Origin of the sequence: Saccharospirillum sp., assembly GCF_039982735.1 — a bacterium.
Taxonomy (GTDB): Bacteria; Pseudomonadota; Gammaproteobacteria; order Pseudomonadales; family Natronospirillaceae; genus Saccharospirillum.
Genome location: NZ_JBDWXV010000017.1, coordinates 230,687 through 288,357 on the forward strand (window position 1 = coordinate 230,687; position 57,671 = coordinate 288,357).

The window sequence follows — 57,671 nt, forward strand, 5'->3', positions numbered from 1 at the left end:
CCTGTGGTTGAATGTTGGGCTGGGTTTGGTGGCTGTCGTCCGTGCCGGGCATCGGGTGACCCTGTCCGGGGTCGGCGTGGACCCGTCCATGGGGCCTAGACTGCAACATCCATGTTGCAGACTACCCCGGACAGGGTCACCCGATGCCCGTCACTTAGTGTTATGCAACCTCCAAAGCTAGTGGTCTGAGTTACTTAAGGTTCGGAGTTCGCACCCAACCGAGTGTTGGGTGCTGGGTCTACCTATCCGGGGAAGTCTGAGGCATGGATGCCGAAGCCTAGGCCCCAGGGATGGGTTTATGCCGACCCCGGATAGGTAGACCCAGCGCCTGACACGGACTATTGGCAACACAGTAAAACTCAACTCCGAACCTTAAGTAACTCAGAACACGGACCCGCTCATCGAATTCGTCATATCGCCGCCAATGCATTAGCATTCGGTCTTTCCTTTTTTAGCAGGTATGCCGGACCAGATGAAATACCGAGACCTCCGAGACTTTCTCGCCGGGCTGGAAGCGCGCGGTGAATTACGCCGCGTGACTCAGCCGGTCAGCCCCCACCTTGAAATGACCGATCTGTGCGATCGGATTTTGCGTCAGAAAGGCCCGGCGCTGCTGTTCGAGAACCCGACGGGTTACAACATTCCGGTATTGGGTAATCTGTTTGGTACGCCCGAACGGGTGGCCATGGGGATGGGTGCCGAATCGCTGGCCGACTTGCGTGAAATAGGCAAGGTACTCGCCTATCTGAAAGAGCCTGATCCGCCCAAGGGTTTGAAAGACGCCTGGGATAAACTGCCGCTGGTTAAAAAAGTACTGTCAATGGCGCCTAAGACCGTGCGTAAGGCGGTATGCCAGGAAGTGGTGCTCGAAGGTCCTGATGTGGACCTGTCGCAATGGCCTATCTGGACGTGCTGGCCGGAAGACGCCGCGCCGCTGGTGACCTGGCCGCTGGTGATTACCCAGGGCCCCAACGGCGGCCGCACCAATCTGGGGATCTATCGTCAGCAGGTGATTGGCAAGAACAAACTGATCATGCGCTGGTTGTCGCATCGCGGCGGCGCGTTGGATTTTCAGGCCTGGAAGAAAGAGCGGCCCGGCGAGCCGTTTCCGATTGCCGTGGCGTTAGGGGCTGACCCTGCGACCATTCTGGGGGCGGTGACGCCGGTACCGGACTCTCTGTCCGAATACGCCTTTGCCGGATTACTGCGCGACAGCCGAACCGAGCTGGTCAAATGCAAGACGCATGACCTGATGGTGCCTGCCAGTGCGGAAATCATTCTCGAAGGCTACTTACACCCCGATGAGATGGCCGACGAAGGGCCTTACGGTGACCACACCGGCTATTACAACGAAGTGGAACGCTTCCCGGTGTTTACCGTTGAGCGGCTGACGCACCGGACTGACCCGATCTATCACAGCACCTTTACCGGCCGGCCACCGGATGAACCGGCCGTGTTGGGCGTGGCATTGAATGAAGTGTTCGTGCCGATTTTGCAAAAGCAGTTTCCGGAAATTGTCGACTTCTATCTACCGCCCGAGGGCTGCTCCTACCGCATGGCGGTCATCAGTATGAAGAAGCAGTACCCCGGCCACGCCAAGCGGGTGATGATGGGTGCCTGGTCCTTCCTGCGTCAGTTTATGTACACCAAATACGTAATTGTGGTGGACGACGATGTGAATGCCCGGGACTGGAACGATGTGATCTGGGCGATCACCACTCGCATGGATCCGAGCCGCGATACGGTGATGATCAACAATACGCCGATCGACTACCTGGATTTTGCCAGCCCGGTGGCGGGCCTCGGTTCCAAAATGGGCATGGACGCGACCAACAAGTGGCCGGGTGAAACCGATCGGGAATGGGGTCGGGCCATCGTCAAAGACCCGCAAGTGTCTGCCCGGGTTGACACTCTGATGCAGGAATTGGGGTTTTAGTGCCAACTATTGAACACAGTGTTTCAACCTGACCTCTTGGAACGCACATCATCTGCCCCTATAATCCTGACCATTAAGTCAACTTTATAACTCAAGGCACATTGATGAACGGTTTGGAACTGAACTGGCTGGAGCTCTACGGCTACCTGGGCTCGGCGTTGATCGCCATTTCCCTGATGATGAGCGACATTCGCAAGCTGCGCTGGATCAATCTGGTCGGCGCGGGCTCCTTTGCCAGCTATGGTCTGCTGATTGGCTCCTGGCCGGTGGCGATTCTGAACGGCTTTATCGTGCTGATCGATGTGGTGCACCTGTGGCAACTGTCGCGGCAAACCACCGTGAGCCGCTCTGTTGAGTTTGCCGCTGGTGATACCTATGTGCAGACGGTTCTGGCTGATATCTGGCCGCAGCTACTGACATTGAACAAGACCCAGCAGATTCTCGTCGAATTCGGGGGTGCTCAACCAAAGGCATTTACCCTGATCGACCAGGAAGAGACGGCGACAGAACACCGCCTGGCGGCCTGACAGCCAGGGTTCCACCGGGCTTGCTCCGCTGTGTATAATGTCCATTGACATTAACCAAACGGAGCCGCCCAGTGTCTCAAGCGTCCGCGACCACAACTGCCACCCTGCATGATCTGAAAAAACTCAGCGGCGGTGTCTGGATGGTTCAACTCAAGCCGCTCACCCCCTATTCCTATTGCGCCGGTCAGTTTACCGAGCTCATGGTTCCCGGTTTCACCTCGCTGTATTACACCATCGCCAGCAGCCCGAGCAGCCCCTGTGTGGAACTGCATATTCAAACAGGAACCGATCAGGCGGATGCCCTGATCGACTATTTGAAAGATGCCGACTCCGTTGAACTCGCCCCCGCTGGTGGCGATTGCCGGCTCGAGGTATTGCCGGAAGAAAACGGCCCTCTGTTACTGATCGCTTCAGGAACCGGGTTCAGCCAGGTTAAATCCATTGTTGAAGACCTTCTCTCCCAGCACGCCCGACGCCCCATACACCTGTACTGGTCAGGGCACCGGCTGAGTCAACTATACATGCTGCAAAAAGCAGAGAATTGGGCCGATCTGCACGATAACATCCACGTTTCAGCGCTGATCTCCGAACACAGTCACTGGGAAGACAAACACCAGATGCTGGTGCACAGCATTCTTGGCGACCACAGCGATCTGAACCAGTGCCAGGCGATATGCTGCGGCTCGCCCGCCATGGTCTATACCGTGCTCGACAGCCTTTGCAGCAAGGGTTTTCGTCGCGACGCCATGCTCAGCGATGTCTTTATGTTCGCCCCGAGGGAGGCGCAATGAACACCGCCGATGTTCTGCAAATCTTCGGCCTCGAACCCCGGGAAACCCGATTGTATCTGGCACTGCTGCAATCGGGCCCGGCCTCGATTCGGGACATCGCCGATCGCGCTGGCATCAACCGGGGCACCACCCATGAGTTGCTTAAACGTATGCAGCAGAAAGGCGTGGTCAGTTACTTTCCCAAAGGCAAGCGCCGGCACTTCAGCGCCGAACCGCCACAACGCCTCAGGGAACTGGCCCTCAATCACCAGCAGCAGGTGACTGAAGCGCTGGAATTGCTGGACGACAAAGTGATTCCCGAACTGAGCCATTTGCGTCCGGCCACCGGTAATGCCGATGTACACTATTATGAAGGGGATGACGGCATCGAACTGGTGCTGAAAGACATCCTCTCCACCGTCAGCGAACAGGAAAACCGCAGTTATTGCATATACTCGGCCAAGGCAATCCGGAAATACCTGTATCGCCCATTCCCCAACTACACCCGTCAGCGGGTCAAGATGGGCATCAAGGTTAAGGTAATCGCCATTGGTGAAGGCGGTGAAGAAGCGGCATTGGCCGACCGGAAGTGGATCAACGAACCCTCCAGTGACCGGGCCGGCAGTTACATCGCCATCTACCCGCCCAAGGTGGCGATGATCTCACTGAGTCATGGTGATTTACCGACCGCTGTAGTGATCAATTCCCCGACCATCGCCAATACACAGCAAGTGATTTTTAATACGTTGTGGGAAAGTTTGTAGAGTCGACTGGCTATTGATGTCACTCAAGTTTCGGAGTTCGCCTGGGAATTAGCGACGGGCGCCGGGTGTGCTCCTGTGGGGAAGTCCGCAGCAGGGACTATAACGCCTGGAGCGTTTTAGTATGAGCAAAGCGAGCCCAAAGGGTGAATCCCATGGACGGGATTCATATCCTGCGGCCTAGGCTCCATGGATGGATTGAGTGGGCGGCATCCCGCCCGACCCCACAGGAGCACACCCGGTGGCCGGCGCGGGCTAACACCTCTAAGGCGACCCGAACTCCGGAACTTGAGTGACAGCCCCCAAGCCGGCTTCACAACCCTTCGAAACTAAACCCGTCCGGCAACAGTTCAGCCACCGTCCAGCGCTTATAGGCTTCGCCATCATTGGTCGCCCACACCACACCATCAGCCGGCATGAACTCGGCGATCACCTGGCGGCAGCCGCCGCAGGGCGAGAACAAATGCTCGCCCGGCATAAAAACCACCAGTTCGGTGATCTCACCGGGTCGCACACCGGTAGCCGCGGCCGTGTTAATAGCGTTGCGTTCACCACACATACCCAGTGGATAAGAGCGATTTTCGATATTGCAGCCTGAAAATACCTCGCCATTGCGGGTTCGCAAGGCCGCACCTACCGGAAACTGGCTGTAAGGTACGTACGCGTTGGCCGCTACCGTTTTCGCAGCAGCCTTCAATTCAGTCTCGGGTTGGCTCATTCATCAATGCTCAGCGTTGCTTCCAGCGTCAGTTTGATCATGTCGTTGAAGGTAGTCTGGCGCTCTTCCGCTGACGTCGCTTCACCGCGAATGATGTGATCGCTGACGGTCATGACCGTCAGGGCTTTCGCGCCATATTCGGCGGCGACGCCATAGAGACCGGCCGCTTCCATATCGACGGCGAGGATATTCATCTTTTCCAGCGCTGGCATCAGTTCGCTGTCGGGTGAGTAAAAGAGGTCCGAGGTGAATACGTTCCCAACGCGCACCGGAATGCTGGCAGCACGGGCTGCCGCAACGGCCTTTTCCATCAGCCCAAAATCGGCCAGGGCGGCGAAATCGTAGCCGCGCAGGCGCAGTCGGTTGACGCCTGAATCGGTGCTGGCACCCATGGCGATAATGACGTCGCGCAGTTTGATGTCTGCCGCTACCCCGCCACACGTGCCGACGCGAATGATGTTTTTCACGCCGTAGTCGGTAATCAGCTCCTTGGCGTAAATCGACATCGATGGTACGCCCATGCCGGACCCCATGATGGAGATCGCCTTGCCTTTATAGGTGCCGGTATAACCATACATGTTCCGGACATCCGCTACCCGGCGTGCATCGTCCAGAAAGGTCTCGGCGATGTACTGCGCGCGCAGCGGGTCGCCCGGCATCAGCAGGGTTTCAGCGAAATCGCCAGGCTTGGCATTGATGTGGGGAGTAGACATGAGCACCTCTTATAATCTGACCAATCGTTCAAGTTCTGTGACTATAGCCAATTGACGCCGTCAAGCCAAGCCCCTGTTCGGGCTTGTCCCACTACCGCCGCGGCAGCAACACGGCCGCTTCCAGGCCCGAGCCGATGCGGTTGCGCAAACGCAGCTGGCCGCCATGGGCGTGGGCAATGTTGCGGGCAATGCTCAAGCCCAGCCCTGCCCCGCCGGTATTGCGGTTGCGAGAGGTTTCCAGCCGTACGTAGGGTTCGAACACGCTGTCGAGTTTTTCTTCGGGAATGCCCGGGCCATTGTCAACGATATACAGCTTCAGTTCGTAGCGACTGTCGACAATATCAATACCCACCTGGGTCCCATAAAAAGCGGCATTATGCGCCAGGTTGGACAAGCACCGCTTCAGCGCCAGGGGTTTGCCATAATAGGGGCGCCGGGCTTCGCCGCGGATTTCCGGGTCGTACCCGAGCAACTCAAGGTCTTCAGCCAGCTCGCGTACCAGCTGATTAATGTCGATTGGCTGGGTGTCTTCATGCACGTCGGTGCTGCGGCCCAGATCCAGAGCTCCCTTGACCATGGCTTCCAGCTCGTCGAGGTCTTTGATCATCCGGGGTTTGGCATCCGACTCTTCCATCATTTCCGCGCGCAGGCGCAACCGGGTGATGGGGGTTTTGAGGTCGTGAGAGATGGCCGAGAACATCCGCTCCCGGTCGTCCACAAAGCGAAGTACGCGCTCCTGCATCAGGTTAAACGCCCGGGCGGTTTGCTTCACTTCGCGGGTACCGGTTTCTGCCAGAGGCGCCAGATGAATATCGGTGCCCAGCTCCCGGGCTGCGGCCGCGAGATTCGACAGCGGACGCGTCAGCCAGCGCACCACAACCCAGAGAATCACCACCAGAATCAACATCAGAATCACCAGAAACAGCAGTTGCCCGCGGTCCAGGTATTCGGTCTGGTCAAAGAAGAACGGGTCCGGTAGCAAACCGGCCAGGTACAGCCACTCATCTTCACCGATGGGTACCTGGGCGACAACCACCTGCGGCGGGTCAGGCTCCAGTATCAGTGTGTTCTGGGCCCATCGGGGCGGCAAATCGACCAGCAGCACATCGTTCTTGTAGACATTGAGCAAGCGTGGGTCGGCAAAGGTGACATTCAAACCCGACAAGCGCTGACCCAGCTTCTCTTCGATCGCCAGATTGAAGGTGGCCAAAAAGCGGTCTTTGGCGCCAGATGGCCGCACCGGGCTTACATCGATAAAGGTTTCGTTGACCGATACCAGAAACCTCGACCCGCCCATGTCCCGTAGCTGATTAATGATCAGGTGCCGGTACTCGGTTGGGTAGGCGCGAATGAATTCGATGGTAGAGCCCATGGAAAAGGCGAGATCCCGGGCCATCGATTCGGCCTGGGATTCGCGCTGATGTTCGAGGTAGTACAGCCAGACATAGTTACTAATGGCAAACGCACTGATCAGCCCCAGCACCATCAGCACCAGCAATCGGCTGTACAGGGAGGTGAAACGAAGCATTAACCGTTGTCCACGACGACCGGCACCGTAAGAATGTAACCCGCGCCACGCACGGTCTTGATCACCTGAGGGGATTTGCCATCGTCATTCAGACGCCCGCGCAGACGGCTAATTTGCACGTCGATGGAGCGGTCAAAGGGGCTGGCATCCCGGCCGCGCAGATGCAGACTGAGGTCATCCCGGCTGAGCACTTCGCCAGGGCGTGATAAAAACAGCTGAAGTAGATTGTAATCAGCACCGTTCAACGATTGAACGCGACCTTCCGGGCTGGTCAGCTCGCGGTTGGTCACATCCAGTGTCCAGCTACCAAATCTCAGCCTCTGCTGTCCATCCAAGCCCGTCCGGTGCTCGGCACCTTCCTCGTAGCGGCGCAGTACGGCCTTGATTCGGGCCAGCAATTCGCGGGGGTTAAAAGGCTTTCCCACGTAATCATCGGCGCCCAGCTCAAGGCCGATGATGCGATCGGTTTCGTCTGAACCTGCGGTCAGCATGATGATGGGGATGCGGGAACGGGCTCGAATTTCCTTGCACAGGGTGAAACCGTCGTCACCGGGCATCATGATGTCCAGAACGATCAGGTCGAGGCGCTGGGCGGGCCAGAACTGACGCATGGCTTGGCCATCAGCCGCTGTAATAACCGAGAAACCGTTTTTCTCAAGGTATTCTTTCAACAGGTCGCGGATGTCTTCATCATCGTCCACAACCAGGATGCGCTTTTGTTGTTCTGTCTGCATCTCTGATCCACTTCACTGGCAAGACTGGGTTCGATCAATGCGCCACCGAATATCGGTCGCCACGCATCGGCGCTGGCTGACGCAGGCCTGAGTGTACCCCCTCAGCCTGGCTACCTTTGTAACAAAGTATAACAGCTGAAATGACAAACCGGAGTCTGCCTCTTTAGGAAAGTACCGGGTTTCGGCTACACTGATTATTGAAGTAATTCACATTCTGCCGATAACACGACGAAATAATTTCCGTTATCAGCTTTCCGAACCCGACGTGCCAACCCATGCTTTGCTGCAGAGCCCAACTCCGTGACCGAAACCAGTACCGTTCTGACGCCTGACAATGCCACCCGCGAAGCCCTGCTTGAGACACAGCGTCGCTTCCTGACGGTGAATGAAGGTCGCCTGGCCCGCCTGCGTGACAGCCTTCAGGTGCGCCAGCAACAATGTCTCGATTTGCTGCCGGTACTGTTTCACACACATCTGCCCGGCCTGCCCGGCTACCTCGAAGACTCGTCAGTACCGTCCGGGCTGGTGCAATACCAACCTTCGAACGCTGCGGTCACGCTGGCGCTGGCCTTTAACCGCACCCTGAAAGCCTCTCAGTTGCGTAACTACAACGCGCAGCTGATGGGCCTCTACCTGATGGGTTCCAGTGGCAGCATAGCCCAGTCGACTACCTCGGATCTCGATCTCTGGCTGTGTTACAAACCCGACCTGGATCGCAGCCAGATCCTCTTACTGGAAGAAAAAGCCCGCGCGATCAGTGCCTGGGCGGAAGGCTTCAACCTGGAAGTCCACATCTTTCTGATGAACGCCCAGCACTTTCAGGGCAGTGATCAGCGCTCTCTGACCGGGGAGAACTGCGGTTCAACCCAGCACTTTTTGCTGCTCGACGAATTCTACCGCACTGGCCAATGGCTGGCCGGTACCCTGCCCGCCTGGTGGCTGATACCCAGTGATCGGGAGGCCGATCATGAGGCCCTGCTTGAGCACTATCAGTCGAAAAACCTGATTCGCCGCGACGAACAGATCAACTTCGGTCCCCTGCCGTCGCTACCACCGGGGGAGTTTATTGGTGCCGGCATGTGGCAACTGTACAAAGGCATCGAATCACCGCACAAATCCGTGCTGAAGCTGTTGCTGCTGGAAATCTACGCGCGGGAGTTCCCGACGGTTACCAGTCTCGCGCATCAGTTCAAGTCGGCGATCTACAACAACTTTCTCACGCTGAATGACCTCGACCCCTATATTCAGCTCTACCGCCGCATTGAAACTTACCTGAGAGAGCGGGAAGAGAATGATCGCCTGGCCCTGGTGCGTCGTTGTTTCTATTTCAAGGTAGGCATCGCGCTGAGCCGGCCGGCACGGACCCAGACCTGGCGACGCCAGCTGATGCAACAGCTGATCAATGAATGGGGCTGGAGCAGCGCTGAAGTAGCGCATCTGGACTCGCACCGCAACTGGTCGGTGACCGATGTCATGCGCGAGCGCAAACTCCTTGTCAGCGAACTGACCCACAGTTACCGTTTTCTGACTCAGTTTGCGGCCGAGCATCAGAGCAATCATCTGATGAGCCAACAGGATCTGCTGATCATCAGCCGCAAATTGCACGCTGCCTTTGACCGGCGTCGCGGCAAGATCGACTTCATACGCTTCGGCCAGGACGTCGACTTCAGCTATGAGAAAGTGCGCATCTACGAACGCCCGAGCCAGCGTGCCGAGGGTGACAACTTCTGGGCCGTCTACACCCGCGAGCCAGACTCGGATATGGACCGCGAGACACCCCTAAAGTCAGCGCCCGGCCTTCTTGAAGCCTTGTTATGGTGCCATCTCAACGGCCTGCTCGACGCCCATCTGCACATTCCCATCTTCAGCCAGCAGGGCCAGGCCACGGAATTCGAAGTGCGCAAAACCCTGGCCACCTTGCGCCAGGTTTTGCCCTCGGCTAGCCTCGACAAGCCACACCATACCTACTCGCAACCGGCGCAAATTGATCGGGTTCTACTCTTTATCAACCTGGGCTACGACCCGCTGCAACACCTGACTCGCCGGGGTCTGCAAAAAATTTCAGAACGCAGCAACAGCCTCGACTTCAGCGCACTGCGCGAGAACCTGGTAGGCACACTGGATGTGGTGGTCGAAAATTCCTGGGGTGAAATCACCGTTGAACGCTTTGCCCAGGCCGATGCACTGACCCAGGCGCTGCAGTTTCTGCTGACGCGCCTGGCCAAGCAGAAGATCAACAGGCGCCCCGAGGTTCGCGCCTATTGCCACAACCAGACGCGCCCACAGTCAATTGGCAAACGGGTCCAGGACCTGTTTGACGATGCCATCACAGCCGCGGACCGCGCCCACCAGGGACCCAGTCTCAGATTTCTGTTTAATCTGGGCGACCAGTTTCAGGGCATGCAACTGGGCGACAAACAGTTAAAACCCGTCAGCTTCGATACCGAAACCGCCCTGATCGATTGGCTGGGAACCGAGCAGGTCGAACGCTGCCCAATCTACCCGGACCGCTTGTTTGAAACGCACCGCAATCATTTGAAAGTTGTCTTGTCGGCCCAACCTGCCGACGGTGGCCTGCTGGTTGTATTTCAGGTCACGGGCCGCCAGGCGACGGTCTATCTACTCGATGAGCAGGCGTCCGTACTGCGGTTCACCCAGCCCTATTTTAATGCGTCAACGCTGCTGGCACCGTTGTTGCGCTTTCTGAAAATATCCGAGCACCGCCAGCGCAGTGAAGAAGACGCCATTCACCTGAATCAGCGCAGCATCAGTTGTTTTGAAATGACCCAGGAAGGCAGCAAGCTACCCGTACTGAAACGCCAGCGCTTGCAGGGGCTGCTGCAGGAAAACCGCTTTATCAACATTCAGGCGTTTATGGACCGGCACGGTGAGGGGCAGTACGAATACCAGATGATCTGCAACGAGGAAGAGTTCAGCACCCTGGAACTGGGCGACCGGTTTTATACAGCTGTGGCGTCTTACATTGTTGGGCTACGCGCCCAGGGGCTGCGCTACCCCATGTACATCACCGACCTCGCCCTATCTGACCGGATTATTGCTGGCCTGCCCTATGGGCAGGCGCAAACGTTGCACTACGTGCGCGCCAAATTGCGCCTGGAACAGCGCATTAACGATGCGATGAAACTGCTATGAGCCGGCAACAAGCTAGGGTTAATTGTCAGGTTTAGGAGTTCGCAGAGTTGACAAGCACCGGGTGCCGCGTGTGTCCTTGTGGAGTAGTCCGCAGCAAGGACTAAAACGCCAGGAGCGTTTTAGCATGAGCGAAGCGAGCCCGAAGGGTGAATCCCACGGATGGGATTCATATCATGCGGTCTAGGCTCCATGGAGGGAACTACGCCGGCCCCACCAGGGCAGACCCGGTAGCCGGCGCGGACCATTGCCTCCCAGCCAACCCAGCCTTCGACTTGGGCAAATTAGTTAACGCGTGCCACCAGGCTTTCCAGGTATTCCAGATCAGGAATGCTGGCTTTGCCCAGCTGGGTGATCACGGCCATTTTCTCTGCCTGGGCTTTGGCGGCCTGGCCATCTTCACGGACATCCGCATCGCCGAGCTTGACCATGCGCGGAATGCCCTGAATCAGCATGCCAAAAAACCGGCTTTTAGCTTGTTTTGATACCGCATTGAATACGGCGATACGGGCATCGCGCACATCCTGCCCTCGCACCTGGCTGTTGGCGACTTCAAAACTGATTACTGGTACGCGTTCGCCGCGCCAGTGCAGATGGCCCAGATGCCACGGCGGCGCATTGTCAGCCTGCTCCAGTTCGGAGCGCGGCACCACTTCCGCAATGGAGACGTTCGGTACCAGCAGATTCTTCTGCTGCATGGGCACCAGAAGACTGGCGACAATGGCGTCCTGATCGGTTTGCGCTACTGTTTTCATCGTTATTCACCTTGTTGCCACGCCTGCGGCACTGTCTTCAGGCTACCTGAGTCACACGCTCAGCCAGCCAGATCAAAAGTTTTTCGGCCAGTTCCACCGGGGTTCCCCGGTCATCGGCAGCGCCGACCTGCTGCACAGAGTCGGGCATTGAACTTTGCACACAACTGTTTGCAGTCTGCACCCAGACGGTTCCGCCGGCTGCCTTGATGTCAGCGGCACCGATGGCACCATCACTGCCCATACCACTGAACACAATGGCGTGTGCCCGTGCGCCGAATTGTGCCGCAACGTTGGTCAGTAAATGATCCAAGCTCGGGCCATAAGGCCCCGACCAGGCATTGTTTTGCCAGACAATGCCATGGTTATCGGTAAATCGGATTTCGTGATTCACCGGAACCAGATACACGTATCCATTTTCCAGTTGCCGGCCATGCTCGGCATGAACCAGACTCAATTGCGTATGACGGCCAATCGATTGCTGCAGGGCATCTACACAGCCTGCATCAATGTGCTGTGCGTACAGAAAGCTCGCCGGAACCTCTGCTGGCAGCACGTCCAGAAACTGTTTAACCGCCTCGGGCCCGCCCAGTGAAGCGCACAGCACCCAAATCGGCCCAAGTTCCGTTTTGGGGGCCTGCTGCAGCGACTCAGGCAACGAGTATACTGGGGGTGGTCGGGTAGCACGCAAACGCTCCAGGTCGAAAATGGGGGCTTCTGCCGCTGGCTGGGCAGCTGGTGCGAGCGCCTGCAGTTTTTCCTGCATGCGTCGCTGCCAGCGCGGGTAGTCTTCATGGGTGCGGGCGGGAATCACCCCGTCGCCAAACAGAATGGGCGACTCGGTACTTTCCAGCAGCGACTGCACAAAGTCGTCCCACTGATCGTGGTTTTCCAGCTCCACCACCCAGATTCGGATGGTTTCGTTATGCATCAGGGCGGGTTTCAGGCGATCCGGGTCGGTGTTGACGGCAACGTCATAACCGGCCCCGACCACAACATCCTGCAACAGATGCTGTACCAGGGGCGTGTCGGCGATGATGCCAACCCGGCTATGTTGGGACGCTGTCCCGGTCGCCGCCACCGCGCTCATGGTCTGTTCACGCCTCTATGCCCAGTAACCGCTTGATGGCATCGACCAGGGGTCCTTCCTGGAAGGGCTTGCCCATGTACTCGTTCACCCCTATCGACAATGCTCGCTCGCGGTGCTTGGCCCCGGTCCGGGAAGTAATCATGATGATCGGAATCTGCTTAAGGCGGCTGTCGTGACGCACTCTCGACGCCACTTCAAAGCCATCCATATAGGGCATCTCGATGTCGAGCAGCATGATATCCGGCACCCTATCCTGTAATTGGGCAACAGCATCTGCACCGTGTTTGGCCAGAATCACTTCCATGCCCTGGCGCTCCAGCAGGCGACTGGTCACTTTACGGACCGTTACCGAATCATCCACCACCATCACGGTGTAAGGGCTGTCTTTGTCGCGGACCGGTTTTGTCGGTGCCGGAATGGCTTTTTTGGGGGTCGGCAACGCAGTGACCCGGGAGTGCTCAATGGCCAGCGAGCTACGAATCAGAGCGGCCAGATCCAGAATCACCACCACGGAACCATCACCCAGAATAGTGGCACCGGATACCCCGGGCACCGTACTGAACTGCGGCCCCAGTGTTTTTACCACGATTTCACGGCTGCCCATCAGGCGGTCAACGTGCAGTGCCATGGAGTGGTGTTCATCGCTGCCTTTCACCAACACCAGTGGTACCGGTGCGGTCAGCCCCTCAACGTTGGGGGTGGCTCCGGTTCGCAACAGGCCACCCATGTATTCCAGGCGGTAGCGGCCTCCGGCGTATTCAAACAGTGGTGCGTCGGGCCGGTAGTATTCCGCCAGCTGCTTGGGCGTGACCCGCACAATACCCTCGATCGAGCTGAGCGGAATGGCGTAGTGGTCTTCTTCAATGTTGACCATCAGTGCCCGGTTCACCGACACGGTAAACGGTAGCCGAATGGTGAACTGAGAGCCTTCACCCAGCCGGGAATCGATGGCCATGTTGCCACCAAGCTGCTTGACTTCCGAGTTGACGACGTCCATACCGACACCACGACCTGAAATCTGGGTGACCTGCTCGGCGGTACTGAAACCGGCTTCGAGAATGTACTGCAGAATTTCACGGTCGTTCAGGTCGGCATCGGCCGCCATCAGGCCACGCTCAATGGCTTTACTGCGAATGCGGTCAACGTTCATGCCGGCGCCGTCGTCAGACAGTCGCAAAACGATGTCACCACCCTCGCGAGACAAATCCAGTCGCACCGAGCCCTTCACCGTTTTACCGGATTGCAGACGCTGGTCCGCCTCCTCGATGCCATGGTCGACGGCGTTGCGCAGCATGTGCTCGAGCGGTGAGATCATCCGCTCCAGAACCGTCCGGTCCACTTCGCCTTCGGCATTGCCGACGATAAAGTCGACCTGTTTGCCCAGTTCACCGGCAACCTGGCGAACAATACGGCGCAACCTGGGTACCAGCCGGTTGAAAGGCACCATGCGGGTTTGCATCAGGCCTTCCTGCAGTTCCGTGTTAATACGGCTTTGCTGCAATAAAAGGGTTTCCGCATCCCGGGTTTTATCAGTCAGCGAGCCTTTCAGCTCGGTCAGGTCGTAAGTCGCTTCCATTAACGAACGCGACAACTGCTGAATCTGGGAGTAGCGGTCCATTTCCAGAGGGTCAAAATCTTCGTAGTTGGTTTCCTCGGCCCGTTCCTGACGAAACAGAATCTGGGCTTCAGTTTCCATATCGAGCCGACGGACCTGCTCGCGTAGACGATCAATGGTCGAATCCATTTCCCCCAGAGTGAAACCAAAGTCACTGACCTCCTGCTCAAGACGCGCACGGGCAATGGAGGTCTCACCGGCAAGGTTCACCAGCCCTTCGAGCAAGTTGGCATTAACCTTAACGGTTTCTTGCGGCTGGGCGCGCCGGCTATCGGCCTTGCGCTCAGCTTCCTTTCGCTTGAAAGGCAGTACATTGGTGCTCGATTCACGGCTGTCGGTGGCGGGCAGTGTATTGCCTTCCGACGAGGGCTCCGTCACAGCCGGCCCTTCGGATTCACTGTGTTCAGCACTGTCACTGACCATGGGTTGATCGGGATCATCCCAGCCATCTTCTTCAAGGTCCCGAGCCATCTGAATCACACTGGGGCCAAACCCGGCCCCACTGTTCGCATGGCCATCAAGCAGCGCGTTCATGGCTTCGACGCCCTGAACCAACTGGTCTTGACGGGACAGTATGTTGTTGAAGAAGGTTTCGTCGAGTGCGTCCTTGTTCTGCTGGGCACGAACAATAAAGGTTTCGAACTCGTGGCTCTGATCGCCCAGCTCTTTCAGGCGGGCCAGACGGGCGCCGCCTTTGAGCGTATGCAGCACGCGCTTCATTTCATCCGCATGGGTTTCGTTGCCGGGCTCTGCCTGCCAGTCTTCAATGGCCTGTTCGAGCTCGTTCAGCAACTCGCCCGCTTCATCGATGAAGATTTCCAATATGTCGAGGTCGACATCGGCGTCCAGCTCCGCTACCGGTGCTGGGGCGGGTACCTCTGGTTCGGCTTCAGGCTCTTCGGGTTCGATATGCAGGACTTCATCCGGCTCATTATCCGGCATGGGCGGTTCCGGTTCTGGGTCCGGCTTGCTGCTCTCTTCCCGGGCTCGTGCCATGTCGACAGGCTGAGCGGGGGCTCCCGGATGCTTGCGGAAATGATTAATGGCCGCGACCAGATCCGGAGCCGACTCGCAGCTCATGCTCGATTCAATATCCTGCACCATAACCGCCAGGCGGTCGTGGCATTGCTGAATCAATTCAAGCAGACCTTCCGAGGCCTGATACTTGCCTTGCGCCAACCCTTCGTACAAAAACTCGAGTTCGTGCGCCAGGTCGCCCAACGGTGAAATCTCAGCCATACGCGCACCCCCTTTTAGGGTGTGCAGGTCGCGTTGCAGGCTTTCCACTTCGAGGGTGTTATCGGTGTCTTCGCGCCATTTTTCGAGCGATGACTGAATGCTGTCAAGGATGTCGTTGGCTTCTTCCAGGAAGATGTCCACCAGCTCAGCATCACCTTCAACCCGGTAGCGCTGTGCTGCCTCGACTTCGGGCATGGGCGCAGGCGTCGATTCAGCCTCAGATTCAAGGTCCTGGCGGATCATCGAATCGACCTGATCTTTATTGGAAACCGCCGGTTCAAGTGGGGATGTTTCTGCATCGGGCAACAACTGGTGCAGCCGTTCTAAAAACAGCGCATCCTGACGAATACTCTGGCCCGCCGCGAGACGATCCATCATGGAAATCAGCGATTCCAGGCCCGTATTAGCCAGTTCAAAGAAACGCTCGTCGGCCTCGCACGCTTCACTCCGGGCGCCCTCAACCAATTGCGCCAAATGGTGACTGAGATTGGCTACCGGCATCAGATCGACAGCCTGAGACGCCAGTGCCAGGGTATTGAGCTCCCGAATCAGCGCATCGACTTCGGCATCCGGCTCTCCGGTATCGCGCCAGCGGTTCAGAATCGTCTCGGCGCCCAACACCAGATCCATGCTGTCGGACATGAAAATGGACATCAGTGCCGGATCATCCGGCTCCTGGCTGGGGTCCAGACGCAGCACCCGGTTGTAAACATCCTGCACCTTAGCTTCGAAGCCCGCCGTGTCGACCGGCTCACCCAGAGAGGCCTGGCGAATCAGTGCGACGCCTTCGCTCAGCAATGACAGGAAGCCCGCGTCGGCGACTTTGGAGCGTTCCTGCATGTCCCGAACCAGCTGTTCGAGCGGCTGTACCAGCACGGCCACCGGTTCAACGCTGGCCATGTGCGCCGAGCCCTTTATGGTGTGCAGAGCGCGCTGCAGCGAATCCGGTAACAGAGAGGCCGCTTCCGCTTCTTCGATGTAGTGATCGATGTATTCGAGATGACTCTCCAGCTCGGCCTGAAATATCTCCAGCAACGTATCCGTGCTGGCGTCACTGCTTTCTATCTCATAGGTGTCAGCATCAAGGTCTTCGAGATCGGTTTCCTCGAGCTCGGCCACTGGCAATTCGTCAAAGTCAGTCCACTGCGACTCATCGTCGGACGCTTCAGTGACTTCGGCCCGAGGCAGTTCAATGTCGATATCAACCTCGGCCGGTTCGGCTGACTCGGGCGATTCCGCAGACGCCTCGCCCCAGCTTACCGGCTGACCTTTGGCCAGCGCATCTGCGATGGCGGCAAGGTAGTCGGCACGGGTCGTATCCGGTTTAAGTTTCTTTTCAAACGCCGTCATCAGTGCCGGAATTTCATCGGTGATCTCTTCGATCACCCGCACCAGGTCGTCCGAATGGCTAATGCTGCCCTCGATCAGACGATTGAGCATGTTCTCAATCGACCAGGCTGTTTCTCCAACCACACTGGCACCGACCATGCGGCCACTGCCCTTGAGGGTGTGAAAGGCACGGCGGAACTCGGTCAGTGCGGCACTGTCGGAAGGATCAGCCTTGTACCGCGGGAAGAATTTATGAATGGCTTCCAGGACTTCAGCGGCTTCCTCAATGAAAATCTCGAGAATATCGTCGTCTATCAGATCATTGTCGTCGGCTTCCTGAACTCCGGCTTCGACCGGGTTAACCGCTGCCGGGCTCTCAGGTTCAACGCTGTCGGCAATAGTATTATCGTCCGGCTCGGTCAGGTCGTCGTCTTCATCCAGTGACAACCAGTCACTGGATTCAACCTCTGCCGTTGGTAAAGCGTCGTCAGCTGCTGGCCTGGCTTCGATATCGTCGTCCCAGTCGGTCAGGGTCTCGAAGTCGTCGATCGCCTCAATGTCGAGTTCGTCATCGCCAGCGTCTTCTGCCTCGCCAATGTCACCCAGTTCCTGCAGCGACAAATCAGGGAAGTCTTCGTCGTCGGTGGCACCCTCGGTGTCATCGGCGCTGGTTTCAGGGACGGCATCGGCTTCTGGAAAGAGGTTTACGGTGTAACCCAGTTTGGCAATTGAATCCGCGGCACGCTGCAGAATATCCAGATTGGTGCCACTACCATCACGGGACAAGCGCTCAAGGTAATACTCGACACCCATAATGGCATCGGCCAGGGCATCCAGCTCATGCCATTCCGGCGTGCGCTTGTTCCCCAGCAACTGGTCTTCAACGTAATCCTGTGCGTATTTGAGAACCGTAGCCGCCTGCTCAAGCGGTATCATCACGAGACCGCCACGAATGCCGCTTAAATCGCGAGGCACTGCTTCCAGCTTGCTGTGATCCCAGTGCGAACCGATGAATTCGACAATGGCGTCTTTAACCTGTTCCAGACCATTGCGCGCTTCGCGAACAACCGCCTCCTGAGCACCATCCAGGCCGTCATCGTATTCGTCTCGCTCAAAGCTGGCGTCGCTGGCAATACCGGACAGGCTGGCTTCTACATAAAGCAGTGCGCCGGCGATGTCCATCAGCACACCGTCGTCTTTCAGCTCAGGGTCCTGCTGTGTGGTCTTGATCAGTTCAAGCTGTTCATTCAACACCCGGCGCGGGTTGCCAAGGCCCAATACCGCCATGGTATCGGCCATTTGCTTGATGCCGGGCTCCAGCTCGGACAAACGACGCGACTCGGTAACCCGGGTGCGAACCATCAGATCCAGTGAATCTTTCAGCCTTGCCAGCTCTTCAAGCAGGGCCGAGACCACACTGCCCACTGTTTCACGGTCGGGCCCTGACAGACGTTGCCGTTGCGTTTCAATTTCCGCTTCGTTGGGCAAAGCCTGACTGAGGTGATAGCTGTCCTGTATATGCTGCACCCGGCTGAGACCCGTGGCGTCTATCTTGGCCAGGTAATACAGCAGGTTTTTAAGCTGATCTTCATGCGGGTATTGCCCGGCTACACCACTGGGGTCGGCGAGCAATCGCTTCATGGAACCGTCGAGATGCCGCAGAATGACGGTAATAGCTGCAGAACGTTCAATACGCCCGGCTTTCATCGCGGCAATAAAGGCATCCGCCACTTGCCACAACGCGCCCATGGGAGTGCGCTCGGTTAAACCGACCAGCCGGTGAACCGACTTGCCCAGGTATTCAAGGTTGTTGTCGGTATCCTCGTTACGCAACCAGCCAAGCAAAGCCAGCTGGTACATCTGGCGCAATTTGCGTAGCAGTTGAACCACACTCGACTGGCCAATGCTCTGAGTATCCGGCTCGCCAACAAAGCGGCGGGAGGCGGACAGATCCGGCGTAAACAGCGCCGTTTCAGACAGCAAGGGTTCGCCCCGTGCCGCACGCAGATCATTCAGCAACGGCAAAATGACCACGGGCAGATCACTCTGGCCGCGCTTGAGTTTCTCGAGATAATTCGGCAATTGCAGAATGGCTTGCATCAGCAACGCCAGGTTATCCTGGCTGGGTGGAATATCACCGTCCACAATCGACTGATTCAGACGCTCCATTTCTTCAGCCAGCAAGGCTGCACCGAAGAACTCGACCATCTGCAAGGTGCCGTTTACCTGATGGATGTAGGCCAGGCTAAACTGAAGACGAGTGGTATCTTCGGGCGTATCAACGAACGCTTCCAGGGCTTGACGCGCCTGTTTCAGCGTATCGAAGATCTCTCCCTTGACCCATTCCAGTGCAACATAATCACGGCGTTCTGCCATGCCTGTACCCCTTTGTATTCATTTGTGTTTCAAGTAGGCCAACGCCCGTTCACCGGGTACGCGCGTCAGTTCAGGCATCTTCCAGTCCACAACTTCGCCCAGGCCCAGCACCAGCATGCCGCCTTTGGCCAGTCGTTTGGCCAGTTCAGACACGATTTCCTTGCGGCGCCACTTGCGAAAATAAATCAGCATATTCTGGCAATAAATCAGGTCCAGCTCTTTCATCGGTGAGCGAGCCAGCTCCAGTACATTCAGGCGTGTAAAGCACACTCTTTCCTGTAACGCTGGCGCTACCCGGTATTGCCCCACCTGAGGCGAAAAAAACCGCTCGATCAGGCGCTTATCCAACATCTCAACCCGCCGGGCCGGGTACACACCCTGGCGGGCCGTTTCCAGAGCCCGGGAGGACACATCGGTTCCGGTCACGCCAAAATGCCTGATCTGATCAGATTCACGCCGTAAAAGATCGGCTGTCATCATCGCCAGGCTGTAGGTTTCCTCGCCGGTGGAACAACCAACACTCCAGATACTCAGCGGCCGGGTGACTTCATGGACGCGGCGCGTCAGAAAATCACGTGTCAATGCGAACGCCGCCGGGTCTCTGAAGAAGCGGGTTTCCTGAACCGTTACCCGGTCGATCAGGCAATTCCATTCAATCAGCCCGGCATCACCACTGCGAATATAGCGGTAATAATCCAGATAATCAGTGAACCCCAGCTCACGCATGCGAATGGCCAGACTGGTCTTGAGAAAACTGCGTCGTTGTTCCGACAACTGCAACCCAAGACGCTCTTCCAGCAACTCCTGCCAGGTGAAAAAGGCACGGTCGCTCAATTCGGGAGCCTGATGTACGGACGCGCTCTGGGTCACCACGTTACAGCCTCATTCTCAATCAGCGGTGCATCGCTGTATGACCAAAAACGCAGCCACGCATCCCAATGCCCCTGAGAACCCCATTTGGCCGCCGTTAAGCGACCTCATCGTCCAATTCCGGGGCACCCAGCATGTCCAGGTCGTCGTCGCTGTCCGGCAGTTTGAAACCGGCTACCGACGAGCGCAGGTCGTTCGCGAGCTGAGCAAGGTTACCAATCGACTTCGCCGTTGCAGTGGTACCGGCTGAGGTTTGTGAGGTAATTTCCTGAATAACGTTCATCGTGTTGGAGATGTGGCCAGCTGATGAAGCCTGCTGACGAGCCGCGTTGGAAATGTTCTGAATCAGGTCGGCCAGGTTCTTCGATACCGATTCGATCTCTTCCAGGGCAACACCCGCATCCTGTGCCAGGCGCGCACCCCGGACCACCTCGGCCACCGTTTGCTCCATCGAGATAACGGCTTCGTTGGTGTCGTTCTGAATGGTTTTTACCAGCGCTTCAATCTGCTTCGTTGCCGCTGAAGACCGTTCCGCAAGACGCTGTACTTCGTCCGCTACCACCGCAAAGCCCCGGCCGGCATCACCGGCCATGGAGGCCTGAATGGCAGCGTTCAAAGCCAGAATGTTGGTTTGGTCGGCAATGTCGTTAATCAGCGATACGATGTCACCAATTTCCTGCGAGGATTCACCGAGTCGTTTAATACGCTTGGACGTTTCCTGAATCTGCTCACGAATGTTATCCATGCCGTTGATGGTCGATTGCACCACGTCGGCACCTTTCTTGGCGATCGCAACCGACCGCTCGGCTACCGCGGCTGATTCGGCAGCGTTGGCCGATACTTGGTCAATGGACACGGCCATTTCGTTAACCGCCGCCGAGGCGCCGGCAATTTCCTGCGCCTGATGCTCAGAGGCTTCAGCCAGGTGCATGGCCGTAGCCTGTGTTTCCTGGGCGGCCGACGATACCTGAACCGCCGTGGAGTTAATGGCCGATACCAACTGACGCATCTGGTCGATCGCGAAGTTAATGGAGTCGGCAATGGCGCCCGTGAAGTCTTCGGTTACCGTCGCCTGTGTGGTCAGGTCACCGTCGGCGAGATCGGCCAGTTCATCCAGCAGTCGCAAAATGGCGTTTTGGTTCTGCTCGTTGGTTTCAGCTGTTTCACGCAAGTCTTTCTGTGTATCGCGAATAACCACGAATACCGCAATGGCAATCAGCACCAGTGCCAGTGCACCCAGGGCGTAAATCACCAGGGCATTGCTGAGTGGCCGGGTATCGGCCGATTGTTGAATCTGGCCAGCCAGGGTAGACGCCTGCTCAAGCAACACCTGAGAGTCGGTAAAAATGTTGGAGGCTGCTTCACGCACCTGGAACAACTCGGGAGACGTTGCCATGATCTGTGTGACCGAGCCGGATACGATCTGGAACAGATTGGCAATTTCATCCAGCGCTTCACGCGCTTCAATGTCGTTAACGCGGTCAATGTCGAGGTTGGCATTGCCGTTCAGCATGCCGTCCAGCACGCGCTGGAACAGTGCTGCGTCGCGCTCAAAGGAGTCGGCCGCCATCACAGCGCCTTCACCACCCACCAGAACCCGGTTAATCGACCGGACAATCCGCTCAGCCAGCCAGGCCTGACGCTGGGCTACAGCAACCTGGCCTGCACCTGCATCGGTTTCCAGCAAAATTTCAACGACTTCGTCGTATTCCACCTGCAACTCGGGAATCCGCTCGGACAGAGTGTTGGCGGTTTCGTGCAAATCCAGAATGGTTTCCTGAGATTCAACGATCAAATCCGAATTCTGGCTCACCCGGTTCCAGATACGCGACAGACTGCTGATGTCGACATCGGGAGCATGTTGCGCCAACGACGGTGTTCCGGTAATGGTGTTACCTTGTTGCACGTAGTTGAAACGCACCTCGAACTCGGCACGTGAACGCTGCAGCAAACCAAAGGCCTGCTCCTGACCGCCTGATGCTTCCGAGGAGTTCTTCGCAATTTCCTGCGACAATACCCGCATCTCACCCGCGTGTTCGAGCAGCTCCTGGTCGAAGGCGCCCAATCTGAAATTCTGGTACACCACGGCAAACAGGCCCAGTACCACGACCAGCAGCGCGGCCAGCAGAATACTGAGCAAGCGGTTGGTGCCCAGGATGGTTAGTAAATTTCCGGCTCTTTGTTTCATCGTTCGAACTCCAGTTCGGCCTCAGGCTGTGCTTCTGAAATAAAATCTTTCTGATTGTGAGTCGTGTAATTATCAGTTTCGTAACTACATGATGTTTCGTAACTGTATATATCGTAAGTACAGGCTTGCGGGAGGTCGCTCAAGCTACCTCTCCCAGCCCAACCTTTCCCGGGATGTGCGGCCTGTAATGTACTGGCGGCATCCATTTACCCGGAGACGGTCAGACCGCCACTTCCTGAAAAACGTCGTGTTCATAAAGATCCTCCATGCTGATCACCGTCCATATCTGGCTGTCACGAACGTAGTGGCCACGCACAAAGGGTTTTATTGTCTCGGGTAATGACGGGACATCACCGGAAAAATCGTCCACCGGGAAGTACTGCATGCCTTCTACCGAATCCACAATCAGACCGTCGATCTGGTCGTGTTGCTCGATCACCAGGATCCGACGATTACGCATGGATTCCTGGCTGGGTGTCTCGAAAAACAGGTCAAGGTCAATCACCGGGATCAGTCGACCCCGGACATTGGATACACCCTGAACCCAGGGTTTGACGTTTGGCAGGCGGGTTACTGAAGGGACATTCAGGATTTCTGTAATTTCATCCATAGCCGCGACGAAGTAATGATCACCCAGTCGAAACCCGATGCCGCTCCAGGTTTCCCGCACTTCCTGCTGCTCGGGCAGACCAGCGGCCTGGGTACGACAGCGCAGCGCGATGTCCCGCAGTAGCTGAATCGGAGTCATGTCGGCCATGAGTGTGCCGTCAGTCCTGAAGGTTGCCGGCGAGTACAGCCTCGACGGTCGACAACAGTTGATCTTCGGCTACCGGCTTGACCAGGTAACCGCTGGCACCCTGCCGACGACCCCAAACCCGGTCAGTTTCCTGATCTTTGGTGGTTACAATCACCACCGGAATGTGGGCGGTATCGGCACCTTTAGTCAACTGCCGGGTCGCCTGAAAACCATTCAGACCGGGCATCACAATGTCCATTAACACGATGTCCGGCAACTCCTGACGTGCCAGGGCGACTCCATCGGCTCCATTATCAGCCGTTAATACTTCATGACCATGCTTTTCAAGCATGCCCTGAAACGCGTAGGTCTCAGTTGGAGAGTCGTCTACAATCAGAATCCGTGCCATGGTCCACCCGTTTATTTTTTAATCAGTACATCAACAACAAAAAACCGCTCAGCCGAAGCATGCGATCATTATTTTACGTAATCCCGAATTGCGCCCAGCAACTCTTCCTTGCCAAAAGGCTTGGTCAGATACTGATCGCTGCCGACGATGCGGCCTTTTGCCTTGTCAAACAGGCCATCCTTACTGGACAGCATGATAACTGGCGTTTCTTTAAAGGCACTGTTGTTCTTGATCAGTGCACAGGTCTGATACCCGTCGAGTCGGGGCATCATGATATCCACAAAAATAATGTCCGGTTTGGTATCGGCTATTTTAGCGAGTGCATCGAAGCCGTCCGTCGCGGTGATCACCTCACAACCGACTTTCTTTAACAGCGTTTCCGCTGTGCGCCGGATGGTTTTGGAGTCGTCAATGACCATCACCTTGAGGCTTTCAAAGCTGTTTTCCATAGGTCATCCCAGGGTTGAAAGCTATATTTTGAGTACCAGTATATCGGGTACCGGGCTGCAGTTAGCGTACCAGTGATTGAGCCCGCATGTCTGGCCCATGCCGGCACTGATGTGCTGTATAACGCTCGCAGGCCAGGTTACCTGTAACCTGCTGCGTAGCAAAAACCGCCCCTGCTAACACGACGTTCCCACCCCGACAGCCAAAATCGGGGTTTGTCGTCGACCGCTGTCATGCCCGGACGCTCTATTACTGGCTGTCTAATACTATGGCTAGAACTTTTATCACAGAATCTAGCTATCCGCTATAAACGGCTGTAAAGAAAGTTGTTTTTGCTATACCAATCATCTATTACCATACCAGCCAATGATAACCCGAGGCTAGACATGAAATTGACGATTGGCATCGTGATGGACCCTATCGAGACCGTCACCTACAAAAAAGACAGTTCACTTGCCATGCTCTGGGCCGCGCAGGACCGGGGCTGGGAGCTGTTTTACATGACCCCGGCCGACCTTTTTCTGGACAACAGCCAGGCTAAAGGCCTGATGCGGCCCTTAAGTGTATTTCGTGACCCAGATCACTTTTATGAACTCGGAACGGCCAAAGCCGCGCCCTTGGCGAATCTTGATGTTATCCTGATGCGCAAGGATCCGCCATTTGACAACGAATATACCTATGCCACCTATTTGCTGGAACGTGCCGAACAGGCGGGCACGCTGATCGTTAACAAGCCGCAGGCGCTACGCGATTGTAACGAAAAGTTATTTGCCACTGCCTTTCCGGACTGTTCACCGCCGCACCTGGTGACTCGCAATGCAGCCTTGTTGAAAGCCTTTCACGCAGAGCATGGCGATGTCATTTTCAAACCCCTGGATGGCATGGGCGGCAGTTCCATTTTTCGATTGAAAGCCGACGATTCCAACGTATCCGTCATTATTGAAACCCTCACCGAACACGGTAAGACGCAAACCATGGCCCAGAAATACCTGCCAGAGATCAAGGATGGCGACAAACGCATCTTGATGATTGACGGCGAGCCCGTCGATTATTGCCTGGCACGCCTGCCGGCCAAGGGCGAAACCCGCGGCAATCTGGCCGCCGGTGGTACTGGCCGTGCCCAGCCACTGACCGACCGCGACCGCTGGATTGCCGCCCAGGTCGGGCCCGAGCTCAAAAAGCGCGGTTTGCTGTTCGTTGGCCTTGATGTCATTGGCGATTATCTGACTGAAATCAACGTAACCAGCCCGACTTGCATACGTGAGATCGATGCCGCATACGACACCGACATCGGTGGCAAGCTGATGGATTTGATCGCCCGGAAGCGAGGAATGGCCTGATGCCGACCGCTGCCAGCGTAGGCGCTATCGATCGACTCAGCTTTACGCTGTTTCTGGCGCTTGGCTTGCATGCCCTGTTGATCTTCGGGGTCGGGTTCTCCGCCCCCGAAGCACGTTCCATCCCGCCAACCCTGGATGTCACGCTGGCACAGCACAGCCGCACAGAACCAACGCCGCTCGATGAAGCCGATTTTCTGGCCGATGCCGATCAACAAGGCAGCGGTACCCAGGATGAAGCGGCACGTTTGACCTCGACCGAACAAGCCGAGATTGAAGACAATCAGGTGTTTCGCACCACACCGGAAGTGCAGCAGCTGAATTTTGCCGAGCTGGAAGCAGCGCGCAAGCGCATTCTGACTACCCGAACCGACACCAGCCGCACCGCTCTGGACCGGGCCGAGGAAGAAGCCCCTCCGGTTGAGGAACTGGCCAGTAACGACCCGCTGATGATCAGTCAGATCAACGACGTCGCCACCCTGCGCGCCATGCTCGATGAAAGCCGCCAAACTTACGCCAAGCGGCCCCGAGTCAGAACCCTGACCGCCGTATCGGCGCGTCGATCGCTGGATGCCGCCTACGTCTTTAACTGGCTCGAAGAAGTCGAGCGGGTTGGCAACCAGAACTATCCGCAGGCTGCCCGTCAGGAGCGGCTCTCTGGCAGTGTCCGGCTGGCCGTCAAGATGCGGGCCGATGGCAGCTTGGCCTCGGTCGAGGTCACTCAGAGTTCCGGTCATGCTTTGCTCGATCAGGCGGCCAAACGCATTGTTCATATGGCAGCACCCTTTGAACCTTTCAGCACCGAGATGGCACAGGAATACGACCAGCTGGAAATCATCCGCACCTGGCAATTCCGCACCGACAATCAGTTCAGCCGGGAAGCATCATGATGCGGCCGGCCGGGCAGTGGCTGGGGTTTGATTTTGGCCTGGCCTGGATCGGCGTCGCTGCCGGCCAGACCATCACCGGCACTGCCACAGGCATTACCACCTTGCGCGCCCGTGACGGCATCCCGGACTGGCCAGTCATCGACCAGCTCGTTGCCGAGTGGCGCCCGGTTGGCTTCGCTGTCGGCGTCCCGTACAACATGGACGGCACCGACAGTGAGATGGGCACCCGGGCCAACAAGTTCCGCAAACGCCTGCACGGTCGCTATGGCCTGCCTGCTGAAGCGGTGGATGAACGGTTGAGCAGCCGAGAGGCCCGCAGTCACCTGGGGTTGCAAGGCGCCAGCCTGTCCCGGGCGCGCCAGGCCGACATCGACAGTCTGGCCGCCCAGCTGATTCTGGAAACTTTTCTCAGCCAGCCCGTGTGATATCGGTATGCCCGTCACTGAGCCAGTCGATCTGCCCGAAGGCTACTATCTCAACAACTTTCGCCAACTGGTCAGTACCGTCAGCGAGCGCTATGCCGACCTGCTGGATTCAGCCGACCAGTGCTTTCTGACCCGTTTTCGTGAACTGAGCGAACCTGCCGCCCGACTGCTGGTTCGGTTGTACACGCGCAAGGGGCCGGTATTCAGAGTCAACCGACTGAGCTATGCAGACGTAGGCCCCATTGAACCAGCCGTCGCCGAGCTGGTTCAGGCTGGCCTGCTGGATCCGTCACCCCTATTGACGGCATTGGACATCGCCCGTTTGCTAACACTGCCCGACCTCAGACAATTGCCCTGGTGCCCGGACCCACGCCTCAACAAGGCCGCCTTGCTTGAATATCTCGCCAAAATGCCCGATTCCGGCTCGCCAGAGGACTGGCAGCTGGCCGAGCCTCTGGTGGCCCGCTGCCACGATGTCACCCTGCGCCGTTTGCAACTGATGTACTTTGGCAATGGCCGCCAGAGCCTGACCGACTTTGTGCTGTCGGATCTCGGCGTATTCCGCTACGAACGCTACCCGCTGAACCGCGCCCAGCGCTGGTTTCAGGACCAGGCCGACATCGATCAGACACTGCACCTGATGGACCTGCGCGACCAGTACCACGAGGCCACAGAAACCAAATCAACGGAGTCATTACCCGCGATTGCCCAGGCATGTCTGGCCGCCGAATGGCGACCCAGAGTTCAGGGCCGGGCTTTTCGGCTGATGAACCAGCTCGGCTATCGGCTGGAGCAAGCCGGACACTGGTCGCTGGCCTTGGCGCTGTTGAGCACCAACGAGACACCCCCAGCGCGTGAGCGCCGGTGTCGTCTGCTGTACAAGCAGGAACGCTTTGCGGACTGCTGGGCGGCACTGCAGCCGATCCTGGATGCCCCGCAGGATGCCAGCGAAGCCCGTTTTGGGCCCCGCTTTCAGCCGCGCCTGGCGCGCAAACTCAAACGGCCGGTGCTGAGTGTGTTAGCACCCACTGTCGTCGAGAGCCGGGTTTTATGGGCGCCGGCGGCCATGAGTGTCGAGCAACTGGCCTGTACCCAGCTCGACGATGCGGTCTGGCTGGAAAACCAGCTGCCGCTGGCCATCTTCACGCTGGTGCACTGGCCCTGGCTGTTTGCCGACGTGCCCGGCGCCTTTCACCACCCCTTTCAATCGGGCCCGGCCGATCTCTACCAACCAGACTTTCTACAGCGTCGAGGCACAGACCGGCACCGCCTGTACCAGACCCTGACTCTAACCCAGGCACGCCAGAATCTGACGCACAACAGTCAGAATAAAGCCGGTTTGCAAAACCCCTTCTTTAGCTGGGGGGGGCTGAGCTCAGAGCTGCTATTGCGTTGTTTCGAAGCGGTGCCCTGGGACCACTGGGTCCCGATTTTCCGGCACCTCTGGCTCGACCTTAAGCGTCACCGCTCCGGCTTTCCCGATCTGTTTCAGTTCCTTTCGGACGGCTATCGTTTTATCGAAATCAAGGGGCCGGGTGACCGGCTGCAGGATAACCAGCGGGACTGGCTGGGGGTGTTCAGCCAAGAGGGTATTCCCGCCGAAGTCTGGTATGTCGAGTACGCAACCGACGCCGGACCGGAAGCGCATGCAGATGACGTTACGCCATGACTCCGAGGCCGCACTTTCGCATCTCGGTTCGTGCCCTGGCCGAGTTCTGCCTGGATGACGGCGATCTGGTCAGCAGCTTCCGCGCCAGCCCCAGTGCGCTGGAAGGCCGGGAAACCCATCAGTTGACCCAGGCTCGCCGCACTCCGGGCTATCGACCGGAGCAAGTCGTTAGCCTCGACTGGCAACACCCGGATTTTGATCTGACCCTGAGCGGTCGTATCGATGGCGCCTGGGGCGACGGCATCGAAGAAATCAAAACACTGCGCATTACGCCAGAGGAGTTGCCCGATTCCGCCCGGGCATTGAATCAGCGCCAGGCTCAACTCTATGCCGCGCTCTGGGCGCTGCCCCGCCCCGAACAGGCGCAATGGACAGTGCGGCTGTGCTATGTACACAGCCAGACTCAGCAGGAATGGCATGAGGATGAACACTGGACCCGGGAGGCCCTGCTCGACCGGCTGACCGGGCACCTGGCGCGCTACGATCACTGGTTGCAACAACTGCACGAACACCGGCAACGCCGGGATCGTGCCCTGGCCTGGGCCCGGTTTCCCTTCAACCAAATGCGCGCGGCGCAACGCAGCATGGCCGAAACCGTCTACAAAGCCCAGGCATTGCGGCGCAATGCCCTGGTCGAGGCCCCTACCGGTACCGGCAAAACACTGGCAGCGCTCTTTCCCAGCCTGAAAGCGCTGGGCGAGGGGCATCACCAGGGCGTGTATTACCTGACCATGAAAAACACCGGCCAGCCCCTGGTGCTCGACAGCATTCGAGCGTTGAACCTGAATACCACCGACCTGATTACCCTGAACCTGCAGGCGAAGGAACGTTTGTGCCTCAGCCCGTCGACACCCTGCGACGGGTCGGTGTGCCCATACGCCCGCGGCTACTTCGATAAGCGCCAGCGGCTGCGGCCAGCGCTGCTGGAGGGGGGTATCTGGGATCAGGCAACGCTGACCAGCCTGGGCGAAGAACATCAGATCTGCCCCTATTACCTGAGCCAGGACTGGGCCATCTGGGCTGATCTCGTGGTCGGAGACGTCAATTACCTGTACGACACCACCGCCGTTCAGCCCTACCTGCTCCGGGAAGTGGACAATCAGGTCGCGGTGTTGATTGATGAAAGCCATAACCTGATCGACCGTGGCCGGGCCATGTTCAGCGCCGCTTTTTCCGGCCGGTCTCTTACGGCCCTCAATGACGCAGCCCCGGCCAACGTGAAAGCGGCCTTGAAGCCGGTGCGGCGGGCGTTGCAACGCTGCCTGAATGATCAGAATGGCCTCAGCGAACGACGGCCCGAGGCGCTGGTCCTGGCCCTGCGCACCTGGCTACAGGCCAGTGCCCGCCTGCTACGGGAAGCACCGTTCTGGGAACCGGGGCCCGCCTGGGAAGCGCTGGTTTTCGAGGCTGGTCGCTTCACCCGTATCGATGAACTGGCCCAGCCTGACGATTTCTGCTGGCGCTACCAGGGCAGTGAGAAACGCTCTATCGACGACAAACGCATAGAGGTACTGTGCCTGAACCCGTCGCGCTTGCTGACCCAGAAGCACGACCTGGTCAACTCGGTTACCGGCTTTAGCGCCACTCTGACTCCCTGGCCTTACAGCCTGGCCATGACCGGCCTCGCCAATGCCGTGCCGCTGACGTTGCCATCGCCGTTTCAGCCACGGCAATTCAGGGTCACACTGATTACCGATGTATCCACCCGCTATCGCGACCGCGCCGGCCTGAAAGACGCCGTTCTCCCTCTGATCCGGCAATTCCGCCGCCAGACCCGCGGCAATGCACTGGTCTTTTTCTCCAGCTACCAGCAGATGGCCGGTGTATTCGAGGCGTTCGCTGATGACCCGACCGTGATGGCGCCCACCCGCGATGCCACCTTGCTGGAGAGACTGGCGTTGCTCGACCGGCTGAGAAATGAACAGGGGTTGATGGTAATGGCGCCCCTCGGCGGTGTACTGGGGGAAGGCATCGACCTGCCCGGCGATGCGCTCACCGGCGTTATGGTCGTCGGCCCTGGTCTGCCGCAGGTCAACGAGCTCAACAACCGCATTCGCCACGCCCTGGACCGGCAGGGCCAGCCCGGTTTCGATTTTGCGTACCGCTACCCCGGCCTGCACAAAGTGCTGCAAGCGGCCGGTCGCTGCGTGCGCACCGAAACCGATGAAGGCGATATCTGGTTATTGGACGACCGCTTCGCCGAGTATTACCGCAATGGCTGGTTACCACCGCACTGGCAGGTGGTGTTGCGGCGGCGCGAGGAGGTGTTAGAGGTTACGCCAGACTGACGCGGTTGCGGCCCAGATCTTTCGACTGGTACAACGCCTGATCGGCCAGGTTGATCCACTCGGCGTGTGATGACAGTTCTGCGTTCCAGCTGGCTACGCCGAGGCTGATGGTCACCTGCAAGTTCACGTCTTCAGATTTCAAAACCTGCTCCTCAACATGCACCCGCAGTCGCTCAGCCAGAGTAACCGCATCTTCACCTGTGGTATCTGGAAGAATGACCGCAAACTCCTCGCCACCATAGCGTCCGGCCACATCCGTTTCACGCAACGTATCGCGGATCACAGAGGCGACCATGCGAATCACATCATCGCCAATGGTATGGCCGTGCGTGTCGTTGACCGCCTTGAAATGGTCGATGTCCATCATGATCAGCGAAGTCGGTTGCTGGGCCCGCTGCTGACGTTTGAATTCCTGCAACAACTGGTGTTCCCAGTAGCCGCGGTTAAACAAGCCCGTCAAGCCATCCTTGCGCGAAAACTCTTTCAGCCGCTGGTTGGCTTTTTGCAATTCAATCTTGCTCACCGCTACGTCGCTGACATCGTAGACGATGATGCACAAACTGTTCACCTCACCTTTGGTGTCGGCTACCGGAATAAAGGTGCAATTCTGATACATGAACTCGGACGTACCGGTAATGGGCCGGTTGTTCTTGAACCGGAATACATAGGGACGCTGCTCCCAGGTAGTAAAAGCCCGGTTGCGCAACTCAATTACGGTTCTCGCCTTGTGCTCGAACCAGTGCCGGGGAATGTCGGGAAACACAGCGAACAAGTTCTTCCCCAGTGCATCCTGTGGCGAGATACCACTGTGGTTTTCCATAAAGCCGTTCCAGGCCATCACCTTGTAGTCCAGATCGACCACCAGCATCCCGACGTCGATGGTCTGCAGTACTTCAATTAACCAGTGGAAATCATCTACTGAATTGCGCGGTGGCGACATGATCACTCCAGCATGAAACGGACTTTGCTTTCGAGCACTGCCAAACTGTCTTCGGTAAACAGCAGTAGCAGATCGCAATCGACATTGCGGCTCTCAAGGCGATACGGAATTTCAATGGTCAGCGCCCGTTTCCAGTTGCCAGTCTGGTTGTTCACCAGGTCCTGAAGGTGCAGGTGCTGGCCGAGCAACACCGGCTGACCCTGGCTGAAGGAGACATCCAGCTGTTCAGTCAGCCCTTTCAGACACGCACCGATCAGAATGTTCGCGATGTCCATCAACAATTCAAGTTCGATGTCCGGCGTGATATCGCCCTTGAACTCGGTCAGTTCGGCAATGTCCTGGAAGCTGGTGTCGTTGAAGATCAGCAGGGCTTCGCCGGAAATGCGGGAACCGACAAACCCCTGACAGACAGCACTGACGGAATCGACCGATTTGAGCGACGACAACGCCATTTTCAGTTCGTTGCGTTCCAGCAAATTGACCACCGGAATCGGCAGCACCACATAATTGTTCAGTAACCTGGCCAGCAGGTCAGCGGCGCGACCCATGGCCACGTTGGCGATTTCCTGAAATACGTCGCGCATTTCTTCATCGAGATGCTCAGCGCTCATCAGGTCACCCCGCATAGATGCCGAAGTCGGTCAGCACTTGCTGCAACCGCTGGGCATCCACTGGTTTTTTGATGAAATCGACCGCTCCCAATCTTTTCACACGTGCCATGGCTTCGGGCTGAATATCGCCGGAGATCACAATCACCAGACAGGGCAGATCCTGCTTCTTGATGGCCTCCAGCACCTCAAAGCCATCCATCACCGGCATGGTCAGGTCGAGAAACACCACATCGCCTTTACCGGCGCTGATCGCGGCTAACCCTTCCTCGCCATTACCGGCAAAGGTAACGTCTATATCCCAACCTGAGGGCAGCGCTCGCTGCACCTGTTTGCGGGCAAAACTAGAATCGTCACAAATCAGGACGGGTGTCGACATGGTTACTCCATCATGCAAATTGACATCTTTGAATGGGCAGACGCTATCGCTCAACAGCAATCGCCCGGCAAACTGGGCGATCCACCCTTTGAGTAAAGGCAAGAAACACCACTCTGGCAAACCGGAAATCGGACCTTTATCTCATTCTGACACATGCAAGTGCGGGTCCCAGTCTTTCCAGACCGGCTGGTAGTTTAACCTTTGAACAGCAGCAACAACATCCTTCAGGGTGCGATTGTCGTCAATACTGAACTGCTCCAAGGCTAAATCCGGCTCTACGACATAGCCACCGGGCCGGGTGGAAGACCCGGCACTTAAGCTGGTCACTCCCAGGGGCAGCAAATGTTCGCGCAACGCGGCGGGCTCACGGGTCGACAGACTCAGTTCCAGATTGGGGCTGAACAGACGCCAGGCACAGATCAGTTGCACCAGGTCGGCATCCGACAACGGATGCGGTGCTATAAAGCCCCCTTCGGCCGGCCTCAACCGGGGAAACGACATCGAGAACCGGCTGCGCCAGCAGCGACGCTCCAGAAACCGCAGATGATGCGCCGCCATCAGGCTGTCCAGCCGCCAGTCAGCTAGCCCGAGCAACACACCCATACCCAGGCGGTGTATGCCAGCGGCGCCCGCTCGCGCCAGTGCCGCCAGGCGGTGATCGTAGTCGGCCTTGTTACCGCGGGTATGGTGCTGATGATAGGTCGGCCGATGATAGGTTTCCTGGTACACCAGCACCGCATGCAGCCCGGCCCGGTGCAGGCGGCGATAATCGTCGGTCGACATGGGCTGCACCTCCAGGCTGATCTGCGCAACCTCAGGGCCCAGTTGCAGCAATGCCCGCTCGAAGTAGTCGACCCCTGCCACCCGCGGCGCTTCGCCAGCCACTAACAGCAGGTGCTCAAACCCCTGACGCTTCAAAAAGGCCACCTCCATGGCCAATTCGGCTCCCGTCAGCACCTTGCGGCGCACCCGGTTGCTCATCGAAAAACCGCAATAGTCGCATTCATTGGCACAGGCATTACTGACGTAAAGCGGCGCAAACAGTTGCTGTACCCGTCCGAATCGCTGCACCGTCAGCTGGTGACTGAGCTGCGCCATGGTTTCCAGGTAAGGCCGTGCCGCCGGGCTGAGCAGTGCCATCAGGTCATCCGCAGTGCGCTGGGAACGCGCCAGTGCGCGCTCCACATCGGCGGCCGTTTTGGCATAAAGCGCCAACCCTGAGGTCTGCCAGTCGGGCGGCTGGAAATCATAATCAGCCTGCATCGGAATCACCCCCGGTCTCCAGAAAAGCCGTCAACGGACTGGATGCTGCGGCCCGCAGGCCCGGAGTGGCCAGCCCGGCCTGGCGCGCCTGAAGGCCCGCCTCAACCGCCGCTCTGAAAGCAGCCGCCATTGCCACCGGGTCGGTTGCGGTGGCGATGGCCGTATTGACCAGCACCGCATCGGCACCGCGCTCCATGGCTTCGGCAGCCTGGGATGGCGCCCCGAGGCCTGCGTCGACAATCACCGGCACCCTGGATTGCTCGATGATGATGTCAAGAAAGGGCGCAGTGACCAGACCCTGGTTGGAGCCAATGGGTGCCGCCAGGGGCATCACCGCCGCACAGCCGGCCTCTTCCAGGCGTTTGCACAACACGGGGTCGGCGTGCACATAAGGCAGAACGATAAAACCCAGCTGTACCAGGCGCTCCGCCGCCTTCAGGGTTTCCACCGGGTCGGGCAGCAGATAGCGCGGGTCCGGGTGAATCTCCAGCTTGAGCCAGGGGGTGCCCATGGCCTCACGGGTCAGTTGCGCCGCTTGAATGGCCTCTTCGGCGGTGCGCGCACCGGAAGTATTGGGCAACAGACGGTACCCGGCGGCCTGCAGGGGCTCGAAAATGGCATCCCGGTCGCGCCGGTCGAGTCGACGCAACGCCAAGGTCACCAGCTCGGTTCCGCTGCTGGCAAGCGCATTGAGCATCGTCTCTGGGGAACTGAACTTGCCGGTTCCGGTCAGCAGGCGCGATGAAAAGGACGTATTGGCAATGGTTAACATCATCAGCCTCCTGCTACCGCTGAAAACAGATCAAGCCGGTCACCCTCGGCCAGTTGCCGCTGCGACCAGAATGGGCGGGGAACCACATCACCGTTGCAAGCTACCGCCAGACCCTTGGGTGCCGGTGCATCACGCACTTCCAGGTAAGACAACAGGGCTTCGGCCAGTGTTGCATCAGCGGCCAGTTCGATACCTTCACCGTTGCAAAAAATCTTCATGCTGCACCTCCGGTCAGACGTTGCCACTGTCGGTCCAGATCGCGCCAGGCGTGCGGCGGTGACTCGGCCTCCGTGATGGCGGTCACCATCGCGACCCCGGATACGCCGCAGGCGGCCACACCTTTCAGGTGGTTTTGCTTGATGCCGCCGATGGCAACGGTCGGGCAGTCAGTACCAAGCAACGCCTGGTACTCCGCCAGACGATCCAGCCCCTGTGGTTGGCTGGGCATGACTTTGGTTGTGGTGGCGAACACATGGCCCAGGGCGATGTAGCTCGGCTGCAACCATCGGGCACGACACAGTTCGGCGTAGCCATGCGTTGAAATACCCAGGCGCAATCCCGCCCGCCGTATGGCCGGCAAATCCGCACCGGCCAGATCTTCCTGACCCAGGTGCACGCCAAAGGCACCGAACTCCAGCGCCAGTGCCCAATGATCGTTGATAAACACCTGCGCCTGATAACGTTCACCCAGCTCGACGGCCCGGTAGATCTGAGCCGCCAGGCGTTCGGTATCCAGGGTTTTCAGGCGCAACTGAATCGTGCTGGCCCCAGCTGCCAGCAAGGTTTCGAGCAGCGCGACATCGCCCACCACCGGATAGACGCCCGGCGCCCGGTTCAGTTGCGCAAACGCCTTGTCAGGTGTCGGGTCATCACCGATCTGTCGGATCTCGGCAAACGGCATCGCTGACCGGTTTACAACGGCTTGGCGTGCCAGCGTACCCGCCCCCTGCCCAGTGGCATAAGCCTGCTGCAACCCACAGTGCACAAAGGCATTGGCAAGGGCGACAGCGTCCATCAGGTCATAGCCCAGCGCACGGCTTGCCGCCCAGGCGCTGCTGAGTGTGCAGCCAGTGCCGTGGGTGTGGGGCGTGCTGAGCCGGGGCTGGTGCAGACACCAGTGACCGCTGGTGTCGAAACACTGGTCGGTGATCCGGGCTTCCCCGGGCGCATGACCGCCTTTGAGCAAGACACTCACGCCAGCGTCATGGTGTAACCGCCGGGCCGCTTCCTGTTGGGCTTGCGGGTGACCCTCGCACCCGGTCAGCCAGCTCAGTTCGGGCTGGTTGGGGGTGACCAGATCCACCAAAGGCAGCAACCGGTGCAGGGCGGCGTGAACCGCTGGCTCTGTCAGCGCATCGCCACTGGTGGCGACCGCGACCGGGTCGAGCACGACCGCTAGCCCTGGCCAGCGCTCGTGCCAGACGGGCAAGGCCTGAACCAGGTAATCGATCTGCGCGAGACTGGCCAGCAGTCCGATCTTGATGGCCGCTGGTGGCAGATCATCGGCCAGAGCGGTCAACTGCGCCTGAAACGCCGCCAACGAGACCGGCTCAGCCATGATCAACCCCTGGCTGTTCTGCGCCGTCACCGAGGTGATTACCGTGGCGGCATGACCGCCCAGAGCCGTGATGGCCAGAATGTCAGCCTGGATACCTGCCCCCCCGCCACTATCGCTGCCAGCGATGCTCCAGACGATGGGACGCGGCTCACTCATGCTCACCTCCCTGCGCCGGCGAATAGAGCCGCGCGCCCTGGTCGCGAAATTCGGCCGATTTTTGCGCCATGGCGCTGTCCAGCTCAGTCCGCAGAGGTATCCGCTCTGAGTCAGCTCTTTCCGCTGCCACGGTATCACGCACTTCCTGGCTGATTTTCATCGAGCAGAATTTGGGGCCGCACATGGAACAGAAATGGGCCACCTTATGGCCCTCTTTGGGCAAGGTTTGGTCGTGAAACTGCCGGGCGGTATCCGGATCGAGCGCCAGGTTGAACTGGTCTTCCCAGCGGAACTCGAACCGCGCCCGGCTCATGGCGTTGTCGCGTATCTGGGCGCCGGGATGGCCTTTGGCGAGGTCTGCCGCGTGGGCGGCGATCTTGTAGGTGATCAGCCCCTGTTTAACGTCATCCCGGTCCGGCAGGCCGAGGTGTTCCTTGGGAGTGACGTAACACAGCATGGCGCAGCCGTACCAGCCGATCATGGCCGCGCCTATGCCCGAGGAGAAATGATCGTAGCCCGGTGAAATATCCGTAGTCAGCGGGCCCAGGGTGTAGAACGGCGCCTCATCGCAGCATTCCAACTGCTTATCCATGTTCTCCCTGATCAGATGCATGGGCACGTGACCAGGCCCTTCAATCAACGTCTGAACATCGTGCTTCCAGGCGATCTGCGTCAGTTCGCCCAGGGTTTCCAACTCGGCGAACTGGGCTTCGTCGTTGGCGTCGGCAATGGAACCAGGCCGAAGACCATCGCCCAGTGAGAACGACACATCGTACGCCTTCATAATGGCGCAGATGTCTTCAAAGTGGGTGTAGAGAAAGCTCTCCTTATGATGCGCCAGACACCATTTGGCCATGATCGAGCCACCGCGACTGACAATGCCCGTCACCCGATCCACTGTCATCGGAATATGGTGCAGGCGCAGACCGGCATGAATGGTGAAGTAATCGACGCCCTGCTCAGCCTGCTCGATCAGCGTATCGCGATACATCTCCCAACTGAGGTCTTCGGCAACGCCCCCGACTTTTTCCAGAGCCTGATACAGCGGAACGGTACCAATCGGCACCGGCGAATTGCGCAGTATCCACTCGCGGGTCTCGTGGATGTTGGCCCCGGTCGACAAGTCCATCACCGTGTCGGCGCCCCAGCGGGTGGCCCAAACCAGCTTGTCGACTTCTTCTTCAATACCCGAAGTGACGGCCGAATTGCCGATGTTGGCGTTCACTTTCACCAGAAAGTTACGGCCAATGATCATCGGCTCGGCTTCCGGGTGATTGATGTTGCAGGGGATGATCGCCCGGCCCCGGGCGACTTCGTCGCGCACAAACTCCGGAGTGATGTATTCGGGAATGGCCGCGCCAAACCCTTCACCCCGGTGCTGACGCGCCAGTGTCTCGTCTTTAAGGCGCTCGCGGCCGAGGTTTTCCCGAATGGCGATATATTCCATTTCCGGAGTAACAATACCCTGGCGGGCATAGTGCATCTGAGTCACGTTCCGCCCGGACTTCGCCTTGCGCACCATTCGGCTTCGGATAAAGCGCAACGCCGCAAGCGCTGGATCTTCGGCACGCTGACGCGCGTAGTCCGAACCGGGAGCATCTTGCCATTCGGTATCGTCGCGCGCTTCAATCCAGGGTTCCCGCAGTGCAGCCAGCCCGTGTCGCAAATCAATCCGGGCATCCGGGTCGGTATAGGGCCCTGAGGTATCGTAGACAATCACCGGCTCGTTGGTGCGCCACTCGGGCGAGGCCGCTGTACCGCCCACCCGGGTATCCGAGAGATGTATAGCGCGCATGCCGACCCGGATGTCCGCCTGGGAACCGGCAATGTAGAGCCGCTCTGAGTTGGGAAAAGGCGCGACAGCGTCATCTTTCAATTGCTGAACACGCTCGCCCAGTGGTGCGCCTGGTGTCTGTTTGGCCGATTTTTTAGTGGCAAGTGTGGATAAGGTCATTTCGATCGTTCCTCGCAAAAGCGACGGAGCGAACGCAGGGGGGAGCTGTGGGTGCAAACAAGATGCTGGCAAATAAACAACAGACGCCCGGGTCTGCTGTCTGCCAACACACACCCGAACAAGCATTCAAACCCGGTAAGCCCGGTTTGAACTGGAAATACCGAATCCGGTGGATTCATAGCCTTCAGGGCGTAGCCCCAAGACTGGTATTCCCCTTGTTTCCTTCGCGAGTACGAACTCGATCAGGTTCAACGGATCCCGCTAGTGCGATCTCAGCCAGGGATTGGTTACCCCGGCACTCCGACAAGACGAGACAAGGGTACTTCCTCACCCCAGCCACTTCAAGCCAGAATAACGCTTTCTTGCGCATCCCACACAGCTGGGCAAGCCCGCCTGGCTTTGCCGGGTCAAGATCTTATTAGTATAGAAACCAGCCCTTATTACACCGTAATATAGCTTGTAAATAATCAGCGCAACCAGATAGCTTGCGCTGATTAATGCGTTGACTGCTTCGCGACAGCATCCAGGGTTTAGGGTGTAATCCGATGGACAAACCCCGAGTTGCTCTCACCGTTGCTGTCCCATCTTGGGGTGGCGAGTAAATAGAAGCTACCGTCATCCGGAGCGGTAACCGACGGGTCTACCGCTGCGGATGAGAAATCAGAGGGAGTTGACCCTGCAAAACTGTTGATTTGCGTTCCAGTAGCGCCATCCATCAGACGCGCTGTACCAGCATTCAGGATGCCGCCGTCATCATCAAATCGCGACAGAATCACATAGTTGCTATTACCCAATGGAATGATGCCCGCACCCCCTCTCAATAACCTGTCCGCAAGAAGGTCATCCGCCTGATCACCATACAACTCACTGATTTGCATTCCCGTACTGCCACTGACCAGACGCACAGAGCCAACGTCCTCTAACGCGCCACTGTCGTCTTGCGACGAAGCAATCACAAAATTCGCATTGCCCAGGGGGAAGATACCATCGCTTGATAAATGGTCGTCTGCTTGATCACCAAACAGTGGCGTGCCAATGGCCAGACCGGTTGTGCCGTTCATCAGGCGGGCCGAACCAACATCTGCAGACATGGCACCATCATCAAGCCCCGAACCAATAACATAATGCCCATTAGACAATGCCGTCACACCTTCGCTACCCAGCTGGTCATCGGTCTGGTCGCCGTAAAGAACATCGATTTGCACGCCCGTAACGCCGTTAAACAACCGCACTGAACCGGCATCGACAGCCCATCCGTCATCAAACGTTGAAACAACAACGAAGTTACCATTGCTCAGTGCCGTGCCTGATTTTTCAAGCGCCAGTGTAAATCCCGTGCGGCGAAGCCCAAGTGAGTCGTCGGATCCATCGCCAAAAAAATCATTGATGAGATTGCCTGTTGTACCATTGACCAGGCTAATAGACCCCACGTTGTTAAATGCGCCGTCATCGTCATCCGGGGAGAGAACAACGACATTATCGTTTGTCAGCGCCAGTATTTCACTGCCAAACCGATCGCTTGCTTCATCACCAAAAAACGCATTAATTTGCGCGCCTGTGCTGCCGTTAAACAGTCGTACTGAACCGTTCGAAAACATCCCACCGGTAGCGTCGCTGGGCGAAGCCACAACATAGTTGTTATTGCTCAGCGTTTGAACACCACCACTTCCCAGTGAAAGATTCGCTGCAGCGCCTTCCAGAACGCTAATTTGCGCACCGGTACTGCCATTCATCAAGCGGACTGAACCCGCACTACCGATCAAACCGTTTCTATCTGCAGGTGATACGACTACGTAGTTGCCATTGTCTAAAACAGCCACACCTTTTGAGCCAATTGAATCACCGGATTGGTTTCCTAAAAGCGCACTAATCTGTGCACCCGTACTACCATCGATCAGGCGTACTGAGCCAGCACTGGTAATCGCGCCATCACGGTCCCCGGGTGACACCACCACGTAATTACCATTAGCCAGTACGGTAACCCCACCAAAACCCAGAAAATCACCTGCCTCGCTCCCGAACACTGCATTAATCTGTGCGCCTGTCTCGCCATTCATCAGCCGTACTGAACCAGCGTCCGTGAGCGCGCCATCATCATCAGATTCTGATGTAATAATGTAATTATTACCCAATGCCGTTACGCCGCCGAGTCCGATCCGGTCATTACTGGAATCGCCATAGATACTGTCGATCAGATCACGGGTATCTGCGTCATAAAGATGGACAGCACCATTGTTATCCGCTACGGAAGAGTCACCCGGGTCGGTAATCACGATATTGCCATTATCAAGAATCACAACCTGAGATCCGAAACCGTCATCATCACCCGGTGTTGGGTCGGTTAACATAGATCCAGATGATGGTGAATTTCCGCCGCCGCCACCTCCGCCATCACCGCCTCCGGAACAGGCGAATAAGGCGATGGTGGGTATCAATATCAGGGCCGTGATAAGCTTACTGTTCTGAGTGTGCATTCCTTGCCTCCTTAAACGGTTAGTTATAATAGGCTTGATATCTACACCTGTTTTAAGGCGAATCATTTCACAGCCTAAGGGACTACCACCCTAACCATGCCAGCATCAGTTTGACCGTTTTTATCTGCGTATGGCGTGGACATAATGTAAAAAACACCGTGACCAGGTGACACGACGAATACTTCAAATAAATCATTAACAGTGCTGCCGACAATGGCACTACCCAATTGCAATCCAGTAGTGCCATCGAGCAACCTGACAACCCCGGCATTGAAGATACCGCTTACGTCTTCATTATCTGAGGCAACAACATAGTTGCCAGTCGGCAGTGGAGTAATACCGCCAGACCCCACAGCATCGAAGTTTTCATCCCCTGCCAATGTGCTGCCTATCTGCACACCGCTGTTGCCGTCAACCAACCGAACTGAACCAGCATCGACAATGCCGTTTTCATCATCGAATTCTGATGAGGCGACGATATAATGACCATTAGAGAGCACTGTAATGCCACCAGAACCTAAACTATCGTCTCCCACATCCCCTGCTAATGCGCTTCCTATCTGCACTCCGGTACTACCATCAAACAACCGAACAGAACCCGCATCTATGATGGAATTTTCATCATCGAATTGTGAAGCAACGACATAATGGCTATTGGGCAAGGCTGTAATACTGGTAGCCCCCAAGGCGTCACTGGTGTCATCCCCTGCTGACGTACTGCCTATTTGAACACCGGTAATACCATTTACCAACCTAACCGAACCGGCATTGACGACACCATTCTCATCATCATTGATAGAAGCAATCACGTAATGACCATTGGGCAAGACTGTGACACCGCCAGACCCCAAACGATCATTTGCAACATCCCCCACTAACGCATTACCTATTTGCTCTCCTGTACTGCCATCTATTAAACGTACTGAACCCGCATTGACTACACCGTTCTCATCATCAACCCTTGATACAACCACGAAATGACTATTGGGCAAGGCTGTGACACTGCTGGCCCCCAGTGCATCGCCTTCTACACCCCCTGATAGCGTGCTTCCTATTTGCATGCCAGTACTGCCATCGACCAATCTCACCGAACCGGCATTGACGACACCATTTTCGTCATCACTCCCCGAGGCAATGACATAGTGGCCATTAGCCAAGGCGGTAATACTGCTGGAGCCCAAGGCATCATTCGCGACATCCCCTGCTAACGTACTGCCTATTTGAATTCCGGTACTGCCGTCAACCAACCGAACCGACCCGGCACTGACGATGCCGTTTTCAGTGTCGCTTGATGAGGCTATGACATAGTTATTGTTCGGCAGTGCCGTGATACTACTGGTCCCCAAATAGTCAAATTCGACATTCCCTGTTATTGCACTTCCTATTTGAATGCCGGTATTGCCATCCATCAGTCGAACCGAGCCTGCATCCTCGATACCATTTACGTCATCGTATTCGGAGGCAACAATGTAATAATCGTTTCCTAGCGCCGTGACACTGCCAGACCCCAGATTGTCATATTCAGAATCCCCCGTTAATGCGCTACCTATTTGGATTCCCGAACGGCCATCAACTAGCCGTACCGAGCCAGCTTCGACGACACCGTTTTCGTTATCATCTTTTGAAGTAACGACATAATTACCATTTGGCAGCGCTGTAATGCTGGTAGATCCGAGCCGATCACCGCCCGCGTCACCATAAAGGCTGGCGATGGGCGTAGATGAAAATGGACTGTACAAATGAACGGCACCATTAACGGCAAATCGACTGGAATCTTGCGGATCACTGACAACAATATTGCCATTACCCAGTATGACCACCTTACTACCGAATCTGTCAGTCGCGCCTGGTGTTGGATCGAGTAGCTCAAACGAAATAACCCGAGCTATCATGACGGTATAAACCTGACTACTGGTGCCATCCGGCGCGGTAACGGTCACAGTGAGCTCTGTCTCACCCGCATCGAGCTCAATTGGGCTGCTGGCCGCACCTGACGATGCGGTTCCGCTAATCGTCACCGTGGCATTAGCTTGAGTAGGTATTGCAGTCACGGTGCTGGAGTCTTTTCCCGTGATAACGGTATAGTCCGTTGTCCCGGGTGCAAACGCAGGGCTGATCGTTCCGGCGGAGACGGTCAGCTCCGCCAAGGTCGCATCATTGCTGGCAGAAGTGTCGCTTTTGTTTCCTGAATCGCTGCAAGCAACAACATCGAACAATACGGCCAGCATCAGTAGCAGTCTGGGTAGTGACCTAAATCCATGCATAATTCACTTCCTTTGATTGTAAAGGCGTCCGTTATCTTCGCTAGTCAGACCCGGTCCAGGTGTCTACTCAGTTACGGCACATAGCGAAAAATGATGCGCAGCTCGGTTTCACCCTCTTCCACGTCCAGATAGCTTCTAGTACTACTGGAGAGGCTAAAATAACCACCGTCAGCGCGCTTGGCTGCAAAGCTGACTCTGCTATCGTTGTCGGTCTTGCTGAATATTTCAAAGCCCGCCGCTTCGAGTTCTCGCTCATAGAATCTTAAGACGCTTCTAGCGGTGTCTTTTGTGGCAAGCGACCCATTGGCCTCTTGTATATCGCCAACAGCGTACTGGCCAACATCGACAACGCGAGTATCGGGCGCCATCGATAAATTAAACGGCATCTCAAACTCTGAAGGTCCCGCTGCCAGGGTCTGCCCACCGAACGTGGCCAACAACAGGTAGGCCACTACAATGGCCCAGAGCCTTATCAGGTTGTCGATGATGTGCTTACTCAAAGTCATCACTCCTTAATGATTCGTTGTTAGCGCTGCAAACTACTGGTTCTGGACCTGGCAGCCAGTAAATTTGTGTCTACTAATAGTCAGCCTCCGTCACAAATAGCTACTTTGACCGGATATTCGCCTCACTTTTGGGATAAGATCAGACCGCTGGGTATCTTGTTCCCACCAGGACGCTGAGTAGCCCCGGGAACCCGGGAGGCGTTTTTAGGAGCTTCCTGATTTTAGGTGCCTATAGAGAATATGGGGCTAGAGTCAACCGGACAATACGCCTTATTGCGTATGCTCAGGCATTTTCAATGCGGGACAACTGGATGGAGGCAAGGCTTTGGTAAGTAATCTGACCAAATCTCAACTGGAGCAAGTGTTGCTTATAATTGAAGAAGCACACAAAGTATCGACTGCAGGGGATCTCAGGCAATGCGTTGTATATGGTGTTGGGGCACTGGTGGAATCGTCATCATGTGCATGGACAGAACTGAAGTCAGACCTTTTTACAACAACAACCGCGACCACAACACAGGTTGATATCAGTAACAAGGACGTAAACGTTACTGAAGCCGCCCTCTCATTTGACCAGTATGCATCTCAACACCCGGTCATCGCCAGGCTGATCCAGAAAGGCAACCTGGATACAACGAGCATATCTGACCTTCTAACCCGCTCGGCATTTCAGAACCTTGAGCTCTACCAGTGCTTTTACAAGCAATTGCTCACTGAGGATCAACTCTCCACCGGTTACATCGAGAATGGATACGTAACAGGCCTCTCTGTTAATCGCGCGACTTGGGGTTTTACACAAAGCGAACGAAGCCTGTTAAGTCACGTCGCAAACTGCGTTTTCCCATTGTACAAACTATTGCAACGGGACATATACAGCGAAACAGACAATCGACCGATGGTAGGAGCCTACACGAACGCCATTTTAGAGCACTATCCGGTGCTCGGTATTACACCCAGAGAAGCGGACGTACTGGCGTTGGTTGCTCGCGGAAAGTCCAACAAGCACATTGCGGTGGCATTTACTATCAGTGAGGGAACGGTAAAAAAGCACGTGGAAAATATGTTTCGAAGACTTGGCGTCAACAATCGAGTCAGCCTTACGATTAAGGCTATGACAACCATCCAAAATACCATCAGCGAGTAGCGCCTCCAAAGCCAAGGATCTGCCTGTGAACCACTACTGGTTATCCAATGGCGCCTCAGCGACATAGATAACAAACCATTCTACCGACTCAATCTGGTCAATTATCATAGATTCCCGGAGGGTAAGGTTTTAGAGAGTTGACTCCAGAATTCAGCGCGATACCTGGACCTGGCGTGTTTCTTTCAAGTGTATGGACCCAGCCAAGCGCATCCGTTTCCGCCTGTGCAACCTTAGCGAAGATACACAACTGGCCTTCAAGCACCACAGGGCGCGCCCGGAATACCCCCTTTTCCGCCACAAGGTCATATTACTATTAAAAGCCGTCTTTTTAGTACAGGTCATACTGTTACTTTCCCCCTACTCTTAACCCCATCCAAAAACAATAAGGCTGCTCGCATCCAGGGCAGCTAATGCACATGGGTGACCACCATGATCAAGACCGTACCGGCACTCAGTATCGTCGGGCGCATCAGCCTGGGGTTCATCATCGTAATCCTGTTCGTCGTGGCAACTTCTGCCATCAGCGTGCGCAATTCGGCATCGACGATCGACGAACTTACCCTACTTACCGAATCTGCAACCCCCATTGCGCGGATCACGAGTCGGATTGACTTGCTTACAGCGCGTGTCGCCGAAGATTTTCAAGTAGCGATCAACGCTGAGTCAGACATTCGCCTGACAGAGCTGGTTGCCCGACTGAAGGAACACCAGTCAAACCTCGAAGCTGAACTGAATGCCTTGCAGGCCAGACTCGATGCATTGCCCAACACTCGCAACGAGCAAGCGGCACTGGAAACGTTGCGCGGTGAGCTAAGCCAAATTTTTTCCACCGTGAATCGACTTACTGACGGCAAAGCGCGCAGCCTTGATTTTGACACCCGATACAACACCCTGGTACTTGAATCGAGTGACGTCAGGACAGGCCTGGCAACGGCGTTTGAGGATTTTTCATTGTCACTGGCCGATGACTATGCGCTGGCTGTTGCCAATGAATTTTACGCATCGTTCCTCAGCGGTCTGCTTTTGCTCAAAGATGTTAGCCTGGCAACCCATACCGACCAACTTCCCGATCTGGAGCAGCGGTTTGACCTGTGGCTACAAGACCACCAGAATTTATTCTTCAGCTTCACCACCATGGCCATGAATGATCCGTCATCAAGGCCCTTCATGCAATTGACGCAATCGACCACGGCTCAAATCCAGAAACTGGTAACCGGTACGGAAACCGACTCATCTGAGCCCGATGTCGATGCATCCAGGCTACTGGAAAGTCGTGAGGTTTTGCTTAACTACCAACAAGCCGCAGCGCTTAGTTCGGTAGACATTCGAAAAGCCCAAAACAGTGTTAGAGCTTCGTTGTCGACACTGAACAATTTCTCCCAACAGTATGCCACCAACGTTACCGACCGGGTGGATGCGAGCCTAACGCTCGGTACTCAATTGATCGGGGTTGGCTTGGCCGTCATCATACTCACCATCAGCCTGGTACTGTGGCTGATCATCAAGAGCATAAGGGCGCCTATGGCCACCTTGAAAAATGCGTTAAAGTCACTGTCGACCGGCGACCTGAGTAACAGCGTAGAATCCCGACACCGCGACGAGATGGGCGACCTGATTACAGCGGTTGAAGCGGTTCGGGCGGCATTAAGCAACATGATCACTGACCTTAAAACAAAAGCACATGACATCACTGACTCGGCGCTTCAGAGCAAGCAGTTAAATGCCTCCGTCAGTACGGCATCCAGAGAGCAAACTCAGGAAACAAATCACATCCTGTCAGCCGTACAACAAATGGAGTCTGCTGTGCACAGCGTGGTTGACCTGAGCGGGCAAGGTCGACAGGTTGCCATTACAGCGCATGACGAAATTTCGACAACCGCCCGTGATATTCGTGACAACGCCAAAGCTATGGACAGCCTGAACGTCGCCTTTCGTGAAGCCACTGACACCATTGAACGACTGAACAGCGACATGAAGGGGGTTGAAGTTATCTCGAAAACAATCGAAGGCATTGCCGAACAAACCAATCTACTGGCGCTCAATGCTGCCATAGAAGCAGCGCGCGCTGGCGAACAGGGCCGCGGGTTCGCCGTTGTCGCTGATGAAGTCCGAATGCTGGCAAGCCGAACCTCAGACTCTACAGCTCAGATCCAACAGACCGTGGATGGGCTTGTCACGGCATTCAGTAATCTGTCTGCCTCGCTGCAACAAAGCGGTCAGAGAATCACTGAAAGCTGTCAGGTTTCGACAAAAGCCAATGCGGCCATACACGATTTTCAAGCCAGAATTAATAACATTAGAGAATTGAGCGATCAGATATCGGTAATCGCAGAGCAACAGGATCAAAGCATCAGCGCCATCCGCTTGCAAGTTAACCAGGTGACAGGCAACGCTCGCCTCGCGGAAACGTCGGCGCAAACATCAACAGATAACAGTACCCGCCTGAGCGTAATGGCAGCCGAGCTCGACGCCATGGTCATGAAATTCAGGAACTGATGCGTCCCAGCCTGCGTATTGGTTATTATCGAGGCTATTCAAACCGCATCATGGCCAGGCAATCTGACGTTCATCATCGACCCACTGGCTCACATTGAAAAACCGATCAAACACGCGACGTTCAGCCTGAATCCGATCAACATCACAGAACTCGAAGATGACGTGTGTTCCCGGGCTGCGCTGGCTCAAGCGTGCACAATCCAGGCTGGACACACAGCCGATCTTAGGGTACCCGCCAATGGTCTGTCGATCTTTGAGCAAAATTATGGGCTGTCCGTCTGGCGGGATCTGCACCGCTCCGTAGGCGATGCCTTCGGAGGCCAGCTTTTGAGCGTTGGCTGCGACAGCAGGACCGCTAAGCTTGAACCCCATGCGGTTGATGTCGTTGGTCACCTCAAAATCCGACGTTTCAAAAGTTCGCCTCGCCAGCAGACTGAACTGTTCGTATTGGTAGCCCGGAATCACCTTAACCGCTAGCGGGCTATTGTAGTTTGGTCGGTGTACCCATGGCACGCAATGCAATGGCTGTTCGGGCATTTGCTCAAAGGAAAGTCGATCGCCTTTTTTTAGCGGGCCACCATCCAGCCCACCCAGTTGTTCACGCACGACAACTGAACGGCTACCGAATTGCACCGGTGTTTTCCACCCGCCAGCGACGCCGAGATAGGCCCATAACCCGGACCGGGCCTGGCCGAAACGAATCACATCACCGCGTCGAGCCCGATGACTACACCAGTTTTCGACTTCGTCACCATTTAGGGTAACCGGGATATCAGCCCCGGTAACGACGATCGTCGTGTCTGCACCGATCTCTGCTTCAAAGTTACCCAGTAGAATTTCAATACAGGCTGCGCCTGCGACGTTTCCCAGCACTTTATTCGCCCAGGAATACGCATGCTCGTCCATAGCACCGCCTTGCGACAAACCTTGCTGAAAATAGCCCGAGCGACCAGAGTCCTGAATGGTGGCTTGCCACCCAGATTGGTGCACTCTCAATTCAGTCATCCAAACACCCCCCTCGGTTGAGGAATTCGGATCGTCCGATCGGCTTGAAGCGCACTCGGTCTCCAACCTGTAAAAACGACACCCGCCCGTCGCGACCAGACGCATCAAACATAGGCTGAGGAGTACGGCCAACAATGTTCCAGCCACCTGGCGACGGCAACGGATACACCGCCGTCTGGGCATCGGCAATGCCAACACTTCCCTGCGATACCCGGCGGCGGGGACTACTATGACGCGGTGTGGCAATGCGCTCATCCAACCGGCCAAGAAAGGCAAACCCCGGGTTAAACCCAATGGCAAACACCTGGTATTCCCGACCTGAATGTACCTCGATCAGTTCACTCACTGTCATCGATTTTTCTTTCGCCAGGGCCTCCAAGTCATAGCCCACACAGGGGTCATACCAGACGTGAATATCAACCAGCCGCCCCCCGGTACTGCCCGGCGCATTGTCGTTGTCGATAGACGCCAACAGACGCGTCAGCTCGCGAACCATCCATTGGCTGTCGACCCGGTTATAGTTGTAGAGGCACAACAGCGTTGTATAGGAGGGAATCAGATCGATAACAACAGAGCCCAACTCAGAGCGGATTGCTTCGACAGCCCGGGCGATAACCGGAATAAGCGCCTCGTCAATGTCGCGACCGAATTCAACCTGAACAGCCTGTTCAGAAACGGCGTGAACACGCATCAAAGTGCACTCAGGGCTTCACGTACAGACCTTGCCGCAGCCAATGAACTTGCGTTATCGCCATGAATGCACAGCGTATCGGCGTCGAGATCAAGCCAACGTCCGGTATGTGTTGTGACGCCCCGATCCCGGGCAAAGGAGACCGCCTGGGCCACGATGGCCCCGGCATCATGTAAAACACTGTCCGCAACAGAACGCGGCACCAGGTTGCCGGAGTCGTCATAGGCCCGATCAGCGAAGACCTCAAACATCAGGTCGACACCCAACGACGCAGCCAGCAGTTCATGCTCTGCCCGCTTCGCATTGGCCGCAATCATCACCGGCAGATCGCCGTAGTCCCGCCCGGCTTTCAATACGGTTTCGAGGATGGCCGGGTCCCGCATCATGTCGTTATACAAAGCACCGTGTGGTTTCATATAGCGGACTTTTGTTCCCTGTGCTCGGCACAGACCATCCAGTGCACCGACCTGGTAAAGCAACAAGGCATGCAGCTCATCCGGTGAACAGGCCATAGAGCGACGCCCAAAGCCGACCAGGTCTGGGTAGGCCGGGTGAGCCCCAATCTGCACCTGGTGTTCGCAAGCCAGCTTCACGGTATTGGCCATGATCAGCGGGTCGGATGCATGAAAACCGCAGGCAATATTGGCCAGATCTATTAGCGGCATTACCTCGGCATCCATCCCCATGGTCCAGACACCGAAGCTTTCACCCAGATCACAATTCAGTTTCATGGTGCCTCCTCTTAATTGGAAAAGCGGCCACCTTTAATGAGGTGTTAGCCCGGGCTGAGTTGCGCAATTCGTTACGACCGTCGTGTTAGTGCGCCTCTTCCCAGGAATCCCCGATACCAATATCAACAATCAGCGGCACATCCAGACTGGCGCAATGCTGCATGCGCACCCGCACGCCATCGATCACTGCATCCAGTTCCGACTCTGGCACCTCAAACACCAGTTCGTCGTGCACCTGCATCACCATTTGCGCCTTGTAGCGACTTTTATGCAGCCAGTTGGCCACATCGACCATGGCCATCTTGATGATATCGGCTGCGGTGCCTTGCATCGGCGCGTTAATGGCCGTGCGTTCGGCGGCGCGTTTGAGCATCTGTTTGCTGGAGTTTATGTCCGGCAGATAGAGGCGTCGACCGTATACGGTTTCCACGTAACCCGTTTCGGCGGCTTCGGCCCGGGTTTGCTCCATATACTTGCGCACGCCGGGGTAGCGTTCGAAATAAGTATCGACATACAGCTTGGCATCGCCCCGGCTAATGCCCAGTTGCTTGGCCAGTCCAAAGGCCGACATGCCATAGATCAGTCCGAAGTTAATCGCCTTGGCCGAACGCCGTTGCTCGGAGGTGACCTCCGACTCTTCAAGCCCCATGATTTCAGCGGCCGTGGCACGGTGAATGTCTCGCCCTTCCCGGAATGCCTGAATCAGGTTCGCATCCTGCGACAGGTGCGTCATGATGCGCAATTCAATTTGCGAGTAATCCGCCGCGACGATTTTATACCCCTTGGGCGCGACGAAACCGCGCCGGATTGAACGACCTTCATCGGAGCGAATCGGGATGTTTTGCAGGTTCGGATCGGTCGACGACAGACGTCCGGTCTGGGCACCGGTCTGATTGTAGCTGGTGTGCAGACGACCGTTGCTTTCTACCAGTTCTGGCAGTGGATCGGTGTAAGTACCCACCAGTTTACGCAGATGGCGATACTGCAAAATCAGCTGCGGCAGTTCGTATCCCTGCGCGGCTAACTCGCTCAATACTTCTTCATTGGTACTGGGTGCACCACTGGCGGTTTTCGCCACAACCGGCAATGCCATTTTGGTAAACAGCACTTCACCGAGTTGCTTGGGCGAGTCCAGGTTGAATTCAGTGCCGACCAGTTCGTGACACTGCGTTTGCAGTGCATCCAGTCGTTCTTTGAAATCGTGACTGAGCTTTCGAATGTAGGCCGTATCGAGCAGGGTGCCGTTGTTTTCCACTTCGGCCAATACTTTTGATAGCGGCTTTTCAATATGTTCGTAAACACCGGTAATCGACCGGCTGGCCAGGGCCAGATCCAGCCAGTGTGCCAGGCGCGCAGTCAGGTCTGCCCGCTCGGCAAACCAGGGGCCAATCTCGGCCGGGTCGGCACTTTGCAGGGGTAGTTGGCGTTTGCCAAACTTGCCCAGGAAATCCTCAATGGTTTTCGGCTGTTTATCGAGGTAAGTGCGAAACAGATTATCCAGCGAGATCGGCGAGAAGTGATTGCTCAGATCACTGTTGCGACGCACAGTACTGTCGTAAACAAAAGCCATCAGTTGTACATCGAGTGCCAGGTTTGCTGCCTCAATGGAACGCGGCATCAGTACATGCCAGAAAGCTTTAAAATCATAACCGCTTTTACGAACCGCATAGGTCGCGAGCACCGGCGATAGCAATTCGAATGTATCTTCTTCGCTCAGCGTATCGCCCTGTTCCGCCAGTATTGGCACGTAACCGCCCACGCCCGGCTTAACCGCCAAGGCAAACCCGACCAGGGCCGACTGGTGATAGTGCCCCAGCTCCCGAACCGGCAGCACAGTCAGCGTCTGGTGCTCTTCTGCCTGCTTTAAAAAAGCAGCCAGCTTGTCTTTTGAATCCAGCAATTGATGGTCGAGGCTTTCGGGCTCTTCAACGTCGGGCGCAGTACCAGCAGCTGCCGATTTGGAGGCCTTGGTTTTTCCCGCCGCTGAGGCAGAAGACTTTTCCGACGTCTTACCAGAACGGGCCGGGGCTTCTTCACCGCTTAGTTCACGCACCCAGGTCTTGAACTCATATTGCTGAAACAGGCCAAGCAACGCTTCGTTATCCGGCTCCGTTGGCACCAGCTCTTCCAGCCGAACGTCCAGTTCGCAATCGAGCTTGATCGTCGCCAGTTCATAGCTCAGGTAAGCCTGGTCTTTATGTTCTTCGAGTTTTTTTGCCATGGTCTTGGCGCCGCGAAACTCGAGCGTGGCGATTTTATCGAGGTTGGCATAAATGTCATCGAGCCCACCCAACCCCTGAATCAGTCCAAGCGCGGTTTTCGGGCCCACGCCCGGCACACCGGGAATGTTGTCGACCTTGTCGCCCATCAGCGCCAGGTAGTCGATCATCAATTCAGGCCCGAAACCGTATTTCTCGGTCATGCTGGCGACGTCCAGCTTTTCGTTCTTCATGGTATCGAGCAGGGTCACATGCTCGCTGACCAGTTGCGCCATGTCTTTGTCGCCGGTACTGACCACACACTCGCAACCACTGTGGGTGGCCTGGTAGGCCAGCGTACCAATCACGTCATCGGCTTCAACGCCCGGCACACAGAGCAGCGGCAGGCCCATGGCCCGGATAATGGTGTGAATCGGGTCGATCTGCACACGCAGTTCATCCGGCATCGGCGGCCGGTTGGCCTTGTAGTCTTCGTAGAGATCGTTGCGGAAGGTCGGCCCCTTGGCGTCGAACACCACGGCGATGCGGCTGTCCGGGTAATCACTGACCAGCTTGCGCACCATGGAGATCACCCCACGAATGGCGTTGGTCGGGGTGCCGTCACTGGTCGAGAGGTTCTGAATGGCAAAAAAAGCCCGAAACAGATAGGAGGAACCGTCCACCAGGACAATCGGCGCGCTGGGATTCGTAACCATGGAAGTCTCTTCTTTAAAATTCTAGCTGCATCTTACCACCTGAATTTTGGAACTTCACAACACAGTGAGTGAGAGTAAACCACATGCCGAGTGCCGGCTGCCGGGTAGGCCTCTGCGGGGTAGCCCGCAGCAGGGACTAAAACGCCGGGAGCGTTTTAGCATGAGCGAAGCGAACCCGAAGGGTGAATCCCATGGATGGGATTCATATCCTGCGGTCTAGGCCCCATGGATGGGTTTACGCCTCCCCCGCAGAGGCCTACCCAGTAGCCGGTACGGACTCATGCCCCCGTAGTTGACCCAGCCTCTGCTGCCCAAATGGCAGCGACAACTCATCTTTTTCACGGTGGGCTTGGCTGAACAGTCGGTTTATACTCCCGCCTCCATAACGCAACGCAGTGCCAGTATGTCTGTATTTACTGAACTCAGCCGGGAAGACATCGAAACCCTGCTCGACGCTTATACTCTGGGTCACTATGCAGACCATCAGGGCATCAGTGCGGGTACCGAGAACACCAACTACTTTGTCGATACCGATCTCGGCCAGTTCGTGTTAACCGTGTTTGAAAAGCACCAGCCAGAGGAACTGCCCTTCTTTCTGGCCCTGGGCGAGCACCTGCACGACGCTCACTGTGCCGTGCCGCAGCCGTTTCGCACCGCCGAAGGTGAGTTTATGGTTCAGTTGTACGGCAAGCCGGCGGTCTTGTTCGAGCGGGTTGCAGGCCAGCACGAGCAGCCCAGTCTGGCGCATGCAGCGACGGTGGCGGGGGCCCTGGGTAAAATACACCAGAGTACTGGCCTTTTTTCCGGCAATCGCGCGCACAGCCATGGTATTGGCTGGATTCGGACGCAGCAGCAAGGCCTCGGCCCCGATCTTGAAGCAAACGATGCGACCTTGCTGGCGAGCGCCCTGGATCGGCTTGAAACCATCGACCGGAGCCTGCCGCAAGGCGTCATCCATGCCGACCTGTTTCACGACAACGCGCTGTTTGATGAAGACGGCCTGGCGGGCATTATCGACTGGTATTTTGCCGGTATCGACCTCTATGCACTGGATATCGCCACATGTCTGATCGACTGGTGCCTCGACAGCGAAGGCCTGCCGGATACCGCCAAGGTGGCTAACTTCATTAGCCACTATGAACAGACCCGCCCCTTGAAACCCGCAGAGCGTGCAGCCATACCAGACCTTACGATACAAGCCGCCACCCGCTTCTGGTTAAGCAGAGAGCTGGCGCTGCGTGCCCACTCAGGCACGGGTAATGTCACCCAGAAAGACCCGCACCAGATGAAACGCATCGTCAGCCATTTGCTCCAGAACCCGCTGGCCGGGCTGTAACCCACTATACTGTTCCGGACGAACCGGAACGAAGAATCCACAGCGCCGCAGCGTCGGTTTACCGGCGGCTGCGTGTGTATCGCCGACGCCCTGGAAGGCCCGGCCATTAATGAACCGGGGGTAAACCCCGATAGGACCTGTGAATGAAACGAAGTACCGTAAATGCCTCCGTCACCCCCAAAGGCAGCCTGGAAGTGCTGTCTCAGCGGGAAGTGCAAAAACTGAAGTCGGCCGGTGAGAATGGCCTCTATGAGCTGTTCCGTCGCTGCGCCCTGGCCATTCTGAATACGGGCTCGACCAGCGACAACGCGAAAACCATCCTCGAAACCTATCCGGATTTCCAGATCGAGATCGTGCAGCAAGACAGAGGCATACGCCTGAACCTGCGCCATGCCCCGGCCGATGCCTTTGTCGACGGCGAAATGATTGCCTCAACCCGGGAAATGCTGTTTTCGGCACTTCGCGATATTGTCTACACCGCCAGCGAACTGGAGAGCAAACGGGTCGATTTTGAGTCCAGCGATGGCATCAGCGACTACGTCTTCCACCTGCTGCGCAATGCCCAGTCGCTGCACGCGGGTGAAGAGCCGCGTATGGTGGTTTGCTGGGGTGGCCACTCTATTGGCCACGAAGAGTACGAATACACCAAGGAAGTCGGCCACGAACTGGGGCTGCGTGGCATGGATATCTGCACCGGCTGCGGACCGGGCGTGATGAAGGGGCCGATGAAAGGCGCTGCCATCGCCCATGCCAAGCAGCGCATTCGCCAGGGGCGCTATCTGGGCTTAACCGAGCCCGGCATCATTGCCGCCGAAGCCCCCAACCCCATCGTCAATGAGCTGGTGATTCTGCCCGACATTGAAAAACGCCTCGAAGCCTTTGTGCGGGTCGGCCACGGCATTCTGATCTTCCCCGGCGGCGCCGGTACGGCAGAAGAGTTGCTGTATCTGCTTGGCATTCTGCTGCATCCCTCAAACGCAGACCTGCCTTTCCCGCTGATTTTGACCGGCCCGAAATCGGCCGAGCCCTACTTTCAGCAATTGCACGAGTTCATCGCCCGCACCCTGGGTTATGCCGCTCAGCAGCGCTACAAAATCATCATCGGCGACCATGCCCAGGCGGCGCGGGAAATGGTGCTGGGCATTGAGCAGGTGCGCGTCTTCCGCCGTACCAAGGCCGATGCCTACCACTTCAACTGGCAGATGCACATCGACCACGAATACCAGCGCCCGTTCGAACCCACCCACGCCAACATGGCCAAACTCGAATTGCGCAAAGACATGCCGGTGCACCTGCTGGCCGCCAACCTGCGCCGGGCCTTCAGCGGTATTGTCGCCGGTAACGTCAAGGAGCAGGGCATTCGCCTGATTGAGCAGCATGGCCCCTATGAAATCAACGGTGACCCGGACATCCTGGAACCGCTCGACAACCTGCTCGAAGCCTTCGTTAAACAGCACCGGATGAAGCTGCCGGGCACCGAGTACATTCCCTGCTACGTCATCGGGAAGAAACAACCCGCCTGAGGCCCGGGCCCCAGGTAAGGGGCCAGTTACTGTAAACCGCAAAACACACCCGGAAAAAACGACTAGGCTGTACAGGAAACACGCGAGCACGATAAGGGCCTGATCAACGTGGTGAGCCAGACCGTCACAGCAAAGCCTTCCAGCCATTCGCCGGAGGTCGACTGATGCGTTTTCAGCGGTGGCTTCTGGCGGTGGGCCTGGTGCTGGCGTGCCTAGCCTCAGCGGCTGAGCTACCGCCGGTTCAATGGGCTGGCGAACCCCGGTTGGACCTGACCGGGGGCTTGTCGGCCCGCCTGGTCACCACCCGCACCGCTGCCGATACCGGGCCTGCTTTCGAACCGTTAAATACCCTGCCACTGGGCGGTTACCAGGCCACAGGCACCCTGATCCAATTCAAACTGGCAGTGCAAAACACCACCTCAGACCCACAAACACTCTGGCTCTATGTAGACGACCCCATCCTCAACACCCTGACATTGCGCTACGACGACACTCGCTTCCCGGTCGGCGAGTCACTGCCATTCAGCCAACGGCCACTGGCCTTGAATGGCTACGGCTTTGTCGTGAACTTTGCCCCCGGAGAAATCAAAACCATTGAAGGCGAAGGCACCGGAACCCTGATCAGCCTGCCCCTGACGCTCTGGAAACCCGAGGCCCTGATGGCCAAAACCCAGGTTTCCGGCTTCAGAGACATGCTGTTCTTCGGCATGATGCTGGCGCTGACCCTCTTCACCCTGATGTTTTACACCGCCACCCGAGTTAGAGCCTATCTGGCGTTCAGCCTGTTCGCCCTGTTCCTGACGCTCTGTCTGAGCCTGCTGTTCGGCTATGCACAGCGCTTTTTCTGGCCCCAGTGGCCAACCCTCAGCGCACCTATGGCTGCCGTCTCCCTCTATGCCATGGTTGGCTTTTTTGCCTGGATGGCGCCTCAGATGATTGGCAATCGTCATCAGCCGGCGTGGCTGAGCCAGTCAATGAACTGGGCACTGGGTGGGCTGGTCGGCCTGGGGCTGGTGTTTCTGATCGTTTCGACCCGACCGTTACTGATGGCCTGGCCCGTCGTCTGGAGTCTGGGTGCCGTGCTCATTCTGACGCTGATGCTCATAGTCGAACTGCGTCACGGCTCGCGCCGGGCACTGCGCTTTTCCATCGCCTGGTCACCGATGATCACGGCTCTGTTGTTGCTGGCCGGCAGTGCGTTTGGCTGGATACCCTATTCCCAGCGCCTGATATCGCTGGTGTTGCTGGGGGTCGTGCTCAGTACCATGTTGTTCGCGACCATCATTACCCTCTATCTGCGCGAATCCATTCTGAAGCGCCAACGTCTGGAGCAGGAGACACTGCGCTTTAAAACCGAACAGGCGGCAGAGCTGAAACGAGAGGTCGATAGACGTACGGCGGAACTGACCGAGAGCAACCGCCGACTGAACCAGCTGGCTCTGACCGACCCGTTAACCGGCCTGCCCAACAGACGACACCTGGATGACTTCGGTGACATCGTCAAGCGTCTCAGCATCGAGACCGGCAAGCCGCTGCGGGTCGCCATCATGGATCTGGACTACTTCAAGACCGTAAACGACACCTTGGGCCATGACGTCGGCGATGTGGTGCTGAACCAGCTGGCCTGCCTGCTCAGCGCCGAATGCATGAACACCCCCGCCGAGGCAAGGCTCGCGGGTCGGGTCGGTGGCGAGGAGTTTTCAATGATCAGCTACGGAGAGCACGAAACAGACTTTGAACAACGCCTGCATCGCTTGCGCCAGACTATCGCCGCTCTTGAGATTCCGGAACTGCAAGGCAAGTACATAACAATCAGCATCGGTTGGGCCGATGTTGGGCCGACGGGCAGCATCTCCAGCGCCTTCCGTCGGGCCGACCAGGCGCTCTACCAGGCCAAGGAGTCGGGCCGGAATCAGGTTGTTGCCGACCGGTGGCTGGGTTCGCCTACAGCGTCCCGTAGCCTCCGGACCGGTAAGTCGGGTACTGCCACTCGAAGCCCGTCGCGGCCAAACGATCACTGAGTAACCGCTTTCCGCCGGCTACCTCGGGCACGCCGCGCAGCGTTGGGTGCCCCTGTTGTTCACGCAGGTAATTCAGCACCTCATAGAGCGGTGCTGACTGGCGATCCGTCACCAGATAGCGGCTGCTCAGCGTCGATGTAAACGCAAGATGCACCAGAGCAGCGGCAGCGTCTTCAATGTGAATCCGGTTGGTCCAGTGGTTGGTCTGCGGTGGCGTGGTGTCGGCTTTCAGGGCCATGCGCCGCAACCAGTCGCGACCCGGCCCATAAATGCCACTCAGTCTGGCGACCGCTGTTTCTAAAGGCAGCCGGTCGACCGCCGCTTCCATTTCGGCCAGACAATCCCCCCCCCAGTCACTGGGGTGAATCGGGCTGTCTTCCGTCAGTTCGCGGCCGTCGTTGGCACCGTACACCCGGGACGACCCGACCACGATGACCCG

General features: G+C 56.9%; 43 protein-coding genes and 1 riboswitch (1 of these 44 cut by a window edge). Of the genes, 15 read left to right on the top strand and 28 right to left on the bottom strand.

The window, feature by feature from the left end; all coding sequences use genetic code 11:
- The first annotated feature begins 472 nt into the window (after window positions 1-472).
- From ubiD to ABJT94_RS15455, 4 genes are all read left to right on the top strand, one after another.
- On the top strand, window positions 473-1,936 hold the full coding sequence (ubiD, locus tag ABJT94_RS15440; RefSeq protein WP_348477681.1) for a 4-hydroxy-3-polyprenylbenzoate decarboxylase: 1,464 nt from the start codon (window positions 473-475) through the stop codon (window positions 1,934-1,936).
- 104 nt (window positions 1,937-2,040) lie between these two features.
- Complete coding sequence (locus ABJT94_RS15445; protein ID WP_348477680.1) at window positions 2,041-2,463, top strand: hypothetical protein; 423 nt, start codon at window positions 2,041-2,043, stop codon at window positions 2,461-2,463.
- A gap of 71 nt (window positions 2,464-2,534) precedes the next feature.
- Window positions 2,535-3,254 (top strand): hypothetical protein, encoded by a 720-nt coding sequence (locus tag ABJT94_RS15450; RefSeq protein WP_348477679.1) that lies wholly within the window; start codon window positions 2,535-2,537, stop codon window positions 3,252-3,254.
- A complete protein-coding gene (locus ABJT94_RS15455; protein WP_348477678.1) occupies window positions 3,251-3,997 on the top strand; it encodes a helix-turn-helix domain-containing protein in 747 nt (248 codons plus the stop codon). Before ABJT94_RS15450 ends, ABJT94_RS15455 begins: the two co-directional genes overlap by 4 nt.
- A 310-nt stretch (window positions 3,998-4,307) precedes the next feature.
- Here the strand turns inward: ABJT94_RS15455 and cdd are convergent, their stop codons facing one another.
- From cdd to ABJT94_RS15475, 4 genes are all read right to left on the bottom strand, one after another.
- Window positions 4,308-4,712, bottom strand: a complete 405-nt coding sequence (gene cdd / locus ABJT94_RS15460; RefSeq protein ID WP_348477677.1) for a cytidine deaminase — start codon at window positions 4,710-4,712, stop codon at window positions 4,308-4,310.
- On the bottom strand, window positions 4,709-5,425 hold the full coding sequence (gene deoD / locus ABJT94_RS15465) for a purine-nucleoside phosphorylase (RefSeq protein WP_213676780.1): 717 nt from the start codon (window positions 5,423-5,425) through the stop codon (window positions 4,709-4,711). Before deoD ends, cdd begins: the two co-directional genes overlap by 4 nt.
- A gap of 91 nt (window positions 5,426-5,516) precedes the next feature.
- On the bottom strand, window positions 5,517-6,953 hold the full coding sequence (locus ABJT94_RS15470; RefSeq protein ID WP_348477676.1) for an ATP-binding protein: 1,437 nt from the start codon (window positions 6,951-6,953) through the stop codon (window positions 5,517-5,519).
- The gene (locus ABJT94_RS15475) at window positions 6,953-7,687 is read right to left on the bottom strand and encodes a response regulator (RefSeq protein WP_348477675.1); all 735 of its coding nucleotides are present in this window, start codon (window positions 7,685-7,687) and stop codon (window positions 6,953-6,955) included. Before ABJT94_RS15475 ends, ABJT94_RS15470 begins: the two co-directional genes overlap by 1 nt.
- 300 nt (window positions 7,688-7,987) lie before the next feature.
- Here ABJT94_RS15475 and ABJT94_RS15480 point away from each other — a divergent pair, with 300 nt between their 5' ends.
- Window positions 7,988-10,840: a class I adenylate cyclase gene (locus ABJT94_RS15480; protein WP_348477674.1), complete on the top strand. Its 2,853-nt coding sequence runs from the start codon at window positions 7,988-7,990 to the stop codon at window positions 10,838-10,840.
- Between the two features lie 281 nt (window positions 10,841-11,121).
- Here ABJT94_RS15480 and ABJT94_RS15485 read toward each other — a convergent pair whose 3' ends face one another.
- The 8 genes from ABJT94_RS15485 to pilG form a co-directional block, all read right to left on the bottom strand.
- Window positions 11,122-11,592 (bottom strand): chemotaxis protein CheW, encoded by a 471-nt coding sequence (locus ABJT94_RS15485; RefSeq protein WP_348477673.1) that lies wholly within the window; start codon window positions 11,590-11,592, stop codon window positions 11,122-11,124.
- A 37-nt stretch (window positions 11,593-11,629) separates the two neighbouring features.
- Complete coding sequence (locus ABJT94_RS15490; protein WP_348477672.1) at window positions 11,630-12,679, bottom strand: chemotaxis protein CheB; 1,050 nt, start codon at window positions 12,677-12,679, stop codon at window positions 11,630-11,632.
- Window positions 12,680-12,686: 7 nt separating this feature from the next.
- Window positions 12,687-19,238 (bottom strand): Hpt domain-containing protein, encoded by a 6,552-nt coding sequence (locus ABJT94_RS15495; protein WP_348477671.1) that lies wholly within the window; start codon window positions 19,236-19,238, stop codon window positions 12,687-12,689.
- Between the two features lie 18 nt (window positions 19,239-19,256).
- Entirely contained in the window at window positions 19,257-20,111 is an 855-nt protein-coding gene (locus tag ABJT94_RS15500; RefSeq protein ID WP_348477670.1) for a CheR family methyltransferase, read from the bottom strand.
- A gap of 94 nt (window positions 20,112-20,205) precedes the next feature.
- Window positions 20,206-22,296, bottom strand: coding sequence for a methyl-accepting chemotaxis protein (locus tag ABJT94_RS15505; protein ID WP_348477669.1), 2,091 nt, complete (start codon window positions 22,294-22,296; stop codon window positions 20,206-20,208).
- A gap of 220 nt (window positions 22,297-22,516) precedes the next feature.
- Window positions 22,517-23,053, bottom strand: coding sequence for a chemotaxis protein CheW (locus ABJT94_RS15510; RefSeq protein WP_127559772.1), 537 nt, complete (start codon window positions 23,051-23,053; stop codon window positions 22,517-22,519).
- A 10-nt stretch (window positions 23,054-23,063) separates the two neighbouring features.
- On the bottom strand, window positions 23,064-23,441 hold the full coding sequence (gene pilH, locus ABJT94_RS15515; protein WP_028671182.1) for a twitching motility response regulator PilH: 378 nt from the start codon (window positions 23,439-23,441) through the stop codon (window positions 23,064-23,066).
- Between the two features lie 68 nt (window positions 23,442-23,509).
- Window positions 23,510-23,890 (bottom strand): twitching motility response regulator PilG, encoded by a 381-nt coding sequence (pilG, locus tag ABJT94_RS15520; protein WP_028671183.1) that lies wholly within the window; start codon window positions 23,888-23,890, stop codon window positions 23,510-23,512.
- Between the two features lie 384 nt (window positions 23,891-24,274).
- Between pilG and gshB the strand changes: the two genes are divergently transcribed.
- The 5 genes from gshB to ABJT94_RS15545 are packed head-to-tail and all read left to right on the top strand — an operon-like array spanning window position 24,275 to window position 30,497.
- Window positions 24,275-25,228: a glutathione synthase gene (gene gshB, locus ABJT94_RS15525; RefSeq protein ID WP_348477668.1), complete on the top strand. Its 954-nt coding sequence runs from the start codon at window positions 24,275-24,277 to the stop codon at window positions 25,226-25,228.
- Complete coding sequence (locus tag ABJT94_RS15530) at window positions 25,228-26,115, top strand: energy transducer TonB (protein ID WP_348477667.1); 888 nt, start codon at window positions 25,228-25,230, stop codon at window positions 26,113-26,115. The genes gshB and ABJT94_RS15530 overlap by 1 nt, the downstream gene beginning before the upstream one ends.
- Entirely contained in the window at window positions 26,112-26,540 is a 429-nt protein-coding gene (ruvX, locus tag ABJT94_RS15535) for a Holliday junction resolvase RuvX (protein WP_348477666.1), read from the top strand. The genes ABJT94_RS15530 and ruvX overlap by 4 nt, the downstream gene beginning before the upstream one ends.
- Before the next feature lie 7 nt (window positions 26,541-26,547).
- A complete protein-coding gene (locus ABJT94_RS15540) occupies window positions 26,548-28,209 on the top strand; it encodes a VRR-NUC domain-containing protein (protein WP_348477665.1) in 1,662 nt (553 codons plus the stop codon).
- Window positions 28,206-30,497, top strand: a complete 2,292-nt coding sequence (locus ABJT94_RS15545; protein ID WP_348477664.1) for an ATP-dependent DNA helicase — start codon at window positions 28,206-28,208, stop codon at window positions 30,495-30,497. The genes ABJT94_RS15540 and ABJT94_RS15545 overlap by 4 nt, the downstream gene beginning before the upstream one ends.
- On the opposite strand, the gene ABJT94_RS15550 is transcribed toward ABJT94_RS15545, so the two are convergent.
- The 11 genes from ABJT94_RS15550 to ABJT94_RS15600 all read right to left on the bottom strand — a co-directional run bounded on the left by ABJT94_RS15550 (window position 30,484) and on the right by ABJT94_RS15600 (window position 43,365).
- On the bottom strand, window positions 30,484-31,437 hold the full coding sequence (locus ABJT94_RS15550; protein WP_348477663.1) for a diguanylate cyclase: 954 nt from the start codon (window positions 31,435-31,437) through the stop codon (window positions 30,484-30,486). The two genes, ABJT94_RS15545 and ABJT94_RS15550, sit on opposite strands and share 14 nt — an antisense overlap.
- Window positions 31,438-31,439: 2 nt before the next feature.
- Complete coding sequence (locus ABJT94_RS15555; protein ID WP_164744006.1) at window positions 31,440-32,048, bottom strand: histidine kinase; 609 nt, start codon at window positions 32,046-32,048, stop codon at window positions 31,440-31,442.
- A 4-nt stretch (window positions 32,049-32,052) separates the two neighbouring features.
- Window positions 32,053-32,424 carry a response regulator gene (locus ABJT94_RS15560; RefSeq protein WP_348477662.1) on the bottom strand — a complete coding sequence of 124 codons (372 nt, stop codon included), beginning with the start codon at window positions 32,422-32,424 and terminating at the stop codon, window positions 32,053-32,055.
- Window positions 32,425-32,565: 141 nt separating this feature from the next.
- A complete protein-coding gene (gene thiH, locus ABJT94_RS15565; RefSeq protein ID WP_348477661.1) occupies window positions 32,566-33,687 on the bottom strand; it encodes a 2-iminoacetate synthase ThiH in 1,122 nt (373 codons plus the stop codon).
- On the bottom strand, window positions 33,677-34,462 hold the full coding sequence (locus ABJT94_RS15570) for a thiazole synthase (protein ID WP_348477660.1): 786 nt from the start codon (window positions 34,460-34,462) through the stop codon (window positions 33,677-33,679). The genes thiH and ABJT94_RS15570 overlap by 11 nt, the downstream gene beginning before the upstream one ends.
- Window positions 34,462-34,677: a sulfur carrier protein ThiS gene (gene thiS / locus ABJT94_RS15575; RefSeq protein WP_348477659.1), complete on the bottom strand. Its 216-nt coding sequence runs from the start codon at window positions 34,675-34,677 to the stop codon at window positions 34,462-34,464. Before thiS ends, ABJT94_RS15570 begins: the two co-directional genes overlap by 1 nt.
- Complete coding sequence (thiE, locus tag ABJT94_RS15580; RefSeq protein ID WP_348477658.1) at window positions 34,674-36,173, bottom strand: thiamine phosphate synthase; 1,500 nt, start codon at window positions 36,171-36,173, stop codon at window positions 34,674-34,676. Before thiE ends, thiS begins: the two co-directional genes overlap by 4 nt.
- The gene (thiC, locus tag ABJT94_RS15585; RefSeq protein ID WP_348477657.1) at window positions 36,166-38,127 is read right to left on the bottom strand and encodes a phosphomethylpyrimidine synthase ThiC; all 1,962 of its coding nucleotides are present in this window, start codon (window positions 38,125-38,127) and stop codon (window positions 36,166-36,168) included. The genes thiE and thiC overlap by 8 nt, the downstream gene beginning before the upstream one ends.
- A gap of 202 nt (window positions 38,128-38,329) precedes the next feature.
- Window positions 38,330-38,440, bottom strand: a riboswitch (TPP riboswitch).
- A gap of 217 nt (window positions 38,441-38,657) precedes the next feature.
- A complete protein-coding gene (locus tag ABJT94_RS15590) occupies window positions 38,658-40,601 on the bottom strand; it encodes a hypothetical protein (protein WP_348477656.1) in 1,944 nt (647 codons plus the stop codon).
- Window positions 40,602-40,675: 74 nt separating this feature from the next.
- Window positions 40,676-42,829, bottom strand: coding sequence for a cadherin-like beta sandwich domain-containing protein (locus ABJT94_RS15595; protein ID WP_348477655.1), 2,154 nt, complete (start codon window positions 42,827-42,829; stop codon window positions 40,676-40,678).
- A gap of 107 nt (window positions 42,830-42,936) precedes the next feature.
- Complete coding sequence (locus tag ABJT94_RS15600; protein ID WP_348477654.1) at window positions 42,937-43,365, bottom strand: hypothetical protein; 429 nt, start codon at window positions 43,363-43,365, stop codon at window positions 42,937-42,939.
- A gap of 331 nt (window positions 43,366-43,696) precedes the next feature.
- On the opposite strand from ABJT94_RS15600, the gene ABJT94_RS15605 reads away from it, so the two are divergent.
- Both ABJT94_RS15605 and ABJT94_RS15610 read left to right on the top strand, forming a co-directional pair.
- Window positions 43,697-44,515, top strand: coding sequence for a helix-turn-helix transcriptional regulator (locus ABJT94_RS15605; RefSeq protein ID WP_348477653.1), 819 nt, complete (start codon window positions 43,697-43,699; stop codon window positions 44,513-44,515).
- Between the two features lie 429 nt (window positions 44,516-44,944).
- Window positions 44,945-47,011 (top strand): methyl-accepting chemotaxis protein, encoded by a 2,067-nt coding sequence (locus ABJT94_RS15610; protein WP_348477652.1) that lies wholly within the window; start codon window positions 44,945-44,947, stop codon window positions 47,009-47,011.
- Window positions 47,012-47,059: 48 nt separating this feature from the next.
- Here ABJT94_RS15610 and ABJT94_RS15615 read toward each other — a convergent pair whose 3' ends face one another.
- The 4 genes from ABJT94_RS15615 to polA form a co-directional block, all read right to left on the bottom strand.
- On the bottom strand, window positions 47,060-48,016 hold the full coding sequence (locus tag ABJT94_RS15615) for a biotin-dependent carboxyltransferase family protein (protein ID WP_348477651.1): 957 nt from the start codon (window positions 48,014-48,016) through the stop codon (window positions 47,060-47,062).
- Window positions 48,009-48,707 carry a 5-oxoprolinase subunit PxpB gene (gene pxpB, locus ABJT94_RS15620; protein ID WP_348477650.1) on the bottom strand — a complete coding sequence of 233 codons (699 nt, stop codon included), beginning with the start codon at window positions 48,705-48,707 and terminating at the stop codon, window positions 48,009-48,011. The genes ABJT94_RS15615 and pxpB overlap by 8 nt, the downstream gene beginning before the upstream one ends.
- Complete coding sequence (locus tag ABJT94_RS15625; RefSeq protein WP_348477649.1) at window positions 48,707-49,438, bottom strand: 5-oxoprolinase subunit PxpA; 732 nt, start codon at window positions 49,436-49,438, stop codon at window positions 48,707-48,709. The genes pxpB and ABJT94_RS15625 overlap by 1 nt, the downstream gene beginning before the upstream one ends.
- A gap of 85 nt (window positions 49,439-49,523) precedes the next feature.
- On the bottom strand, window positions 49,524-52,352 hold the full coding sequence (gene polA / locus ABJT94_RS15630) for a DNA polymerase I (RefSeq protein WP_348477648.1): 2,829 nt from the start codon (window positions 52,350-52,352) through the stop codon (window positions 49,524-49,526).
- Between the two features lie 403 nt (window positions 52,353-52,755).
- Between polA and ABJT94_RS15635 the strand changes: the two genes are divergently transcribed.
- The 3 genes from ABJT94_RS15635 (at window position 52,756) to ABJT94_RS15645 (ending at window position 57,232) form a co-directional block, all read left to right on the top strand.
- Window positions 52,756-53,688 (top strand): homoserine kinase, encoded by a 933-nt coding sequence (locus ABJT94_RS15635; RefSeq protein WP_348477647.1) that lies wholly within the window; start codon window positions 52,756-52,758, stop codon window positions 53,686-53,688.
- A 143-nt stretch (window positions 53,689-53,831) separates the two neighbouring features.
- Entirely contained in the window at window positions 53,832-55,211 is a 1,380-nt protein-coding gene (gene ppnN, locus ABJT94_RS15640) for a nucleotide 5'-monophosphate nucleosidase PpnN (protein WP_348477646.1), read from the top strand.
- Window positions 55,212-55,375: 164 nt separating this feature from the next.
- Window positions 55,376-57,232, top strand: coding sequence for a diguanylate cyclase (locus ABJT94_RS15645; RefSeq protein WP_348477645.1), 1,857 nt, complete (start codon window positions 55,376-55,378; stop codon window positions 57,230-57,232).
- Here the strand turns inward: ABJT94_RS15645 and ABJT94_RS15650 are convergent.
- On the bottom strand, window positions 57,156-57,671 hold the 3' portion of the coding sequence (locus tag ABJT94_RS15650; RefSeq protein ID WP_348477644.1) for a hypothetical protein. Its footprint extends 297 nt past the window's final position; only the last 516 of its 813 coding nucleotides appear in the window; the start codon falls outside the window, past its right edge; the stop codon is at window positions 57,156-57,158. The two genes, ABJT94_RS15645 and ABJT94_RS15650, sit on opposite strands and share 77 nt — an antisense overlap.

Coding starts and splice junctions, on each gene's coding strand:
- ABJT94_RS15645 (WP_348477645.1), top strand. CDS start 55,376: ATGCGTTTTCAGCGGTGGCTTCTGGCGGTGGGCCTGGTGCTGGCGTGC.
- ABJT94_RS15635 (WP_348477647.1), top strand. CDS start 52,756: ATGTCTGTATTTACTGAACTCAGCCGGGAAGACATCGAAACCCTGCTC.
- gshB (WP_348477668.1), top strand. CDS start 24,275: ATGAAATTGACGATTGGCATCGTGATGGACCCTATCGAGACCGTCACC.
- cdd (WP_348477677.1), bottom strand. CDS start 4,712: ATGAGCCAACCCGAGACTGAATTGAAGGCTGCTGCGAAAACGGTAGCG.
- ABJT94_RS15555 (WP_164744006.1), bottom strand. CDS start 32,048: ATGAGCGCTGAGCATCTCGATGAAGAAATGCGCGACGTATTTCAGGAA.
- ABJT94_RS15475 (WP_348477675.1), bottom strand. CDS start 7,687: ATGCAGACAGAACAACAAAAGCGCATCCTGGTTGTGGACGATGATGAA.
- ABJT94_RS15445 (WP_348477680.1), top strand. CDS start 2,041: ATGAACGGTTTGGAACTGAACTGGCTGGAGCTCTACGGCTACCTGGGC.
- ABJT94_RS15510 (WP_127559772.1), bottom strand. CDS start 23,053: ATGGCCGACATGACTCCGATTCAGCTACTGCGGGACATCGCGCTGCGC.
- pilG (WP_028671183.1), bottom strand. CDS start 23,890: ATGGAAAACAGCTTTGAAAGCCTCAAGGTGATGGTCATTGACGACTCC.
- ABJT94_RS15615 (WP_348477651.1), bottom strand. CDS start 48,016: ATGACTGAATTGAGAGTGCACCAATCTGGGTGGCAAGCCACCATTCAG.
- ABJT94_RS15530 (WP_348477667.1), top strand. CDS start 25,228: ATGCCGACCGCTGCCAGCGTAGGCGCTATCGATCGACTCAGCTTTACG.
- ABJT94_RS15590 (WP_348477656.1), bottom strand. CDS start 40,601: ATGCACACTCAGAACAGTAAGCTTATCACGGCCCTGATATTGATACCC.
- thiS (WP_348477659.1), bottom strand. CDS start 34,677: ATGAAGATTTTTTGCAACGGTGAAGGTATCGAACTGGCCGCTGATGCA.
- thiC (WP_348477657.1), bottom strand. CDS start 38,127: ATGACCTTATCCACACTTGCCACTAAAAAATCGGCCAAACAGACACCA.
- pilH (WP_028671182.1), bottom strand. CDS start 23,441: ATGGCACGGATTCTGATTGTAGACGACTCTCCAACTGAGACCTACGCG.
- ABJT94_RS15470 (WP_348477676.1), bottom strand. CDS start 6,953: ATGCTTCGTTTCACCTCCCTGTACAGCCGATTGCTGGTGCTGATGGTG.
- ruvX (WP_348477666.1), top strand. CDS start 26,112: ATGATGCGGCCGGCCGGGCAGTGGCTGGGGTTTGATTTTGGCCTGGCC.
- ABJT94_RS15455 (WP_348477678.1), top strand. CDS start 3,251: ATGAACACCGCCGATGTTCTGCAAATCTTCGGCCTCGAACCCCGGGAA.
- ABJT94_RS15490 (WP_348477672.1), bottom strand. CDS start 12,679: ATGAGCGCGGTGGCGGCGACCGGGACAGCGTCCCAACATAGCCGGGTT.
- ppnN (WP_348477646.1), top strand. CDS start 53,832: ATGAAACGAAGTACCGTAAATGCCTCCGTCACCCCCAAAGGCAGCCTG.
- pxpB (WP_348477650.1), bottom strand. CDS start 48,707: ATGCGTGTTCACGCCGTTTCTGAACAGGCTGTTCAGGTTGAATTCGGT.
- ABJT94_RS15595 (WP_348477655.1), bottom strand. CDS start 42,829: ATGCTGGCCGTATTGTTCGATGTTGTTGCTTGCAGCGATTCAGGAAAC.
- ubiD (WP_348477681.1), top strand. CDS start 473: ATGAAATACCGAGACCTCCGAGACTTTCTCGCCGGGCTGGAAGCGCGC.
- ABJT94_RS15610 (WP_348477652.1), top strand. CDS start 44,945: ATGATCAAGACCGTACCGGCACTCAGTATCGTCGGGCGCATCAGCCTG.
- polA (WP_348477648.1), bottom strand. CDS start 52,352: ATGGTTACGAATCCCAGCGCGCCGATTGTCCTGGTGGACGGTTCCTCC.
- ABJT94_RS15540 (WP_348477665.1), top strand. CDS start 26,548: ATGCCCGTCACTGAGCCAGTCGATCTGCCCGAAGGCTACTATCTCAAC.
- ABJT94_RS15485 (WP_348477673.1), bottom strand. CDS start 11,592: ATGAAAACAGTAGCGCAAACCGATCAGGACGCCATTGTCGCCAGTCTT.
- deoD (WP_213676780.1), bottom strand. CDS start 5,425: ATGTCTACTCCCCACATCAATGCCAAGCCTGGCGATTTCGCTGAAACC.
- thiE (WP_348477658.1), bottom strand. CDS start 36,173: ATGAGTGAGCCGCGTCCCATCGTCTGGAGCATCGCTGGCAGCGATAGT.
- ABJT94_RS15570 (WP_348477660.1), bottom strand. CDS start 34,462: ATGATGTTAACCATTGCCAATACGTCCTTTTCATCGCGCCTGCTGACC.
- ABJT94_RS15560 (WP_348477662.1), bottom strand. CDS start 32,424: ATGTCGACACCCGTCCTGATTTGTGACGATTCTAGTTTTGCCCGCAAA.
- ABJT94_RS15545 (WP_348477664.1), top strand. CDS start 28,206: ATGACTCCGAGGCCGCACTTTCGCATCTCGGTTCGTGCCCTGGCCGAG.
- ABJT94_RS15625 (WP_348477649.1), bottom strand. CDS start 49,438: ATGAAACTGAATTGTGATCTGGGTGAAAGCTTCGGTGTCTGGACCATG.
- ABJT94_RS15550 (WP_348477663.1), bottom strand. CDS start 31,437: ATGTCGCCACCGCGCAATTCAGTAGATGATTTCCACTGGTTAATTGAA.
- ABJT94_RS15505 (WP_348477669.1), bottom strand. CDS start 22,296: ATGAAACAAAGAGCCGGAAATTTACTAACCATCCTGGGCACCAACCGC.
- thiH (WP_348477661.1), bottom strand. CDS start 33,687: ATGCAGGCTGATTATGATTTCCAGCCGCCCGACTGGCAGACCTCAGGG.
- ABJT94_RS15495 (WP_348477671.1), bottom strand. CDS start 19,238: ATGGCAGAACGCCGTGATTATGTTGCACTGGAATGGGTCAAGGGAGAG.